Source organism: Streptomyces sp. NPDC093018, assembly GCF_040684035.1.
Taxonomy (GTDB): domain Bacteria; phylum Actinomycetota; class Actinomycetes; order Streptomycetales; family Streptomycetaceae; genus Streptomyces; species Streptomyces murinus.
This window is the reverse complement of the sequence record NZ_JBFBFF010000004.1, coordinates 222,394-277,692: the sequence shown is the minus strand read 5'-3', so window position 1 is coordinate 277,692 and position 55,299 is coordinate 222,394. Positions and strand designations below refer to the sequence as shown.

The window sequence follows — 55,299 nt, the reverse complement described above, 5'->3', positions numbered from 1 at the left end:
CACTGACGGCACCGAAGCCGGCGCCGACGCCGACCTCGCCCTCGTCGCCGCCGCCCGCCGCGTCGCCGAGGAGTACGCGCGCCCCGACCTGCACACCGTGGCGGCGGCCGCGCGCACCGGCGACGGCGGGATCGTCACGGCCGTGAACGTCTACCACTTCACCGGCGGCCCCTGCGCCGAGCTGGTCGTGATCGGCGCCGCCGCGGGGCAGGGGTCGTACGAGCTGACCGCGATGGTCGCCGTGCGCTCGCGCGACATGGCGGTGATCCCGCCCTGTGGCCGCTGCCGGCAGGTGCTGATCGACTACTTCCCCGGCATCGAGGTCCTGGTCCAGACCGAGGGGCAGCGGCTGACCCGGCTGCCCGTCGCCGAGCTGCTCCCGGCCGCCTTCAGCCGCTCGGCACCGGAGCAGCCGTAGCGAAACAGGAATGCGCGGACGCGGAAACGCCGAGGGCGCCGACCTCACCCGGGTACGGCGAACGCGCGTACCGACGGGAGGACAGGCGCCCCCGGCGTAAGAACAGATGATCCGGCGATCAGACCTTGGCCTGGGCGTCGGGCTTGACGTTGATGTTGGACGAGGGCGTCTTGCTCTTGTTGGGGGACAGCACCATCACCAGACCGGCGATGACCCCGAAGAGGACCAGCGGGAGCAGCACGTACAGACCCAGCGTCTGGACGACGCTCAGGCCCGGGCCGGGGTCGTCGCCGTCGTCGCGGATCAGCGCGAGCGCAGGGGACGACATGAGCAGCATCATCAGCGTCGTACCGGCGCCCAGGGTGCCGGCGCGCAGGGCGTTCTTCTTGTCCACGATCTCAAGTTAGCGAATCACCCGGAAGGACGCGCGCCCGGGGTCCCGTAGCGGCTCCTCAACCGCCCCTGAGCTGGGCGAACACCTCCAGAAGCGCGCGCAGTCGCGGGGCGGCCGTCAATTCCTCCAGCGGTACCGCCCTGCCCTCGCGGTCCGCGATCGGCAACCGCCAGTTGGGGTATTCGGCGCAGGTGCCCGGCAGATTCTGCGGGCGCCGGTCGCCCACGCCGTCCGGGAGCCAGACCCCGATCAGCCGGGCCGGGGTGCGCAGCAGGAACCGGTGGACGGCACGGACCTCCGCCTCCTCGTCGGCACCGGGCGGCCCGGTCGCCGTACCACCCACCGGCCCGAGGCCGCCCACCGGTCCGAGGCCGCCCACCAGTCCGAGGCTGCCCAGCAGGGCGAGCCACTCGGCGGCGTCGGCGACGGCCTCGGCGCGTTCCTCTGCGGCGGGGCGGGTGAGCAGGCCGAGCCGGTCGCGCAGTTCGACGTGGTCGCCGGTGAGGCGGGCGGCGGTGGGCGGCAGATCGTGGGTGGTGGCGGTGGCGAGGCAGTCGGCGCGCCAGCGTTCGGGGGGCAGCGGGCGGCCGTCGCCGGTCCAGTCGCGTTCGAACCAGAGCACGGAGGTGCCGAGCACGCCGCGCCGCTGCAGAGTCTCGCGGACGCCGGGTGCCACGGTGCCGAGGTCCTCGCCGATGACAACGGATCCGGCGCGCCCGGCCTCCAGGGCGAGGACGGCGAGCATGGCCTCGGCGTCGTAATGGACGTACGTGCCCTCGGTGGGCGGGCTGCCCTGGGGGATCCACCAGAGCCGGAACAGGCCCATGACGTGGTCGATGCGCAGGGCGCCCGCATAGCCGAACAGGGCGCGCAGGAGGTCGCGGAAGGGGGCGTAGCCGCAGGCGGCGAGGCGGTCGGGACGCCAGGGCGGCAGGCCCCAGTCCTGGCCGCGCGCGTTGAAGGCGTCCGGGGGCGCGCCGACCGACGTGCCGGCGGCGAAGACGTCCTGCTGGGCCCAGGAGTCGGCGCCCTCGGGATGCACGCCGACGGCGAGGTCGTGCACGATCCCGACCGGCATCCCGGCTTCCCGGGCGGTGCGCTGCGCGGCCCGCAGCTGTCCGTCGGTGAGCCAGGCGAGGCGGGTGTGGAAGGCGACGCGGTCGGCGAGTTCGGCGCGGGCGCGGGCGGTCGCCGCGGAGCGGGGGTCGCGCAGGCCGTCGGGCCAGGTGGTCCAGTCGGGGCCGTGGGTCTCGGCGAGGGCGTAGTACGTGGCGTGGTCGTCGAGGGCCTGCCCGTGGGCGGCGCGGAAGGCGTCGTAGGCGGCGCGGCGGCCGGGTCCCAGGGGGACGGCGAGGACTGTCTCCAGTGCCTCGCGCTTGAGCTCCCACACCGCGTCGCGGTCGATCAGGGCGCCCTTGTCGAGCACGGCGGCCCGCAGCCGCGCGGCCCGCTCCAGCAGCCCGGCGAGCCGTTCGCGGTCCTCGGCGTACGCGTACTCGGGGACGTCCTCGACCCGCAGATGCACGGGGTCGGGGAAGCGCCGGGAGGAGGGCCGGTACGGCGACGGGTCCGTGGGCGCGCCGGGCACGGCCGAGTGCAGCGGGTTGACCTGCACGAACCCGGCCCCGGCGACCCTCCCGGCCCAGTCGGCCAGCTCGGCGAGGTCCCCGAGGTCGCCCATCCCCCAGGAGCGGCGGGAGAGCAGGGAGTACAGCTGGACGAGGAGTCCGTAGGAGCGTCCGGGCGGCGCGGGCAGCCGGTCGGGGGCGACGACGAGGTGGGCGTGAGCGGTGCGGCCGTCGGGGGCGGTGGCGGTGACCCGGTGGATGCCGAGGGGCAGCCCGGCGACGAGGGGGGCGCTCGCGCGGTACGACTCCTCGCCCTCCTCCGTCTCGATACGCACCCGGGTGCCGGGCGGCAGGGCGGTGAGGGCGGCGGGGTCGTGGGTGTCGCCGGCCCAGTGCACGACGGTCGGCGGCAGCAGGCGCTCGCCCAGCGCGCGTTCCCGGTCGGCGAGCGCGGCGCGGACCGCTTCGGGGGTGGTGGCGTCGACGCCGAGGGCATGCAGCGCGGCGACGACGGCGGAGGTGGGGACGGTGACCGTACGGTCCGGGGCGGGGCGGTAGGAGACGGCGACCCCGTGCAGCTCGGCGAGCCGTGCCAGCTCGTCCGTGCGCGTCCCCGTCATCTACGACCCCGCCGCGTAGGCGTCCGACTCGCTGGTGAGGGTGCTGGTGTCGGCGAGCGGCGGCTCGCTGGTCAGGGGCTCGGCGGCGGGCAGCGGCGGCTCACTGGTGAGCGGCGCCGTGGTGGCGGCGGCCTCCGCGTTGAACGCGTACAGCCTGATCTCTCCGGTCTCGGTGGACTCGATCGACTCGATGGTCTCGGCGGACGTCTCCGCCAGGGGTTTGCGCACACTGTCGGCACGGCCGTGTTTCCACTGGGCCGGAATCGGGGTGCGGGCCGGTGCGGCCACGGGGGCCTCCTTGTCCTGGGTCTTCGGGGGTCGTCCTGGGCCTTGGGGGTCATCGCAGCCCTACCCCGTGAACGCCGTCGCACTCACGAACGCCGCCCGCAGGCGCGCGCCCGCCGGCCTACGGGCAGGTCTAGCCGACGCTGCAACGCCTGGTCAGGGACGGTCTCGCGGAGATCGAGGGGAGGGACACGGACGGCGGTCCCGAGCGCACCCGGTACCGGTCGACGGGCGCCGGCGCGCGGGAGCCGGCGCACTGGGCCGGTGAGATCGCGCCGCCCGCGCCGTTCGTGTCGAACGAGATCTTCGCCAGGGTCGTCGTCTCCGTCCTGTCCTGCGGCGATCCGGCCGCCTGTCTGCACGCCCAGCAGGCCGCGCACACGGCGCGAATGCGGGAGCTGACGGCGGCCAAGACGGCCCCGGGCGCCGACCTGGCCGCACGGACGAGGCGCAACGGTGCATGCGGAGCCGCCCGGCGTACGACACCGAACCTTCGCCCGGTCGTACGATCCCCGCCGGCAACGGTGCCTCGCCGCTCCTCAGGCCCCCCGCGCTTCACGTTCGTCTCGACCTCCGAGGTCAACGTGGTCAGCCGGGCCCCCGGTGGTGGCCATCCAGCGCAGGTCGGCGTCGAGGTGGTTCAGGGCGTCACCTCTCCGGGTGGTGGAGTTCCAGTGGGTCGCCGAGTCGGGTGAGCGATGAATCCCCTCTTCGCACGGCCTGAACACGCGCGCGTTCGCCAGGCAGCAGGACAAGGAGGACCAGGGGGCCGGTCAGATCCCGTCGGGAAAGCACCGAGGTCCCGGGGAGGGCCGGTGAACAGCGCTCGATCTCGATGAGGTCCGCCTCGCCGCTCACCAGGAGCTCCCACACGTGCACGAACGCCTCGCCGTCGCTGTGGGGGCCAGGTCTCGTGTACACCAGGGACTCGGATTCGGCGACCACGGACATCGGCGCCCCGGCGAGCACGCCCTCGACGGCGGAGGGGTCCGCCGTCTCCACGCCCACGATGCCCCCGCTGAGATGTTCCGGGCGCTCCCAGACGCCGTCTTCCCCGCGCGAGGAGTAGTACAGCTCTTCGGCCATGAGGCCGTCGCCCCTGCGGTGCAGAAGGAGGACGAATCCGAGGTCGCCGCCGATCCAGACGTCGGCGACGAGGGGGGTGTCGGCGTCCGGGCCCGGATGATGTGCCGTGGCGCGGGCATGCGTCGGGTGCCCCAGCCGGAGGGCGGTCCCGGCGATGTCAGCCATCGACTCCCTCATGGTTACTTCCGCCTTCTCGTCCGTCAGGCCGTGCGGTCCCGGGGGCGCGGGGGCTCCCGGGACCGTGCTGTCAGCCGAGCGAAGCGGTGAACTCCGTCCAGGCACGGGGGTCGAGACGGAGCAGCGGCCCGTCGGGGGTCTTGGAGTCGCGGACGGCGACGACGTCGGGGACGTTGCGGGCGACTTCGACGCACTGGCCCCCGGTGTTGCTGTAGCTGGACTTCACGAAGTCGAACTCGGGCATGAGGTCAGATCTCCTGGCGAATGGTGTCGATCAGCTGGGCCGAATCACGCTGGGCGCGGCTGAGTCGGGCCGTGCGCTCGAAGAAGGCGCCGTACGCCGTGCTGTCGGACTTGTTCTCCGCCCACACCGTGGACGTGATGGTGTCCGCGTGAACGACGTCCACCGCCTCACTCTCAGCGAACGAGATGATGGTAAACGAAGCGGTGAGACAGGGGTGCCCGCCCGCATGGAACGGCAATACCTGCAAGCGGACGTTGGGCAGTTCGGCCACCTTCAGCAGGTGCTCCAGCTGGGCGCGCATGACACCGGGACCGCCGATCAACTGCCGTAGTGCCGCCTCCCAGACGATGGCGTACACCTCAAGTGGGCGCTCGTCGTACAGCCGTTGCTGACGACGCATGCGGATCTCCACCAGGCGCTCGATCTCGTCCGGGTCCTCCCAGACACCCGCGCCTTCGCTGATCGCGAGTGAACGGGCGTACTCCGCGGTTTGGAACAGACCCGGAATCATGGAGAGTTCCCATGTTCGTACACGGCTGGCGGCGTCCTCCAGCGCGATGTACTCCGTGAGCGTGCCCGGGTGGGGCGAGTCCTGCCACCAGCCCTTGGCCTTACGGCGTTCGCGGTCCAGTCTTGCCAGGTCCAGCAGCCGGCCCACCGCCTCGGGATCGTCGAGCCCGTAGCACTCGCAGAGCACACGGATGTCCGGGTCCCGCATCGGGACCCAGCCCTGTTCCATCTTCACGATCTTCGAGTTCGTCGCGTTGATCGCCTCGGCGGCCTGCCGTTGGGTCTTGCCCGCCGCGTCACGCAGCCGCAGCAGTTCTCCACCGAGCCTGCGGCCCAGGACAGTTGACGTTCGGTTACCCAGGGATGAGGTACGAGTCACGGCCTCAGTCTGTCGCATCCTGACGGCACGTCACTCGTTGGAGACAATTATCTCCGCAGACATTGCATCTATAACTCAAGCGTCGCTACCGTCAGCCTTCGGTCGCTCACTCAGCGAATTCACCGGAGGCTCCCATGCCCGACGCCATCCCCTCCCCCATCGCCCTCGTCCACGAGGACCAGCTCGACTACACCCCCCTCCCCCGCAGCGTCACCCTGGCCCGGCACCGCACCTCGCGCCTGGTCGGCGAGTGGGGGTACACGGCGCTCACCGAAGACGTCGCCATCGTCGTCAGCGAGCTGATGACCAACGCCCTGCTGCACGGCAGCCTGCGCGGCCGGTTCATCCGGCTGCGGGTCCTCACCACGGCCGCCGCCCTCCGCGTCGAGGTCAGCGACCCCCGCGGCGAACTCCGGCCGAGCCTCCGTGCGGTGACCGGCGACCAGCGGTTCGGGCGGGGTCTGCTGCTGGTCCAGGCACTGGCGGACGACTGGGGCGTGGCGCCACGGGCCGGCGTCGGCAAGACGGTCTGGGCCCAGTGGAGCCTCGGGCCCGCGCCGGTCACCGCTCCGGGTGATGGAGTTCCAGTAAGGCACCCAGTCGAGTGAGCGATGAATCCCCTCTTCGCACGGTCTGAACGCGCATACGTCCGCCAGGCAGCAGGACAAGGAGGACCAAGGGGCCGGTCAGCTCCCGCCTGGAGGGCGCCGGGGCCTCGGGGAGGGCCGGTGAAGAGCGCCCGATCTCGATGAGGTCCGCCTCACCACTCAGCAGGAGCTCCCACACGTGCACGAACGCCTCGCCGGCGGAGGGGTCCGCCGTCTCCACGCCCACAATGCCCCCACACAGCGCAACACGCAGTGCAACGCAATAAGGGCAGCGCCGGCCGGCATGGCCCATGAGCGGGCACGCCCCCGCGCCCCGCGTCCCCGCCCGAGGAGGCCGGGGCGCGGGGCGGACGCGCAGAGGCCCGGATCGTCAGGCTGAGATGCCGTCGATCCGGGCCATGGCGTCGTCCGCGCCGTACGGCTGTAGGTAGGGCAGCCAGCGCGGGTCCCTATGGCCGGTGCCGATGATGCGCCAGGCCAGACCGGTGGGCGGGGCGGGTTTGTGGTGCAGGCGCCAGCCCAGTTCGACGAGGTGGCGGTCGGCCTTCACGTGGTTGCAGCGGCGGCAGGAGGCCACCACGTTGTCCCAGACGTGCTTGCCCCCGCGGCTGCGCGGGATGACGTGGTCGACGCTGGTTGCGACGCCACCGCAGTACATGCACCGGCCTCCGTCGCGTGCGAAGAGCGCACGGCGGGTGAGCGGAACGGGTCCGCGGTAGGGAACCCGGACGAATCGCTTGAGCCGGACCACGCTGGGTGCGGGGAGTGTGACGGTCGCGCTGTGCATAAAGGCGCCGGATTCCTCAAGGGAGACGGCCTTGTTCTCCAGGACGAGGATGAGCGCGCGGCGGAGCGGTACGACGCCGAGCGGCTCGTACGACGCGTTGAGGACCAGGACATGCGGCACGGGTGCCTCCTTGGGCGTCGGCGGCGCGTGGCTCGCGCCGGGACGATCTGCAGCCAGTCTCCCCTCATGCCTGGTGGCGGCGCCACCATGTCCCGGTAACGGGCTGGGAGTGTTTTCGACCACAGGGGATACATCCCCAGGATCACGGCCTGTTCAAGCCAGGGTGAGCCGTGTCTCTCCTGCGCCCCTCCTTGGCGGATCCGCACAGGACACCCACAATGCCCCGTTAGTGTGGTGGTGCTGGCCGTCCGGTGATCTTTTCGTGACCTCGCAGACCCTGCCCGCCCCACCGGTACGGACCGTGCAGCACCTGGAGGTACCTGCCGTGTCGTCCTTGCCCGTGGTCCTGATGGCCGCCGGTGCGTCTTCGTCCCCGTCGCCGTTCCCCTCGGGTACGGCGCCTGCGGTGCCGACGCTCCAGGACGCCCAGGAGAGCGCGACGAACGCGGCGAGCTGGGTCGAGCAGAACTGGTCGACGTGGCTCGCCATGGGACTGCAGATCCTGCTGATCATCGTCGTGGCGGTCGCGCTGAGATCGGTGGTGCGGCGGGCGATCACCAAGCTGATAGAGCGGATGGCCCGGACCGCGCAGGCCGTGGACGGCACCGCGCTGGGCGGGCTGCTGGTCAACGCGGAGCGGCGGCGGCAGCGGTCGGCGGCGATAGGGTCCGTGCTGCGCTCGGTGGCGAGCTTCCTGATCCTCGGTACGGCGGCGCTGATGGTGCTGTCCACCTTCAAGATCAACCTGGCCCCGCTGCTGGCGTCCGCCGGTGTCGCCGGTGTCGCGATCGGTTTCGGCGCGCGGAACCTCGTCACGGACTTCCTGTCCGGTGTGTTCATGATCCTGGAGGACCAGTACGGCGTCGGCGACGTGATCGACGCGGGCGTGGCCACCGGCGAGGTGATCGAGGTCGGGCTGCGCGTGACGAAGCTGCGCGGTGCCGAGGGCGAGATCTGGTACGTCCGCAACGGCGAGGTCAAGCGGATCGGCAACCTGTCCCAGGGCTGGGCGACGGCCGGGGTCGATGTGACCGTGCGGGCGAGCGAGGATCTGGACAAGGTCAAGGCGACGCTGGACGAGGTCGCCGAGAAGACGAGCAAGGAAGAGCCCTGGAACGAGCTGCTGTGGGGCCCGATCGAGGTCCTCGGCCTGGACTCCGTGCTCATCGACTCCATGGTGGTCCGCGTCTCCGCCAAGACCATGCCCGGCAAGTCCGTCACCGTCGAACGCGAACTGCGCTGGCGCATCAAGCGCGCCTTCGACGCGGCGCACATCCGCATCGTGGGCGGCGCGACGGCCGTCGAGGACGTGCAGGACCTGCCCGACCCGACCGCCGCGGTCGCCGCCCCCTCCGCCTTCTCCAACTCCGACTCCCCGCAGTCGATGGCGACGACCCCGATCACGACGCAGCGGACGGTTCCGCCGAGGAAGTAGAAGTAGGGGAACGGTTCAGCACGCTCGTTCGAGTGAAGGGGTGGGGCATTCCGGCGCGGTGGCGTTCGGGGTGCCCCATCGTTCTGCCGGGGCGCCCGGAGCGGGCTTAGCCTGGCATCGATGCGACAAGGAGAACGAGCGATGAGCGCCGGACCTCTCGTGGAGCCGATGATGACGCAGGACCCCATCGATCTGCTGATCGCGTTCGAGAAGGCGTCGGTGGCGCCGATTCGACCCGAGTACATCGAGGGGACGGTCATCGTGCCGCCGCAGCCGGATTACAACCACAGCAAGGGCGCGGTCAAGCTCACCTTCCAGCTCCACATGGCCGGACTCGATCTGGCGGGTATGGGCATGGGCTTCCGCGCGGCCCACCAGGACGGCAGCACCATGGCATTGGTGATCCCCGACTTCTACATCCTGCGCCGTGAGCCGACCGAACTGGACAGCTCGTATCTCAAGGTCCACAAGGGCTGGTACCCGATCGGCATGATCGCTCTGGTCGGCGAGGTCACGTCGTCCAACCACGCCATCGACACGGGTGCCAAGCTGGCCGCTTACGCCGCAGCCGGAATCCCGGTCTATGTCCTGATCAACCGCGAAACGCGGACGGCCCACTGCTACACCGGACCGACGCTTTCCGGTGACAACCCCGTAGAGGCCTACTACGAGCACGACATCAAGGTCGACCTCGGCGACCCCCTCCCCCTTCCGGCGCCGTACCCCACCCTCGACACCAGCCCCTTCCTCGTCACCAGCTGACGAGCCCTCCGCACCCCCGAGATAACGACTCCGTTGCCTCGGGGGTCTCACGTATTGACGCCCCCTCCCCGCCGGGCTTACGTTCGGGCGGAATAGGAAAGTTTCCTAACAGTGAGGCAGGTGTCGGGACCCATGGCAGGAACGGCCGGTACGCCGGGGACTCCGCGCGTGCTGCGGGCGATGAATGATCGTGCCGCGCTGGATCTGCTGCTGGAGCACGGGCCGCTGTCCCGGACCCGGATCGGGAATCTGACGGGGCTGTCCAAGCCCACCGCCTCCCAGCTGCTGGCCCGGCTTGAGGCCGCGGGGCTGGTCAGGGTCACCGGGACCAGCGAGGGGCGGCCGGGGCCCAGCGCCCAGCTGTACGCGGTGCACCCCGGTGCCGCCTACGCCGCCGGGCTCGATGTCGCCCCGGACCGCATCCGCGCCGCCGTCGCCGACATCACCGGCCGCACGATCGGCGAGTACGAGCTGCCCACCCCCGGCAGAAGGCCCGCGCAGTCCGTCGTACGACAGGTCACCGACGCCCTCGACGGCGCCGTGAAGGCGGCCGGGCTGGCGCGCGGCGAGCTGCACCGGGTCGTCATCGGCACGCCCGGCGCGTTCGACCCGAACACCGGGCGGCTGCGCTACGCCTCGCACCTGCCCGGCTGGCACTCCCCCACGCTGCTCGACGAACTCGCCGCCGCGCTGCCGATGCCGGTCGAGTACGAGAACGACGTCAATCTCGTCGCCGTCGCCGAACAGCGCCTCGGTGCCGCCCGCGGCCACGGGGACTTCGTGCTGCTGTGGAACGAGGAGGGACTCGGCGCCGCCCTCGTCCTCGGCGGCCGGCTGCACCGCGGCTGGACCGGCGGCGCCGGTGAGGTCGGCTTCCTGCCGGTGCCGGGCACGCCCCTGGTGCGCCAGGTGACCCGGGCCAACAGCGGCGGCTACCAGGAGCTGGCCGGCGCCCAGGAGCTGCCGAAGCTGGCCCGTGAACTCGGCGTCCCGGACGTGCCGTCGGGGCCGTACACCGAGTCGGCCCGCGAGCTGCTGGCCCGCGCCGCCGACCACGCGGACGGCCCGCACCGGGAGCTGCTGACGGCGTACGCGACCCGGCTCGCCACCGGTCTCGCCGCGCTCGTCTCGGTCCTCGACCCCGAACTCGTCGTCCTCAGCGGCTCCGCGCTGACCGCCGGCGGCGAGGTGCTGCGCGCCCTGATCCAGGCCGAGTTGGAGGAGCTGGCGGCGGCCCGGCCCCGGCTCGTCCTCGGCGACATCCGTGAACACCCCGTCCTGCGCGGCGCGTTGGAGTCCGCGCTCGCCACCACCCGGGACGAGGTCTTCGACACCTCGCGCTGACCGGCCGGGGCTCCGATAAAGCCCGGGCCACGAAACACCCCCGCACCGCACACCCCCGCACCGCGCCCTCCCCACCCCGACCCGAACCGTCCTGGGAGATCCGCCATGCCCACCGCAACACCCGGAGTCACCAGAGCCACCCGCAAAGCCGCCCTCGCCCTCACCGTCTCCGCCGTACTGCTGACCGCCGCCTGCACCGGGCAGTCCGACGCGGGTGCCACGGACGACCCGACCAAGGACACGACGATCAACTTCTGGCACGCCTGGAGCGCGCCGAACGAGGTCGCGGCGGTCAAGTCCCTGGTCGCCGGGTTCGAGAAGGCGCACCCCAACATCCATGTGCACATCGTCGGCAACATGACCGACGACAAGATCAACCAGGCGCTGCGCACGGGCGGCGGCGACGCCCCGGACGTGATCTCCTCCTTCACCACCAACAACGTGGGCAAGTTCTGCTCCTCCGGCGCGCTGATCGACCTCAATCCCTTCCTGAAGAAGGCGGGCATCGACCCCGCGCGCACCTTCCCGAAGGCCATGAACGAGTACACCCAGTTCGACGGCGACCGCTGCACCGTGCCACTGCTCGGCGACGCGTACGGGCTGTACTACAACAAGACGGCGTTCGCGAAGGCCGGGATCGATCAACCCCCTAAGACCTGGAGCGAGTTCGAGGCCGACGCCAAGCGGCTGACCGTGCCCGCCGGGGACTCGTACAAGCAGCTCGGGTTCATGCCCGACTACCACGGCTGGGAGACCACCACCGAGCACTACTTCGGCCAGTTCTCGCCGACGTACTTCACCGCGGACGGCAAGTCGAACGTCGCCAAGGACCCGGCTTTCCAGGAGGGGTTCGCGCTTCAGAAGCGGCTCGTGGACGAACTCGGCGGATTCCGGAAGCTGGAGCGGTTCCGCTCCACCCTCGGCGACGAGTGGGGCGCCAAACACCCCTTCCACACCGGCCAGGTGGCCATGCAGCTGGACGGCGAGTGGCGGCTCGGGATGGCCGAGCAGGCCAAACCGAAGTTCGAGATAGGCGTCGCCCCGCTGCCCGTACCGGACGATCAGTTGGACCAGTACGGCAAGGGCTACATCACCGGCACCATCACCGGCATCGCCGCCACCAGCCGCAAGCAGAACGCCGCCTGGGAGTTCGTGAAGTACATCAGCACGGACACGGACGCGGTGGTCGGCTTCGCCAACGACATCCACAATGTGCCGTCCACCCTCGCGGCCCTCAAGTCCCCGAAGCTGACGTACGATCCGCGCTTCAAGACCTTCCTGGACATCGCCGCCGACCCCGACTCCACCACCACGCCCGCCTCCCTCAACGGCGGCCAGTACCTGGTGACGCTCCAGCAGTTGGGCTACGACTACGAGAGCGGCAGGGTCACCGATCTGACGGCCGGGCTGAAGAAGGCCGCCGCGCAGATCGACACGGACATCGCGCAGGCGAAGTAGCCGATGAGCACGCTCACCCTGGCCGCCAAGCGCCGCCGCTCGGCGCTGCGCACAATCGCCTTCCTGTCACCGTGGCTGATCGGCTTCGCGGTGTTCTTCGCGTACCCGCTGATCTCGACGGTCTACTTCTCCTTCATGCACTACGACGGCTTCCGGCCGCCCACCTGGAGCGGCGGGAAGAACTGGACGTACGTCTTCACGCACTACCCGCTGTTCTGGCCCGCGCTGCGCAACACGCTGTGGCTGGTCGTGGTGATGGTGACCCTGCGCGTGGCCTTCGGGCTCGGCATCGGGATGCTCATCACGAAGATCAAGACGGGTACCGGCGTCTTCCGCACCCTGTTCTATCTGCCCTATCTCGCCCCGCCGGTCGCCGCCACCATGGCCTTCGCCTTCCTGCTCAACCCCGGTACCGGGCCGGTCAATTCGCTCCTGGAGAAGGCGGGGATACCGGCGCCCGGCTGGTTCAACGACCCGGACTGGTCCAAGCCGGCGCTGACCCTGCTCGCGCTGTGGGGCATCGGCGATCTGATGGTGATCTTCATGGCCGCGCTGCTCGATGTGCCGAGGGAGCAGTACGAGGCGGCCGAGCTGGACGGCGCCTCCGCCTGGCAGCGGTTCCGGTACGTGACGCTGCCGAACATCTCCCCCATCGTGATGTTCGCCGTCGTCACCGGCGTGATCCAGGCGATGCAGTGCTACACGGAACCGCTGGTCGCGGGGAAGGTGGCCTCCGGGGTGATCCAGGGCGCGGGCGCCCAGTTCGAGCCCGGCTACCCGGACAAGTCCACGCTCACCCTGCCCCAGCTCGTCTACAACCTCGGCTTCCAGCGCTTCGACTACGGCTCCGCGTGCGTCGTCGCCCTCGTACTCTTCGCCCTCTCCATGGCGTTCACCGCGCTTCTGATGCGGCGCCGGGGCGGCCTGATCCAGGCAGGTGACTGACCATGACCCAAGTACTCGTCGAACCACGGAAGTTGGTCGAGCCGTCCGCGCCCGCGCGACGCACCGCCCGCCGCAAGGAGCTGCTCCGGTGGATCGCGGTGCACTCCCTCGGCGTCGCCGCCGCGCTCTTCTTCGTACTGCCCTTCGTGTTCGTGCTGCTGACCTCGCTGATGAGCGACAGCCAGGCACTGAGCCGGGATCTGATCCCGGGCACCTGGGAGTGGGGCAACTACCGCAAGGTCTTCGACACGCCCGGCTTCCTCACCTGGTGGCGCAACACCCTGATCTACGCGGGCCTGGGCACCGTACTGACCGTGGTGTCCTCGATCCCGGTGGCGTACGCGCTCGCCAAGTTCCGCTTTCCTGGCCGCAATCTGGCCCTGATGCTGGTGATCTCGATGATGATGCTGCCCCCACAGGTCGTCGTCATCCCGATGTACCTCTTCTGGGCGAAGCAGCTGGGCCTGTCCGGGACGCTGTGGCCGCTGATCATCCCGATGGCGTTCGGCGACGCGTTCTCCATCTTCCTGCTGCGCCAGTTCCTGATGACGATCCCGAACGAGTACGTCGACGCCGCCCGGGTGGACGGCTGCGGCGAACTGCGCACCCTCGTCCGGGTCGTACTGCCGATGGCCAAGCCCGGCATCGCCGCCGTGGCCCTCTTCCAGTTCTTCAACGCCTGGAACGACTACTTCGGCCCCCAGATCTACGCCTCCGAGAACCCCGGTGCCTGGACGCTCAGTTACGGCCTGGAGTCCTTCAAGGGCGCACACCACACCGACTGGAACCTCACCATGGCCGCGACGGTGCTGGTCATGGCCCCCGTCATCGTCGTGTTCTTCTTCGCCCAGAAGGCATTCGTCGAAGGCGTCACGCTCACCGGAGTGAAGGGTTGATCTCTGTATGAAACTCACCGTGGTCGGCGGCGGCTCGACCTACACCCCCGAACTCGTCGACGGCTTCGCCCGGCTCCGGGACACCCTGCCCGTCGAGGAACTGGTCCTGGTGGACCCCGACGCCGAACGCCTGGAGCTGGTGGGAGGGTTGGCCCGGCGGATCTTCGCCAGGCAGGGGCACGGCGGCCGGATCGTGACCACCGCCGACCTGGACGCGGGCATCAACGGCGCCGACGCGGTGCTGCTCCAGCTGCGCGTCGGCGGCCAGGCGGCCCGGCGGCAGGACGAGACCTGGCCGCTGGAGTGCGGCTGCGTCGGCCAGGAGACCACCGGCGCGGGCGGCCTCGCCAAGGCGCTGCGCACCGTACCGGTCGTGCTGGACATCGCCGAGCGGGTCCGGCGCAGCAACCCGCGCGCCTGGATCATCGACTTCACCAACCCGGTCGGCATCGTCACCCGCGCACTGCTGCACGCCGGGCACCGCGCGGTCGGCCTGTGCAACGTGGCGATCGGCCTCCAGCGCAAGTTCGCCGACCGCCTCGGGGTGAGCCCGCAGGACGTGCACCTCGCGCACGTGGGCCTCAACCACCTCACCTGGGAGACCGCCGTACGGCTCGGCGGGCCGGAGGGCGAGAACGTGCTGCCCAAGCTGCTCGCCGAGCACGGTGACGCCATCGCCGACGACCTGCGGCTGCCGCGCGCCCTCCTCGACCGCCTCGGCGTCGTCCCCTCGTACTACCTGCGCTACTTCTACGCCCACGACGAGGTCGTACGGGAGCTGCGCACCAAGCCGTCGCGGGCCGAGGAAGTGGCGCGGATGGAGCGGGAGTTGCTGGCGATGTACGGCGATCCGGCCCTGGACGAGAAGCCGGCGCTGCTCGCCAAGCGGGGCGGGGCCTACTACTCGGAGGCCGCGGTGGACCTGGCGGCGGCGCTGCTGCGCGGCCAGGGCAGCCCGTACCAGGTGGTGAACACGCTGAACAAGGGCACGCTGCCGTTCCTCGCCGACGACGCGGTGATCGAGGTGCAGGCGGCGGTCGGCCCGACCGGTCCCGCGCCGCTGCCGGTGCCGGAGGTGGACCCGCTGTACGCGGGCCTGATCGCCCAGGTGACGGCGTACGAGGAGCTGGCCCTGGAGGCGGCGCTGCGCGGCGGCCGGGACCGGGTGTTCCGCGCCCTGCTCGCGCACCCGCTGATCGGCCAGTACGAGTACGCCGAGACCCTGACCGACAGACTGATCGCACACAACCGGGAGCATCTCGCGTGGGCCTGACCTCGACCGACACCGCGAGTGTGCTCGCCATCGACGCGGGCAACAGCAAGACCGACGTGGCCGTGGTCAGTGCCGCGGGCGAGGTGCTGGCCACGGCGCGCGGCGGGGGCTTCCGGCCGCCCGCGGTCGGTGTCTCGGCGGCCTTCGACGCGCTCGCCGAGCCGGTGCGCCGCGCGCTGGCGGACGCGGGCCTGGACCGTGTCACCCATGTCTCCGCGTGCCTGGCCAACGCCGATCTGCCGGTGGAGGAGGAGCAGTTGGCGACCGCGCTGCACGCGCGCGGGTGGGGCGGGGCGGTGGAGGTGCGCAACGACACCTTCGCGATCCTGCGCGCGGGCGTCGCCGAACCCCGGGGCGTGGCGGTGGTCTGCGGGGCGGGCATCAACTGCGTGGGGATGCGGCCCGACGGCCGTACCGCGCGCTTCCCGGCGATCGGCCGGATCTCCGGTGACTGGGGCGGCGGCTGGGGCCTCGCGGAGGAGGCGCTGTGGTTCGCGGCGCGGGCCGAGGACGGCCGGGGCGAGGCGACGGCGCTCGCGCACGCGCTGCCCGCCCACTTCGGGCTGTCCTCCATGTACGCGCTGATCGAGGCGCTGCACCTGGAGCATCTGGCGCCGGAGCGGCGGGGCGAGCTGGCCCCGGTGCTGTTCGCCACGGCGGCGGGCGGCGACCCGGTGGCGCGGGCGATCGTGGACCGGCTCGCGGACGAGGTGACGGTGCTGGCCACGGTCGCACTGACCCGCCTCGAACTGCTGGACGAACCGGTGCCGGTGCTGCTCGGCGGGAGCGTGCTGACGGCCGGGCACGACCGGCTGGACGACGGCATCCGCGCCCGGCTCGCGGCCCGCGCCCCCAAGGCCACCGTGCATATCGTCAACGCGCGTCCGGTGCTCGGCGCCGTCCTCCTCGGGCTGGACCGGCTCGGGGCGGCGGCGGGGGCGCAGGAGCGGGCGCGGAGGTACTGGGAAGCGCCCTGAGGTACGGGGAGGCGCCCTGGACTCTCCCTGTGGAGAAACGGTTTCCTCGGGGCAGGTCAGGGCATGGGCCACGCCCCGGCCCGAGGAACCGAACACCTGCTCCCGGCGTGTATAGAGGCAGCGCGCACGGGGATCCGCACAAGATCCAGTGAAGGCCGGTGCGGAATGTCGGTCCGTGCGGCGATACTTGGCTGCGTACGGATGACCATGGGGGAGGTCGAGTGACACACCCGCCGCAGAGCGCAGCACCACCCATCGCGGGCTCCGCCGTGCCCGCGGCCCCCGGCATCCCCGCCCAGCCCGCTCCGGCGCCGCCTCAGGCATCGCCCCACGCGCCGCAGCCGCCCCGGGCGCCGCGCCCGCGGCGGACCGCCTTCGCCGAGGGCACCGAGAAGCTGCGGGCCGCGGCGACCACCGAGCCGGGCCGGCTGCGCCTCATCGGCGCCGTACTCGCCCTGCTGGTCGTGGCGTTCGGCGCGGTCACCGCCTGGCAGAGCAGCGAGCGCGCGGCCGCCGCGGACGACGTGCTGCACCGCAGCCAGCCGCTCAGCTCCGGCGCCGCCGACATCTACCGCTCGCTGGCGGACGCCAACACCGCCGCCTCCAGCGGCTTCCTGGCGGGCGGCCAGGAGCCCGCGTCGACCCGCGACCGGTACGAGAAGGACATCAGCGCGGCCGCCTCCGGCCTGGTCACGGCCGCCGCCAACTCGGAGCCGGGCTCCGCCTCCGAGGCCACCATCGCCCGGCTGAACCGGCTGCTGCCCGAGTACAAGGGCCTCGTGGAGCGGGCCCGCACCTACAACCGCCAGGGCTACCCGGTCGGCGGCGCGTATCTGCGGTACGCCAACGAGAAGATGCAGACGGAGATGCTCCCGGCCGCGGAGGACCTCTACACCAAGGAGAACGCGCGCCTGGACGCCGACTACGGGGACGCGACGCCGTACCCCTGGGCGGCCATCGCGCTCGGCGTGCTCGCCCTGGCCGGGCTCGGCTGGGCCCAGCGCCGCGACTATCTGCGCACCAACCGCGTCCTCAACCAGGGCCTGGTCGGCGCCGGCTGCGCCACCGTCGTCGCGCTGCTGTGGCTCACCGTGGGACACACCGTCGCGCGCTCCGAGCTGACCGGCTCCTACGACCACGGCATCCGCTCCCTGACCGTCCTGCACGACGCCCGCATCGCCTCCCTGAAGGCGCGGGGCAACGAGAACCTGAGCCTGGTGGCGCGCGGCGCCGAGACCGTCACGGTCGACGGCAAGCAGTACGACACGTACTACTACGACTTCGACAAGGACATGACCGCGCTCGGCAAGGGCCTCGGCCGGGCGGCGCAGCTCGCCGACGACCCCGGCGGCACCGCGCCCGTGAAGTCCGCCGAGGCCGGCACCGCGCTGTGGAAGCAGCGGCACGGCGCGGCCCGTGCCGCGGACGAGAACGGCGACTACCAGCAGGCGCTGGACAAGGTGATCGGCGCCAAGGGCACCACCGGCGAATGCTTCGACGGTGTCGACAGCGACCTCGCCCGCGCGATAGGTCATGAGCAGGCCGAGTTCCAGCGGGCCGCCACGAGCGGGCGGGACGCCATGACCGGGCTGCCCGTCGGCGCCGCCGCCCTCGCGGTGCTCGGCGCGGCGGGCGCCCTCGCCGGGATCGGCCGCAGGCTTTCGGAGTACCGGTGAGAAGGGGCGGGGCGATGGACGCGAGCCGGCTGCGCGGCTGGGGCGGGGTCGGCACGATGGCGGTCCTGTGCGCCCTGGCGCTGGCCTTCGTCCTGCTGCTGCCCTGCACGCAGATCACGCACCACCACCACGCCGCCCCGGACCGGGCCGGGCAGCAGCTGGCCGAGGGCAGCCAGGTGCGCGCCGGGTCCTGTCAGGACTCCGAGGCGCAGAAGCAGACCCTCGCCCCGTCCGGCGCGGACGGCCCGACCATCGACGCCATCAAGGCCCGCGAGGGCGCCCGGCGCAAGCTGATCGTCGGCGTCGACCAGAACAGCTACCGCTGGGGCTACCGCAACCCCAACACCGAGGGCGCCCAGCTGGAGGGCTTCGACATCGATCTGGTGCACCGGATCGCCCAGGACATCCTCGGCGACCCGGACGCGGTCCAGTTCAAGGCGATACCGACCAACCAGCGCATCTCGGCGATCCAGGACGGCCGGGTGGACATGGTCGTCCGTACGATGACGATCACCTGCGAGCGGCTCGGGCAAGTCGCGTTCTCGGCGCCGTACTTCAAGACCGGTCAGCAGGTCCTCGCCCCCAAGTCCTCGGCGATCACCGGGTACAACGGCACGCTGGCGCACAAGAAGGTGTGCACGGCCACCGGTTCGACGGGGTACGCGAAGCTGGACGCGGACAAGAAGGCCGGGACGCTGCCCGCCTCCACCGACCTCTCCACCACCGTGCCCAACCAGCTGGACTGCCTGGTGCGGCTCCAGCTCGGCGAGGTGGACGCGGTGGTCACCGACGGCGCCCTGGCGGCGAGCCAGGCCGCGCAGGATCCGACGGTGGAGCTCAAGGGCGCGCCTTTTACGACCGAGTACTACGGAGTGGCGATGAAGAAGGACGCCTCCGATCTGGTGCGCCGGGTCAACCGGGTCCTGGTCGCCTACCGCGCCAGTGGCTGGCAGGCGTCGTACGACACATGGCTGTCGGCCACACTGGGAAAGGACTCCTCGGCGTCCAAGCCGCCCGCACCGCAGTATCTGCGCACCAGTTGAACCACGGCCGACCGGAACACACAGCAAGCGAGAGGTGATCGATGGGCGTCACGGACCCCGCCGGGCCGGTGATGGACCGGGACGAGGTGGACCGTGCGCTGGCGCGGCTCGGCCAGGAGCACGAGGCCATCGAGACCTCGCTGCTCGCCCTCCAGGACCACGCGGGCCGCAGACTCCTGGAGGGTGCCGAACTGTCCGGCGTCACCCAGGAGCGCTGGCAGGCCACGGAGGACCGGATCACCCTGCTGTGGTCATACTTCGACGCCTATACGGCCGCGCTGCGCGGCGCCCGCGAGATCCGCTCCCGGCGCCGCTGGTCCAGCCGGGAGGACCTGGCCGAGCTGACCGAGCTGCTGCGCGGCACCTCCGTCGCGGTCGCCGGGCCCGGCACCGGCCGGCTCAGCGAGAGCTTCTCGCTGGCCGAGCTGGTGGACCGGATGAACGAGATGTACGCGACCAGCCTGGACCTGGTCGTCACCGCCGACGCGGTCTGGTCGGCGCTGCCCGCGCGGATCGATCTGCTCGCCGCCGAGCTCCAGCGCACCCGGCAGCTCGCGCACTCCGTCGGCGTGCGCCCCGGCGAGCACCCGGCCGGGGACGACCTGGAGCGGATCACCCGCACCCTGACCCGGCTGCGCGAGGACGTGATCCGCGACCCGCTCGCCTTCTGGGTGCCCGCCCGGGGCAGTTCGGCGCCCGGCGGCGGCCGCCCGGACACCACGGTGTACGACCGCGAGGCGCGCGCCCTGGAGGACGTGCGCCGGGAGATCGACGCGGTGCTGACCGTGCGCCAGGACGCGGAGGCCCGGCTGATCCGGCTGCGGGACGTCCTCTCGCGCGCGGACCGCACCCTCGCCGAGGCCCGCACGGCGCGCGGCGAGGTGCTGGCGAAGATCGCCGCCACCGAGGTGCCGGTGGTCAGCGGCCCGCCGACCGTGCTCCAGGAGCAGCTGGCGACGGCGGCCGAGTACCGGCGGGCCGCCCAGTGGCACCGGCTGTCCCCGCTGCTGGAGTCCCTCGAACAGCGGGCCGAGGACGAACTGCTGCGCGCCCGCGAGCAGTTGACTGCGGTCACCGCGCCGCTCGCGGTCCGCGCCGAACTGCGCGGCCGGCTCGACGCCTACAAGGCGAAGGTGGCCCGGCACGGCCTGGCCGAGGACCCGTTCCTGGTGGAGCGGTACGACGCCGCCCGGCGGATGCTGTGGAGCGCGCCCTGCGATCTGCGGGTGGCCGAGGGCGCGGTGCTGCGCTATCAGCGGGCGGCGGCCGAATTGCTGGACGGCGCGCCCGAGGACCGTAAGGGGGACCAGTGATGAGCGGGGCCGGGCGGGCCTGTCAGCGGCCGGGCTGCGAGGGGTCGTACGAGGACGTCGGCGGCGGCGAGCTGTACTGCGACACCTGCGGTCTGGCGCCGGTGGTGTCGGCGACCGGGATGGTCGGCTCGCCGCCCACCGGTGTCACCCGGGGCGCCGCCGAGAGCCGGGGTTCCGGCAGCGCCCGCAGCGCGCGCACGTCCTCGCAGTCGTCCAGGTCGCGGCGCTCGGTGTCCGGGCGCCTGTCGCGGTCCCTGTCCGGCGGCGCCGCCACCACCCGCTCGGTGTCGGTGCGCAGCTCCGGCTCCTCCTCGGGGTCCTCGGGGCGCGGCCGGCTGGGCGCGGGCCTGGTGGATGTGCCGCAGGTGCCGCGGCCCGACCCGCACACCATGGTCCTGGACAACCCCGAGGTGCCCGAACGCAAACGGTTCTGCTCCCGCTCGGACTGCGGGGCGCCGGTGGGCCGGGCCCGGGGCGAACGGCCGGGCCGCACCGAGGGGTTCTGCACCAAGTGCGGCCACCCGTACTCCTTCGTGCCCAAGCTGAAGGCCGGGGACATCGTGCACGGCCAGTACGAGGTCGCGGGCTGTCTCGCGCACGGCGGCCTGGGCTGGGTCTATCTCGCCGTGGACCGGGCCGTCTCGGACCGCTGGGTGGTGCTCAAGGGCCTGCTGGACACCGGGGACCAGGACGCGATGGCCGCCGCGATCTCCGAGCGGCGCTTCCTCGCGGAGATCGAGCACGCCAACATCGTGCGGATCTACAACTTCGTGGAGCACCTGGACCAGCGCACCGGCTCCCTCGACGGCTACATCGTCATGGAGTACGTCGGCGGCAAGTCCCTCAAGGAGATCGCCAACGCCCGCCGCACCCCTGAGGGCAGACGCGATCCGCTGCCGGTGGAGCAGGCGTGCGCGTACGGCATCGAGGCGCTGGAGGCGCTCGGCCATCTGCACAGCCGGAACCTGCTGTACTGCGACTTCAAGGTCGACAACGCCATCCAGACCGAGGACCAGCTCAAGCTGATCGACATGGGCGCGGTGCGCCGCATGGACGACGACGAGTCCGCGATCTACGGCACCGTCGGCTACCAGGCCCCCGAGGTCGCCGACGTCGGCCCCTCGGTGGCGAGCGACCTGTACACCGTGGGCCGCACCCTCGCCGTGCTGACCTTCGACTTCCAGGGCTACACCAACGTCCACGCCGACTCGCTGCCGGACCCCGAGACCGTCGAGGTCTTCCGCCGCTACGAGTCCTTCTACCGCCTCCTGGTCCGCGCCACCGACCCCGACCCGGCCCGCCGCTTCGGCTCCGCGCAGGAGATGGCGGAGCAGCTGACGGGGGTGCTGCGGGAGGTCGTGGCCCTGCAGAGCGGCCAGGCCCGGCCGGCCCTGTCGACCCTGTTCGGGCCCGAAGTGCGGGTCACGGACCCGGAGTTGTTCCCGCGTCTGCACGCAGACGTGTCGCGGCTCGGGGCACGGGAGATCCGGGGGCGCAGGCGCGGCACCGCCGCCCCCGCGTCGGCCCTGTCCCCGACCGCACCGGCCCCGGCGCCGACCGCCCCGGCCCTGTCCCCGACCGCCCTGGTCAAGCCGCTCGACTTCCCCGCCGCCGCCCTCGCGCTGCCGGTGCCCCTGGTCGACGCGAGCGACCCCAACGCCGGTCTGCTGGCGGGTCTCGTGGCGTCCGCGCCCGGTGAGCTGCTCGGGGCGCTGGCCGCGGCGCCCGCGCAGAGCGTGGAGACCCGGCTGCGGCAGGTGCGGTCACGGCTGGAGACCGGGGACCACCACGGTGCGCGGACCGCTCTCGCCGCGCTGGACGAGGAGCGGCCCGAGGACTGGCGGGTGGTCTGGTACCGGGGCCTGGCCGCGCTGGTCACCGGCGACTTCGAGGGCGCCGCGCTCGCCTTCGACGCGATCTACGACGCCTTCCCCGGCGAGGCCGCGCCCAAGCTGGCGCTCGGCGCCTGCGCCGAGGTGCTGGGCCAGCTGGACAACGCGGCCGACTACTACCACCTGGTGTGGACGACCGATCCCAGTTATGTGAGCGCGGCGTTCGGGCTCGCCCGGGTGCGGCTCGCCGCCGGGGACCGGCAGGGCGCGGTGCGCACGCTGGAGTCGGTGCCGGAGTCGTCCATCCACTACACGGCCGCCCGGGTCGCCGCCGTCCGGGCCCGGCTCAGAGGGCGCACCGCGGCCGCGGGTGACGTACCGTTCCTGGAGGATCTGACCGCCGCCGCCGGGCAGGTCGAGGCGCTCCAGGCGTACGGGCTCGACCCGGCGCGGCGCGAGGTGCTGTCGGCGGAAGTGCTCGGCTGTGCGCTGGACTGGATACTCTCGGGGGACCGGAACACCGCCCGGACGGCTTCCGGCGGGCGGGTGCTGCTGGGCAGCGGACTGGACGAGCGGGGCCTGCGCTTCGGCCTGGAGCGCGCCTACCGCACGCTGGCCCGGCTGGCCCCCGGCGGCCAGGAGAGGAACGAACTGGTGGAACGGGCCAACCGTTACCGCCCCCGGACGTGGGTGTAGTTGATGTCCCAGATGCCCCAGCAGGCCGCACCGGCCACATGCCCGAGCTGCGCGGAACCCGTCGAACCGGACGACCTCTTCTGCGGTGCGTGCGGTCACGACCTCTCGGTGCTGCCCGCCCCGCCCCAGGACCACGCCACGCCGGCCATGACCGGCTCCCGGGACTCCGGTGTCCCGGCCCCCAGGGCCGGCGTGCGGTGGCCCGCCCCCGAGCCTCCCGGCTCCGACTCCACCTCCCCCAAGACGCATCTGCCGACCGATCTGCCCGGCACCGACTCGGGCGGCCACCCGCTGCACCCCGGCACTCCGGGGGCGCCCGCGGGAGCACCCGGGTCCGGCGTCCGCCTCGACCGGCCGGCGGAACCCGAGGAGTACCCCTTGCAGGCCCCCGACCCCCGCGCCGCAGGCGAGACCCCCGCACCCGAACAGCGGCCCGAGGAGCACGCGCAGCCCGCCACGACCTGTGTCGCCTGCCGCGCCGGCCGCGTGGACAGCGACGGCTACTGCGAGAACTGCGGGCACGCCCAGCCCCGCGAACGCGACCACATGGAGCGGGAGTCGGGTCCGGTGGCCGCCGTCAGCGACCGCGGGCTGCGCCACCACCGCAACGAGGACTCCTTCGCGCTCGGCCACACCGCGCTGCCCGACGGCGGCCCCGCCACGCTCGCCGTCGTCTGCGACGGCGTCTCCTCGGCGACCCGCCCCGACGAGGCGTCGGCCGCCGCCGCGCGCGCGGCCGGTGACGTCCTGCTCGCCGCCCTGCCGCGCGGCACGCATCCGCAGGCGGCCATGCACGAGGCGATCGTCGCCGCCGCCGGGGCCGTCAACGCGCTGGCCGGGGAGCCGGACGCGGCCCGCGAGCACGACCCGCACCAGAACGCCCCGGCCTGCACGATCGTCTCCGCCGTGGTCGCCGCCGGGCTCCTGGTGGTCGGCTGGGTCGGCGACAGCCGCGCCTACTGGGTGCCGGACGACCGCGCCGCGCCGCCCGCCCGGCTGACCGAGGACGACTCCTGGGCCGCGCAGATGGTCGCCGCCGGACTGATGAGCGAGGCCGAGGCGTACGCCGACGAGCGCGCCCACGCGATCACCGGCTGGCTCGGCGCGGACGCCTATGAACTGGACCCGCACACCGCGTCGTTCAAGCCGGACCGGCCCGGTGTGGTGGTGGTGTGCAGCGACGGGCTGTGGAACTACGCCGAGACGGCGCAGGAGATGGCCGAGACGATCCCGGCGGACGCCGCCGCCCGGCCGCTGCACAGCGCCCGTGTCCTGGTCGGCCACGCCCTGGACGGCGGGGGCCACGACAACGTAACAGTGGCCGTACTGCCGTTCCCCGCACCACCGCAGGGGGCAGGATCGGCCTGAGGCCACGGGGGCCACGGGGGCCACGGGCCGGAGGGGACCGGCCCGTACACAGCACCGCCGCGCGTGAGCGGGCCGGTGGAGGGGGATTCGAGTTCGTATGGCCAATTTCGCGAAACCGAGCGTGCCACGGTTCTCGGTGGACGTGTACCAGAACGAGTACCTGCCCGAGGGCGGCCGCGAGGTCAACGCCATCGTCACGGTGACGGCGACGGGGGGCGGCACCCTGGGCGGGGGCCTGAGCCCCGCCGCCCCGGACGGGCGGCCCTCCGCCGCCGTGGCGATCATGGTCGACTGCTCGGGCTCCATGGAGTATCCGCCGACGAAGATGCGCAACGCCCGGGACGCCACGGCCGCCGCCGTCGACACCCTGCGCGACGGCACCCACTTCGCGGTCATCGCCGGCACCCATGTGGCCACCGAGGTCTATCCCGGCGACGGGAGCCTCGCCGTCGCGAGCCCCACCACCCGGCACCGGGCCAAGCAGGCGCTACGACGGCTCGCCTCGGGCGGCGGTACGGCCATCGGCACCTGGCTGCGCCTCGCCGACCGGCTGCTGTCCTCGGCGGACGTCGCCCTGCGGCACGGCATCCTGCTCACCGACGGGCGCAATGAGCACGAGTCGCCGGAGGATCTGCGCGCCGCCCTCGACGCCTGCGCCGGGCGGTTCACCTGTGACGCGCGGGGCGTGGGCACCGACTGGGAAGTGAAAGAAGTCACAGGGATCGCCTCGGCGCTCCTCGGCACCGCCGACATCGTCGCCGATCCGGCGGGCCTCGCCGCCGACTTCAGGCAGATGATGGAGACGGCGATGGGCAAGGAGGTCGCCGACGTCGCCCTGCGGGTGTGGACGCCGGTCGGCACCACCCTCCGCTACGTCAAACAAGTCGCGCCCGCCGTCGAGGACTTGACCGCCCGCCGCACCGAGGCCGGGCCGCGCGCCGGGGACTATCCGACCGGGTCCTGGGGCGACGAGTCCCGCGACTACCACCTGTGCGTGGAGGTCCCGCCGGCCGGGCTGGGCCGCGAAATGCTGGCCGCGCGGGTGTCGTTGGTGGTTCCGCAGCCGGACGGCTCGGTACAGAACCTCGGCGCGCAGGGCCTGGTACGGGCCGTATGGACCGACGACATGGCGGCCTCCACCGCGATCAGCCCCCAGGTCGCCCACTACACGGGTCAGGCCGAACTGGCACAAGTCATCAAGCAGGGGCTCGATCTGCGCAAAGTGGGCGATTTCGATGGAGCAACGGCCAAACTGGGACGGGCCGTTCAGCTGGCGAGCGCCTCGGGGAACGCGGATACTGCGAAACTGCTTTCGAAGGTGGTGGACGTGGTCGACGCCGCGACAGGTACTGTGCGGTTGAAGACGAGGGTCGCTCAGGCCGACGAGATGACTCTGGAGACCCGGTCCACAAAGACTGTTCGTGTAAAGAAGTGACCCTGGAAGCCTCCCTGGCGATCCAGCCGGACCCTTAAAGGAAGAAGGGGAAGCACCGACATGCCGACCTGCCCGAACGGACACCAGTCGGGTTCCGACGACTGGTGCGAGGTCTGCGGTCACCGCATGGCCGGTGCCGTACCTCCGCCTCCGCCGCCCCCGCCGCCCGGCGGTTACGGCTTCCCGCCTCCCGGGGCCGGTCAGCAGGGCGCCCGCCCGCCGGCCGCCACCGGCGAGGCCGAGCTGTGCCCGCAGTGCCGTACGCCCCGCGAGGGCGGCGCGCCCTTCTGCGAGGAGTGCCGGTGGAACTTCCTGACCAACACCGCGACCTCGTACACCCCGGCGGCCCCGCGCCCCACGGGCGGCCCGCACTTCCAGTCGCCGAACACGCCGTTCGGCGGCGGTGACGGGTTCGAGTACCAGGGCTCCCGGCCCTCGCAGGTGAACCGTCCGGCCGAGCCGATCCCGTCGTTCGGCAGCGAGCCCTCGGGCCCGACCCCGTTCAACCGCACCCCGCCGAGCCCGCCGACCTCCCCCGGCCCCCCGGCCCCGCCCGCCTTCGGCCGGGTCCCGGGCCAGGGTCCGGGCGCAGGCGGACCGGCCGGTGGTCCCTCCGGTCCCGGTCAGGGTCCCGGCGGCCAGGGTCAGGGCGGCTACGGCTACCCCCAGCCCGGTGGCACCCAGGCCCCGCCCCCGCCCCCGAGCTTCGGCGGCGACCGCGGCCCCGGCACGGGCCCCGGCGCCCCTTCCGGCCCGGGTCAGGGTCCCGGCGGCCAGGGCGGTGGGTACGGCTATCCGCAGCCCGGTGGCACCCAGGCCCCTCCGCCGCCGCCCGGCTTCGGCGGTGACCGCGCTCCGGCCGGTCGCCCCTCGCCCTTCGGCAACGCCCCGGGCCAGGGTCCGGGCGCAGGCGGTCCGGCCGGTGGTCCCTCCGGTCCCGGTCAGGGTCCCGGCGGTCAGGGCCAGGGCAGCTACGGCTACCCCCAGCCCGGTGGCACCCAGGCCCCGCCCCCGCCCCCGAGCTTCGGCGGCGACCGCGGCCCCGGCACGGGCCCCGGTGGTCAGGGCTCCCCCTCGCCCTTCGGTAGCGGCCCCGCCCAGGGCCCCTTCGGCGACCCCTCCCGGCCCACGGGCCCCGGCGGCCAGGGCGGCCCTGCCGGTCCCGGTGGTGCTGCCGGTCCCGGTGGTGCTGCGGGTCACAGTGGTCCTGGTGGTCACAGTGGTCCTGGTGGTTCCGGTCAGGGTCCCGGTGGCGCCCCGCAGGCGTTCCCGTCGGCGGCCGGTGGCCCGCCCGCGCCCCCCGCGTTCCCGCAGGACACCGGGCGTCCCCCGGCCGGCGGTCCGCAGGGCGGCCCCTTCGGCGGTCCCGGCGGCGGCTCCGGTGGCCCCGGCTCCGGTGGTCCCTCCTTCGGCGGCGGTGACGACGACTGGGTGATCTCCCCGCCGTCGTCCGCCAACCCCGCGGGCCCCGGCCAGGGCGGCGGCTACGGCTACCCCCAGCCCGGTGGCACCCAGACCCCCGCGAACCCCGGCTTCCAGAGGGCCCCCGCGGGCCCCGGCTTCCCGGACGCCCCGGGTCAGTCCACCTGGACCGCGACCATCGGCCCGGACCGCGAGTACTTCATGGCGATGATGCACCGCTCCGGCCCCGAGGCCACGGGCCTGAACCTGCCCGCGTACTCCCCCGAGCAGCAGCGCACCCTCACCGGCGACCAGGTGACGATCGGCCGCCGCCGGCACTCCACCGGCGACACCCCGGACATCGACCTGGCCGTGCCGCCGGAGGACCCGGGCGTCTCGCACCAGCACGCGATGCTGGTGCAGCAGCCGGACGGCAGCTGGGCCGTGGTCGACCAGAACTCGACCAACGGCACCACGGTCAACATGTCGGAGGAGCCGATCCAGCCGTTCGTGCCGGTTCCGCTGCGCGACGGCGACCGGGTGCATGTGGGCGCCTGGACGACGATCACGGTCCGCCGGGGCTAGGGTCTTTCGTCCGGATCATGCCGGGATCACGGGAGGGGCCAGGCGTACGGCCCGTCCGGGTCGTCCAGCCAGGCCCAGCCGTGCTCGCCGGTGAGCGTGACGCCGTACCGTTCGCGCTCCGGTTCCTCCTCGCGCTCCCACAGCGCGTACGCCTCCTGCGGGTCGAGCGCGCCCCGGCTCAGGGTCAGCAGGAAGCGGAAGGTGTCCTGCTCGCGGGCCCGGTGCGGCAGCCCCGCGCAGCAGACGCCCTCGGGTTCGGCACGGCCCTGGCCGCGCAGCGGCACGAAGTAGGCGGCCGTGTCGAGGAAGCGGCCCTCGGCGTGCTCCGCGTCCCGCACGGTGAGCGCGAGCAGTCCGGTCGCCAGCGGCAGCAGGACGCGCGCGCCGGGGCGGCACTGGGCGAGCCAGGCGCGCGGCACCGTGGGCAGCGCGCAGGTCGCGATGATCCGGTCGAAGGGGGCGCGTCCGGGCACCCCGCGCGCCCCGTCCCCGGTGACGACCGTCGGGCGGTACCCGGCCGCGGCCAGATGCGCCCGCGCCGACTCGGTGATCTCCGGCTCCAGCTCGACGCTGGTGACGAGATCGTCGTCGCCGAGCCGCTCGGCCAGCAGGGCCGCGTTGTATCCGGTGCCCGCGCCCACCTCCAGCACCCGGTCGCCGTCCTCGACGCGCAGCGCGGCCAGCATCCGGGCCATCAGGGAGGGCTGGCTGCTGGAGGACAGCAGCTCGCCGTCGCGCAGCCGGGTGGCCAGCGGCTCGTCCGCGTAGGCGCCGCGCACCCAGCGCTCCCGGGCCCGGGGGTCGGGACTCTCGCCCCAGCGCCGCTCGTAGCCGCGCGGCCCGGCGACGAAGTAGTACGGCACGAACAGATGCCGGGGCACCCGCGCGAACGGCTCCCGCCAGCGCGGGTCCGCCGCGAAGGCGCCCTCCGCCGCGATCTCCCGCACCATCCCGGCCCGCGCCGCGGTGGCGAGTTCCCCGGTGTCGTAGGCACCCATGGGACCACCCTAGAACCCCCGATCTTCTCGCTGGTCCCAAGACTTGAGTCGTGGGCCGTCCCGTCTGAGACCATGGACGGGTGAATGAGATTCGGCGCGGCACGCTTCAGGAGCAGACCTTCTACGAGCAGGTCGGCGGTGAGGACACCTTCCGCCGGCTCGTCCACCGTTTCTACGAGGGGGTCGCCGAGGACCCCGAGCTGCGGGCGATGTACCCGGAGGAGGACCTGGGCCCGGCGGAGGAGCGTCTGCGGCTCTTCCTGATGCAGTACTGGGGCGGCCCCTCCACCTACAGCGAGAACCGCGGCCATCCCCGGCTGCGGATGCGGCACGCGCCCTTCGCGGTGGACCGGGCGGCGCACGACGCGTGGCTGCGGCACATGCGGGCGGCCGTGGACGACCTGGGCCTGTCCGAGGAACACGAGCGGACGCTGTGGAACTACCTGACGTACGCCGCCGCCTCGATGATCAACACCGCGGACTGAGCCCGCCGTTGGACCGGCGGCGGTTCAGCCGCCGACGCTGATGCCCAGCGCCCCGAGGGAGCCGAGCGCCCCGGCCCGCCGTACCGCGATCGAGCCGTACGGCGTGCGCAGCCGCAGCCACGCGCCCGAGGACAGCAGGCCGGTGTCGGCCGCCTCGGTGCCCGGGCGCAGGAAGCCCAGGGACTGCGCCGCGTGCACGGCGCGCACGGGCAGGTGGGTGTGTCCGATCTCGCGGGACCAGATGTCCCGCCCGATCCGGTCCAGCTCCGCACGGTTGCGCCGCTCGGGCGCCAACTCCTCGCTGCGCGCCCGGAATTCACCGACCGCCGCGGCGACCGTCGCCCGCAGCGCGTCCGGCGCCGGCAGCCCCGGCTCGGTCCGCCAGCCGCCGCGCGGCGGCAGCACACCGGCCCACGGCGGCCCGGTGACCGCACCCGGTACGGCCGCGGTGGCCGCCCGCTCGGACACCGACTCCAGCAGTTCGCCCGCGGAGACGGTGACGTCGAGGGTGACACGGAGACCGTCCTCGTACGGCTTCGCGAGCCGTACCGCGCGTACCGCGAGCACCTCGAAGGACGGTGGCCGGCCGAAGACGGCGAGCGCGGTGCCGGCCGCCTGGAGGCGCACCGCGGCACCGCGGTCGTAGTGGAGCAGCCGGGCGAGGAAGGCGGCGAGGTCCGCCGCCTCCGTCTCGTCCACGAGGTGCAGCACCGTCATGCGGCGACGGCCTCGCCCTCTTCGGCGCCGGCCTTCTCCAGGTACTGCTGGAGGAACTCGCGCTCCTCGGAGGTGATCCGGCGCGGCCGCTGGGCCTCGAAGTCGAACGGTACGACGACGGTCGAGGCCCGCACATAGACCACGTCCGCGTCCTTCACCTCGTAGGTGATGGTGAAGGACGCGGCCCGGATCTCGGTGATCCACAGCTCGATGTCCACCGGGTGGTGCCGGTGGACGAGCTGGCGCTTGTAGTCGATCTCATGGCGCGCCACCACGGAGCCCTGCTGGAAGTCCTTGTCCGGACGGAACAGGAAGTTGATCCGGGCCTCTTCCAGATAGCGCATGAAGACCACGTTGTTGACATGGCCGTAGGCGTCCATGTCGGACCAGCGCAGCGGGCACGCGTAGGTGTGGCGCAAGATCGATCAGCCCCGGGTCAGCTTCTTGTAGGTCGCCCGGTGCGGACGTGCGGCGTCCGCGCCGAGGCGCTCGACCTTGTTCTTCTCGTACGACTCGAAGTTGCCCTCGAACCAGAACCACTTGGAGTCACCCTCGTAGGCGAGGATGTGGGTGGCGACCCGGTCGAGGAACCAGCGGTCGTGGGAGACGACGACGGCGCAGCCGGGGAACTCCAGGAGCGCGTTCTCCAGGCTGGAGAGGGTCTCGACGTCGAGGTCGTTGGTGGGCTCGTCGAGGAGCAGCAGGTTGCCGCCCTGCTTGAGGGTGAGCGCGAGGTTCAGGCGGTTGCGCTCACCGCCGGACAGGATGCCGGCCGGCTTCTGCTGGTCGGGGCCCTTGAAGCCGAAGGCGGAGACGTAGGCGCGGCTGGGCATCTCGACCTGGCCGACGTTGATGTAGTCGAGCCCGTCGGAGACGACCTCCCACAGCGTCTTCTTCGGGTCGATGTTGGCGCGGCCCTGGTCGACGTAGGAGACCTTGACGGTGTCGCCGACCTTGATGCTGCCGGAGTCGGGGGTCTCCAGACCCTGGATCATCTTGAACAGCGTGGTCTTGCCGGCGCCGTTCGGGCCGATGACGCCGACGATGCCGTTGCGCGGCAGCGTGAAGGACAGGTCGTCGACCAGGATCTTCTCGCCGAAGGCCTTGTTCAGCTGCTCGACCTCGACCACGACGTTGCCCAGGCGCGGGCCCGGCGGGATCTGGATCTCCTCGAAGTCCAGCTTCCGCATCTTGTCGGCCTCGGCGGCCATCTCCTCGTACCGGGCGAGGCGGGCCTTGGACTTGGCCTGACGCCCCTTGGCGTTGGACCGCACCCAGTCCAGCTCCTCCTTGAGGCGCTTCTGCCGCTTGGCGTCCTTCTGGCCCTCGACCTTGAGGCGGGCGGCCTTGGTCTCCAGGTACTTGGAGTAGTTGCCCTCGTAGCCGTGCAGCCGGCCGCGGTCGACCTCGCAGATCCAGCCGGCGACGTTGTCCAGGAAGTACCGGTCGTGGGTGACGGCGACGACGGTGCCCGGGTACTTGGCCAGGTGCTGCTCCAGCCAGTTCACCGACTCGGCGTCGAGGTGGTTGGTGGGCTCGTCGAGGAGCAGCAGGTCGGGCTGCTCCAGGAGCAGCTTGCAGAGCGCGACGCGGCGCTTCTCGCCACCGGAGAGGTTGACGACCGGCCAGTCGCCCGGGGGGCACCCGAGCGCGTCCATGGCCTGCTCCAGCTGGGCGTCGAGGTCCCAGGCGTTGGCGTGGTCCAGCTCCTCCTGGAGCTTGCCCATCTCCTCCAGCAGCGCGTCCGAGTAGTCGGTCGCCATCTGCTCGGCGATCTCGTTGAACCGGTCGAGCTTGCCCTTGACCTCGCGGACGCCGTCCTGGACGTTCTCCAGGACCGTCTTGTCCTCGTCGAGCGGGGGCTCCTGGAGCAGGATGCCGACGGTGTAGCCGGGCGACAGGTAGGCGTCGCCGTTGGACGGCTGCTCCAGCCCAGCCATGATCTTCAGCACGGTCGACTTACCGGCACCGTTCGGACCGACGACGCCGATCTTGGCACCCGGCAGGAAGTTCAGGGTGACGTCGTCGAGGATCACCTTGTCGCCGTGCGCTTTGCGCGCCTTGCGCATGGTGTAAATGAACTCAGCCAAGAGAAACCGTCCGGCAGCTTGAAATCTGGCAGTGGGCAGATACACCCCATCTTGCCGTATCGCCACCCCTGCGTGGAAACCCGTTGGGGCGGGGGGCTGTGACCTGGCCTTTCCTTGGCGGCGGCTATGCCACGGCTGTCGCTGTCGGTCGCCATCGAGCACCCCTGGGCACCCTCGCACGGCCCGGAGATGGCCCGGGAACGATCACTCGGGCAACCAGACCTTGGGGTCCGTCGGCCCCAGTGACGCCGCTGCCTGCACCCCGCCTTCCGGTCTCCTGGTGTCAGCTTCGGACGTCACCGGAACAGCTCCGGGACCGGGCATACGTGTAGCGGCTCTTCCGGCTGATCTGCCCGCCTCCACCAGACGTGCCGATCGGCACACCGCCAGAGCGAGCGGCAGGTCCTGCGACCGTCGTCGTCTCGGGAGAGCACGAACCCGCCACGACGGTCGACCCACAACCACAACGCCTGAGCCATCAGCTTGGGAAGCTAAGAGCATCTGGCGGCTGCTCCTACTGACCTGCGGGAGAGCGGTACCGGTACCTGGCGGGAGGGTCGACTGCTCCCCGCGTTCCCCGTGGTCCCCCGCTGGTCCCCCGCTGGATCTGGCACGCCCGTCGCCGCTGCCGTCCAGACCCACGAGCCCGTCTCCCTGCCTGCTAGGGAAGCAGCTTTTCTTCCACTTCCTTTTCGCCAAGCGGAGAGATGTGCGCCACGCCTTTCGAACGGTCATACTCAATCAGCCTTGCTCGGTGAAGGCGATCCAATACCCGCCTATAATTTCCCAGCTTATCTTGCTCCAGATTTTTCGCCAGGTCTTTATCTGATTGCGCTCCAATTTCGGAGTAGAGGAGAAGCAAAGTGCCGTCCGCTAGCGTCAGCGAAGGATCGATAATCCGAGAGACATCCCCAACTTTCCAGATAGCCGGGACGGTCCGATTGACTAGATTTCTGACCACTTCGCCGGCCGTCGCGGTGTCCGTGTTGTGAAAAATGCGGACCAGTTCTGCCATTACCCATTGGGTTGTATGCAAAACAAAAGTCGCATCCATATGGTTGGCGCCCACCTCTCCACCAACATGCCCCACACCTCGCCGATTGCGCACGTCATATAGGGGTATCAGGACGCGAGGGATGGTTAGACGCGCGGACTCCGAATAGGTCGTGGGGGAATTTGAGAGTCTTTCGCATGCATCCTTGAAGCGTGATGGCTTCTTTGCATTGCCTGGGTAATTGCCCCCATCGAGATGTCCGGCAATGATGGAGTACACAATCTCACAGAACCTACCCCCATTCAGTTCGGAGGCTTCCCACCGCCCTTCTCGATAATTCCTAGTGATCTTATCGAACTCTTCAACCAGTTCGGATCTCAGGGAAGATGGGAGATTACCCAGGGCACTAGTCGGATCGATCTTCATGGGAGTGGTGCGATCCCCTACTTCTTCTTGACCGGCATATCATGTTCCACGAAGTCACGTCCTCGCTGCGTGGTCTTTATGATCCTCATGTTCGATGTATCCAGCCAGCGATTCTTACTGGAAGTTACCTGCAGGGCATTCTCCGGGTTGCTGGGATTCCTCCAAACGGCTTCCTTGTATGCGGCCATCACGTGTCCGACTCCAATTTCATCCAACTCAAGGACTTGTTCGAAGTAGTAGACCGCCAGCAACCCCTTCTGGTCGATTGATGCGGGCTGCTTCTCTTCAATGAACTCCTTGAATGACACCTTCCCCTCTGGGTGGAAGCCGATATCTTTTACAGCAGTCCAGTCTCGCTTAGGCTTCGCCTTCCTTCTTCTCTTTTCCGTAGCAGTGGGTTCGGGTACCGATTCGCCACCTTCGTCACCTTGGATGTTTTCGGCAAGCACTTCGCCCGGAATGTTGCCAACAATGGAGCCATTCCCGTTCCCTGCAGGGCTCTCATGATTGACTCCGCCGATTCCCGTAGGCGAGATGTTCAATGCACCAACGAGCGCCTCAAAAGCCTGCCTTTGCACCTCCTCAGAGGCGAACGCATTGATGGATTCCGCAATACGCGGCATAGAATCCAGAAGTTTGTCGAACTCTTGCTCGCCCATACGGCCCCCGTCCACTGAAAGCGCCATTTTCGACAGTCGGACTCAGCGGCCCCCCGCTGTCCGACCGGCTCATGGTCGCCCCAACCGGAAGGGTTCGCAACCCATTCGGATCATTTTTGACCCACATCGCTCCTAATTAAACAATAGTTCGAATTAAGGAGTGTTGGTGACGAGGTCGATGTAGCGGCTTTGGGGTGGCGCTGCTTTGGCGCGAGTGATCATGGCTCCGTAAGCTTCCAGCGCGGCGGGCAGTCTGTGGGCCTGCCCGGTAAAGCACGACGTTGGGGCCATGATCTTCGAGGCTCGTGCCAAAGTGGCTCCGTAAAGCCGTGGAGCCGACCGACCTAGCCACGACGTAGGCCTTCTCTGACATCAGGCGGTTGGTTGCTGTGCGCGCGGCATGGGCGCCGGCCGGGCTGGAGCGGGGCGGAGACAGGAGCGCAGGCCCGGCCGGGGGCCGGGCCGCGCGCGGGGAGCGGAGCGAGCCGCCGCCTTGATGAAGTAGAGAAGGTCTTATCCCGCTGGGATGAGGCGCTTGCCGTCGTGGCTACGTACGTGCGGCCGTTCCCGTCCAAGGCGTCCAGGACGCCTGACCGTGAAGACCTCGGACATACGCTCGCTGACCTCATCGGGCGTGAGCCAGGAGACAGCTGTGGACTCGCTTGAAGTGCATTCGGTGCTGCCGGAGGACTTGCAGCGGAAGACCGGGGCCGCGATGCCGCGGGCCAAGTTCTTGTAGACGCCGGTCAGTTCATCCACCTGCCGTGGATACCTGTCTCCTCCAGGACCTCGCGGGCTACGCTCGCCTGAGACGGCCCCTCATCGGCGGGAAATCTGCTGATGAGGGGCCATTTTCTGTCCTCACGCGGCGAACCTGTAAGTACCGGGAGGCGATGACGCCAAGCCGCAAAAGGTCATCCGCCTCCGCCGCACTGCGGGCAGGATGCCGCTGACGAATCTCTCCAAATCAGGGAGTCAAATGGGAAGCGCACTCATCGGCTTAGCCGCTGCGGTGGTAGGCGTCACGGGCACGCTTGTTGCCTCTGTTCTGTCGCAACGTCTGTTGGCTCGCGATCAAACGGCACAGTTTCAGCGTCAGCAGCAGGCGGTTGACGCTCAGTGGCACCGCGAGCAGCAAGTAGCCGAGCTGAACCGCCGGCGCGAGGGCTACATGCAAGTCAACGCCTCCTTCCGGCGCTACCGAACCCAGCTGATGAACTTCCTGTGGTCTGTGCACAAGGAAGCTGTCACACCGGATGAACGCGAGTTGGTCGAGGAGGCCCGACGCGACCATCACTCCGTCCTCGCTGAGGCTCAGATGGTCGCGTCCGCAGCGGTTTTGGTTGAGCTGGACGGGATGACGAACGCCCTGTCCAGGGTCTACCGGCGGATCATGTGTCTGGAAGAAGGGAATCCGGATCCGGATGGGTCATTCAACGAAATACGGACAGACTTCGTTCAGCTTTGGGAGCGTTGGGAGGGGATGCGCGCCGTGATGCGCGCCGATCTCGGCCTCGGAAGCGTCGTGGGCGAGCCGCCCGCGATCAGTCCCTGAAGCACCCTGCCTCCGCCGACGGCCCACAGACGGCCCCAGCTGCCCGACACGGCCCCTCGTCGGCGGAAAACCTGCTGGTGAGGGGCCCTTTCGTGCCCTCCCCTGGCAGGTAACACCCCGTCTTGCCGTACGGCCACCCCTGTGCGGAAACTCGTTATGGCCGGGGGCTCTGACCTGGGGCTTCTTCCTGTCTTGCGCACAGGGTCCGGCCACTGGGTGTGTAGCTTCTCGTCATGCCGATCTTCCTCACGCTCTCTTTCGGAGCTCTTGCCGCCCTGATGGCCGTGATCAACGCCCTTCAGGTCCTTCTCGGCCGTCAGCTCATCAAGCCGTCGGCGAGCGGACGTTCCGCTCCCCGGCTTCGGGCCGAGTCGGCCGCCGCCGCCCTGGCGATGCTGGGGGCCTCCTTGGCGGTTTTCGGCGTCCGGTTCAGTGGCCGGTTGACCGTGGTGGGCGCGCTCGTGATGGCGTCCGGATGGATTGCCCTCATGGTCGCGCGCAGGAAGTTCGCCGCACGTTCGTAGGGCCGATTGCCTCCGGGACTTCGTAGAAGGGGCGGGTGAGTAGGTGTACGGGAGCGAGGTGAGTACGCGCGCTCTGCGCGGGGCGGGGGCCGGGGGCGACGCTTTGGGCATGCGTCCAGGAATGTGGTGGAAGAAGTTGGGCGGGCAATCCCTGTGGATGCTCGGGATGGGGGTCGTCGCGGCGGGGCTGTGGGCCAGTTGGCTGGGGAGTACGGAGAGCGGGCCGTACGAGGTGTGGCAGGTGGCCGGGCTGGTGCTGAGTCTGCTGGTGGTGGTCTGCGGGGCGGCGTTCCGGCGGCGGGTCGTGGCAGCGGTGGCCGGGACGACGGCCGGGCTGACGGTCGCCGCCTGGTACGACTGGTCCGACGACTCCAGCGGGCTCTTCGCGGTCGGCGTGGCCATGGTCATGCTCGGGAGCCTGACCGCCACCACCCTCGTGTCCACGCTCGTCAGGTACGTGGCCCCGGGCCCGCGGCGGGCGGGCCGCTGATCCGGGCCACGCCCGGCGAGGTCACTCGCCCGGCTGCTCCCGCTTGCGCAGGAGGACCAGGACCGCGCCGCCGATGACGACCAGGCCTATCGCGGCACCGGCGATCACGGGCGTGACGGCGGAGCCGCCCGTCGCGGCGAGGTCGGTGTCGTCGGGGGTGGGGGTGGTGAGCGGGGTCGGTTCGCCGACGGTCTGGGCGGCGGCCTTGGAGACGATCGTGCCCTGGATCCTGCAGTCCAGGACGCCGGTGAAGCGGCGAGTGAAGCCGTTCGGGCCGGTGATCGTGAAGTCGTAGCCCTGGTCCTCCTGGAGGGAGACCGGGACGGTGCGCGTGGCGCCGGCCGGGACGGTGTGCTCGGTGCCCATCAGGCTGAAGGTGAAGGGCTGGTCGCCCTTGTCGACGGCCGTGATGTCCACCGTGCCCTTGGCGCAGTCCTTGCGCGCCGACACCGCCGGTATCGCGCCCCGCGCGGCCCAGGCGGCCGTCGCGCTCGCGGAGACCGCGGACTCGCTGGAGCCGGCCAGGATCTGGGTCTGGCTGCGGCTGTCGGAAGCGAGGGCGCGCCCCACCGGGACCGTCGTCGACGCCTGCACGGTCAGCTGGGCGGAGCCGTCCGCCGCGTCCTCGGGGATGTCGAAGTAGATCCGGCTGCCGTTCTTCGCCGTGGTGAGCGCCTTGCCGGTCTTGTCGGTGATCCGCACCCCGCTGGTCGCCGCGTCCGCGGGCGGTATCACCGCGACCGCGCCCGCGTTGGTGTGCACGGTCACCGGTCCGACCACGCTCCCGGGGCGGCCGGAGACCGCGGCCGGGTCCAGGGTCAGCGAGGCCCCCGGCTCGCCGCCGGCGCGGGCGCTGCGCTGCAGGTAGTCGGCGAGCTTCTCGGCGCCCGGGGCCACCGCGTCGACCTTGGCGTGGTCCGAGTACCGCCAGATGGCCACCTGGGTGCCGGTCGCCGCGTCCTGCTCGGTGAGGCTCCCCACGCCGGCCCGGTGGGCGAGCGCGGCGAGGTCGTTGACCTGGGGGTAGGAGTGCTGCACGATCCAGTCGATCTTGCCCGCGTCCCGGTTGGTGCCCAGCGAGGTGCCGCTCCAGGACGTCTCCTGGTAGCGGGCGTCGCGCTGGACCGGGCTGTGCAGGTCGACGCCGTACGTCTGGAGGGTGCCGCCGCCGTCCACGGACATCTCGAACAGGCCCGCCGACACCCGCTGGTCGCCGCCGGCCTCATGGACCACGGCCTCGCCGAAGATCTTCAGGCCGTCCAGGGCGGCGCTCGCCCCGCCCTCGGTCTGCGGCGCCACATCGGCCGCGGCCGTACCCGCGCCGGACAGCACGCCGGCCGCCACGAGCCCGGACACCGTGGCGGTGGCGGCCAGGCGGGCCACGGTGGTGGACCGGCAGAATCCAGAGAGCGCAGCAAGCACAGAATTCCCCTTCGAGCAGGACCCGTTGGATGTGGGGGACGGGTCCCACCAGCAGAATCGGCGGCCCCGAGGGGCACGCCCGGCATCCTATGGACTCGGGCTGTGCCTCTCTGGCCGGTCGGATGATCCGATGGCGTTTCCGATCCGGAATCGTTATCGCCGGACCGTCCCTGAACAGCGCTTATCGATAAATCCACCCGGTCGAACAGCTGACTTCACGTCACTGTGGCTGGTTCCGAGGCCTGTTGGACGGCGGTGTCCGCACCGGTGTCCGGCGGGATCGGGGTCGCCCAGTCGGGCTCGGGCCGGGCGGCCCCGGCAGGGGGTTCCGGTTTGCCCGCGCGACGGAAGACCGCCGTGCCCCGCGAGAGGTCATGGCCGATCGAGGTGGCGTCGATGTCCGCCGACGCCCACTGCTGCTGCCCGTCCCGCCCGTCGGTGCGCACCTTCAGCCGGCCCTGCACGACCAGCGGCTGCCCCACCTCCACCGAGGCCATCGCGTTGGCGGCGAGCTGGCGGTTGGCCCACACCGTGAAGAAGTTGGTGTGCCCGTCCGTCCAGGCGCTCTTCTCCCGGTCCCAGTAACGCGCGGTCGCCGCGAGCCGGAACCGCAGCGACGGCCCCGCCGCCAGCTCCCGGTACACCGGCGCGGTCGCCACATTGCCCACCACACAGACCACGGTCTCGTGCATCTTCGCGCTCCCCTCCCCCGCCCGGCGCCTCGGCCGGACGGGCGGACGTACATACGGGCCCGTCCCGTACGGCGGCGTCTGCCACGACCTCAGACTGCCTCCGTCGGGCCGAGCCCGCTGAGCCCTGTGGACGGCCCCCGCACCTGTGGAAAACTCCGCCACCCACACGAGTGACCATCACCGGCGCACCGTCGCCGACGGACCATCGCCGACGGACCGTACGGCCCCGAACTCACCCCACCCCGGCCTCCGCCCGCACCACCCTCCCGTACTGCTCCCGCACCTCCCCGTACCGCAGCAGCTCCGACGCCACCGGATCCAGCACCCGCGCCCGTCCACAGCTCGCGGCCGACTCGCGCAAGCGCCGTTCCGCGTCTTGGCCGTACCGCCTCGCGGGCCCCCGCGCGGCCATCCGGCAGCCCCACTCCACCAGCGGCCCGCCGACGATCCCGCACACCATCAGCAGCACCGGAACCCCCAGATCGGGCGCCATCACCCCGGCGATCTGCCCGACCAGCCACAGCCCGCCCGCGATCTGGAGCAGCGTCATCGCCGCCTGGACCAGCACCGCCGCCGGCCACCAGCCAGGACGCGGCGGCCGCCCGGAGGGACCCCCGGCCCGCTCCGCCAGCTCGTCCAGCGCCTCCGGCAGCCCCTGCGCACCGCGTACGGCCGCCTCGCGCACCGCCTGCGCCCAGGGCACCGGCAGCCCGGCCGAGGCCCGGTCGGCCACCGTACGGACCGCCTGTTCCACGCGCTGCCGCGCCGTCGCCTCCTCGTCGGTCTGGGCGCCGCTCTGATGGCGGCCGGTCGCCGCCGTACCGCGCTTCTGGTACCAGCGCCACAGCCGCAGCCAGGGCGTGCCGCAGGCCCGGTTGGCGTTGCGCAGCCAGGCCCGTTCGGCGGCCTCGCCCGCCGCGGTGGCGCCCACCGCGTCCGCGAGCCGCGCGGCGAAGTCCTCGCGCGCCTCCTCGCTGAGCCCGGCCCGGCGCCCGGCGGCGTAGACGGGCCGCAGCCCGGCCGCGGCGGCGTCCACATCGGCGGCGACCCGGCGGGCCGCCGCGCCCCGCTCGGCCACGAACTCGCCCAGCGACTCGCGCAGTTCACCGACGCCCTCACCGGTGAGCGCGGACAGCGCGAGCACGTTGGCGCCGGGTTCCCCGTGCTCCCCGAGCGCCACGCCGTCCTCGTCCAGCAGCCGCCGCAGATCGTCCAGGACCTGGTCGGCGGCCTCTCCGGGCAGCCGGTCGACCTGGTTGAGCACGACGAACATGACCTCGGCGTGCCCGGCCATGGGCCGCAGATAGCGCTCGTGCAGTACGGCGTCGGCGTACTTCTCCGGGTCGACCACCCAGATCACCGCGTCCACCAACTTCAGGATCCGGTCGACCTGTTCACGGTGTTGTACGGCCGCGGAGTCATGGTCGGGCAGGTCGATCAGGACCAGCCCGCGCAACTGCTCCTCCGATTCGGGGTTGTTCAGCGGGCGGCGGCGCAGCCGGCCCGGGATGCCGAGCCGGTCGATGAGTCCCGCGGCGCCGTCGCTCCAGCTGCACGCGATCGGCGACGAGGTGGTCGGGCGTCGTACCCCGGTCTCCGAGATGGCCACCCCGGCGAGGGAGTTGAACAGCTGTGACTTTCCGCTGCCGGTGGCGCCCGCGATCGCGACGACCGTGTGCCGCCCGGACAGCTTGCGCCGGTCCGCCGCCTCGTCCAGCACCCGGCTCGCCTCGGCGAGGGTCTGGCTGTCCAGCCGGGTCCGGGAGAGCCCGACGAGTTCTCGCAGGGCGTCGAGGCGGGAGCGGAGCGGGCCCTCGTAGGCCAGCGGGACGACGGTACGGGCGGCCGCGCCACGGGCCGGGACCGGCTCCAGGGGGGCGGCGAGCGCGGCGGCGGCCGAGGCGTCGGTGATACGGCGGGCGATGAGGCCGTCGTCCCAGGAACCGGAGGAGGCCGGGCTGCCCGAAAGCTCCGGTGAGTCGGCGGGGGCGGCCAGGGCGCCTTCGGGACCGGAGGTGCGGGGGGCGCGCGCGGCGCGAGGGGTGCCGCCGGGCTCACTTACCGGCGCACCGGGGCCGCTTGCCCCTCCCCGCGCGCCCAGGGCCGCTTCCTCCCCGTCCCCGCCGCCCTCCCGGGCCTCGTCCTCCACGACCCCGGCCGCGTCCGGCATCGGCGTACCTCTCTCGCCCCGGTCCTCCGCGGCCGGAGCAGCGGTGGCCGTCGTACCGTCTCCGTCTTCTTCGCCGTCCCCCGCCCCCCGCTGGTCCCCTCGGGCGCCCTCCCCCTGCTTCCCGATGTCGACGGCCCTCGGCCCCGCGATGTGATCGATGGGATTGCCGGGACCCATGGAGCCCATAGGACCCACGGGACCCACGGGATTGACGGGGCTGGTGGGATTGGCAGGATTGAGGGGATTAAGGGGATTGAGGGGGCTCATGGGGTCCCTGGGCTCGACGCGATCTGTGTGGTCCATGTGCTCCTGGTCAGTGACGGCGGACACCGGTCACCTCTCCTTCTGCAGTACGGACAGGGCGGCGATGAGTTCGGCCTGGGGCTCGGGATGGATGTCGAGGGCGTCGAGCGGGGCGAGGCGGCGTTCGCGTTCACGGTGGACGACGCGGTCCACGTGCTCGGTGAGCAGCCGTTCGGCACGGTCGCGCAGGCGCAGCGCGCCATGGGCGCCGACCCGGTCGGCGAGCCGTTCGCCCGCGTGGCGCCCCCGGCGGCCGCCCAGCAGGGCGGTGGCGACCAGGGCGGCGACGGCCTCGGGGTCGGGCGCGACGCTGCGGTCCAGCTCGCGCACCTCGTCCTCGGCGTACTCCTCCAGCTCGCGCCGCCAGCGCCGTACCGCGAGGCCGATACGGTGCTCCGCGCTCTCCGGCGAGGGATCGCACCCGGCGAGTCCCGGGGCCGCGGCGGCGGGCTCGCGGCGCCAGGCCTCGGCCACCCGCTCGTCGGCGGCGGTGACGGCGCACAGCAGCAGCGCGCCGAGGCTCTCCACGAGGGCGTCGAGGAGTTCGCCCGCGGTGCAGTCCAGGGGGAAGGCGCGCCAGCGTTTGAGGGCGCCCCCGGCGAGTACGGCGCCGGACTGGAGGCGGTCGCGCAGCCGCGCGTGCTCCCTGTCGTACGCCCCCTCGACCGCGGTGGTGAGCCGGAGCGCGGCCGCGTACTGGGCGGCGGCCGCACCGGCCAGCCCAGGCATCCGGGTTCGCAGCGAGTCGAGGAGTCCATGGGCGGTACGGGCCATGACGTACTGCCGGGCACCGGGGTCCTGGGCGTGCTGGACGAGCCAGGTGCGCAGGGCCGCGACGGCGGTGGCGGGCAGCAGACCGGCGCTCCAGACGGACTCGGGCAGCTCGGGCACGGTGAAGCGGGGTACGTCGCCGAGGCCGGCCTTGGTGAGCAGGGCGGCGTACTGCCGGGAGACCTCGGAGACGACCTGGTGGGGCACGCGGTCGAGGACGGTGACGAGCGTGGCGTCGTACTCCTTGGCGGTGCGCAGCAGGTGCCAGGGGACGGCGTCGGCGTAGCGGGCCGCGCTGGTGACCATGACCCAGATGTCGGCGGCGCAGAGCAGTTCGGCGGCGAGGACGCGGTTCTCGGCGACCAGGGAGTCGACGTCGGGAGCGTCGAGGAGGGCGAGTCCGCGCGGGAGGGTGTCGGCGGTCTCGACGCGCAGGGCGCGGACGGGGTGGTCGCCGGGCAGGTCGCCCGGGAGCAGGAGGTCGTCGTCGCGGGGGTCGTGGTGGGGCACCCAGACGCGCGCGAGGTCGGGCAGGACGCGCATGCCGCTGAACCAGTGATGATCCGCCGGATGGCAGACCAGGACCGGGGTGCGGGTCGTCGGCCTGAGCACTCCGGCCTCGCTCACACGGCGCCCTACGAGGGAGTTGACGAGAGTCGACTTCCCCGCGCCGGTGGACCCGCCGACCACGGCCAGCAGCGGCGCCTCGGGTGCCCGTAGTCTGGGTACGAGGTAGTCGTCCAGCTGGGCTAGGAGTTCGTCGCGGTCGGCACGCGCGCGTGGGGCACCGGCCAGGGGCAGCGGAAAGCGTGCGGCGGCGACACGGTCGCGCAGAGCGGAGAGTGTGTCGAGCAGCTGAGGCCGTACGTCCAAGGTCACCACATGTGAAGAATGCCCAATTTTAGGGGAATTCTGAAGCATATGGACATGTCTGCGCGCCGACGGAACAGAAAGGGCGGATGGGGCGACTGGGACATGGGCGCGGGCCAGGCATAACGAGTGCACAACACCCGGTGGCGTCGGACGCCAAAAGCACTGCACGATTCGTACCTGCCTGCGATTATCAGGACCGCTTCACCGAACCTCCACATCGAGCCACGGAGGCGAAGCGACAGGGTCGGCGAGCAGGGACCTTTATCCTTGAACGCGCCACCAGGCCCCCGTAGCTCAGCGGATAGAGCAGGCGCCTTCTAAGCGCTTGGCCGCAGGTTCGAGTCCTGCCGGGGGCGCCATCCGTCGCCCTCCCTTCGGGGAGGGCTTTTTGCTGGTCAGGGCGGGTACGGCCGGGCGCGCGTCAGCCCCGGAAGCGCCTCTCACGATCAAGGGCGGACTCCGAGACTGCTCGGCTGTTACCGGGTTTTCGCGGGTGCCCGTGCCGAAGTTCTGGCCCGACGGGCCACCCGGCGTACGACTCCCAGGGAAGATCTCCAGCCGCTTCGAGCCGTCTCCTCAGATCGGGCAGCTGCCCGTCGACACGGCGGGCGCAGATGGCCAGGAGCACGGCGACACTGTTCCCGACCCACTCCCTGCCACAACCGCTGAGCGGTCACCTCTGCAAGACCCAGTTGCGCATGCATGATGGCAGGCGTGGGGATCGATGTGGAACTGCACTCTGCTCGGCCGGCTCGCAACTGGAAGAAGTCTCGCGCGACGTTCTTGCGCGGGAGCCGCGGGCACGCCGATGCGTTGGCCGACGCCTTGGGGTCGCTTCACTATCTCGGTGCCCCTGGTCGACTCACCGCAGTCGACCTCTACGGGGACACGGTGATGAACGAGCAGGAGGCCGAAGCCGCCCTCGCCGAAGTACCCGGGCTGAGGGAACGGTGTACGGACGAACGGCAGCGCGCAGCGCTGGATGATCTCGCGGCTGTGCTGCGGGAGTGCGTCAACACCGTGGGCAGTTACGTATGGTTCGCCGGCGACTGAGTAGCACGCGGGGGTGCGCCGGTCGACACGCCAAGCGCCGTCTAAGCGCTTGGCCGTAGGTTCGAGTCCTGCCGGGGGCGCCGTCCGTCGCCATCAAGCTCCCAGCTCCAACCGCCTACGGCGGGCCGCCGAGGCCCCCGCGACCGTTGTTAGGCTGCCCGCATGTCCGTTGAGGCCGAGCACGTCGAAGTGCGGGCAGCCCGCCGTGCGGACGCGGTGGCTGTGGCGGAGATCTGGTACCGCGGTTGGTGCGACGGGCACCTGGGGAACGTTCCTGACGCGCTGGTCGCGGTGCGGACGCGGGAGTCCTTCGCGGAGCGTGCCCCTCGCCGGCTGGCCGACACGGCGGTCGCGGTCGTCGGTGGCGAGGTCGCGGGGTTCGTCATGGTGGTCGATGACGAGGTCGAGCAGGTTTACGTCGCCGAGCGGCACAGAGGCGTCGGGGTGGCCGTGGTGCTGCTGGAGGAGGCGGAGCGCCTTGTCGCAGCCGGTGGTCACCGTCAGGCGTGGCTGGCCGTCGTACCGGGCAACGCTCGGGCACGACGGTTCTACGAGCGCAACGGGTGGACGGACCAAGGGCCGTTCGAGCAATTCGCACCGCGCGACCAGGGACAGGTGACGGTGCCCGCGCATCGGTATGTGAAGCGGCTCGCCGACGACGCGGCTCGGCGGCGGAGCACGGGCCGACCTGTTAAAAAGCCCCCGAGTCCCCCGGCATGACCACTTCCCCTGATCGCGTCGGCAGCAGAGAAGACCTGGCGGCCTTCGTCCGTTCCCTGCGTCTCCACCACGCCGAGGAGGGGATGTCCTGGGAGAACGCGGACCTTTCGAGCTTCCTGGATGCCTTGGCGGCCTGGATCGACGACGCGGACGGCTGGTACGGCAACACCGGCCGGGAGCTGCCGCCCGGCGGCGACTGGGCGTTCTTCGCACGAGCTCTGCGAGCGGCAGCGATGTACGAGTGAGCCAACCGCCACGAACGCACCGGTCGCTCCGTCGCCGGGCCGCTCTCCAGGACCCCGTGCATTCGGCAGCGAACAAGCCACACCCCCGCCAACACGCCGGATTCCCGACCCCCTGACATTGGAGTCCCCGAACGGAACGCGGCTCCGAGCGTTCAAGGACTTTCCCGGGGAGCTCCACGAGCGGGAGTGGAAAGGGTTCGACGGAAGTCGCAGTGAGGCGATCGAGTTGGCGCGGGGCAGCGCGGACTATCTGCTGTTCATCGACGCCGACGACGAGATGCGGATCCGGCCCAAATTCCGGATGCCCGAGCTGACGTTGGACGCCTACAACATCGCCCTGCACGACGGGCCCGTGGTGCACTGGCGAATGACGTTGGTCGCCACACGGCTGCCATGGCGGTACGAAGGGGTGCTCCACGAGCACATCACGTGCGACGCGCCCCACAGCGCCGGGGCGTTGGAGGGGGCCCACATCCTCACCGTCGGGGACGGGGCGCGGCTGCGGGACGCCGAGGAGCCGGAGAAGGCTCTGGCCGCCTATGACAAGAGGGCGGAGATGGCCGGATGGGCGGAGGAGACGTACTAAGCCAAACTTTATGCGGCGCGGCTCGCCGTACAACTCAAGAGACCCGCGAACGAATTGATCGACCGATATCTCCGCGCGTACGAAAGCCGCCCTTCGCGTGCCGAGGCCATCGGGGATCTCACCCGGCTCTGCCGCCTGGAAGGCCGTTGGCCGCTGGCGCACCTGTTCGCCGCGCGGGCGGCCGTGATCCCCCGGCCCGAAGACATTCTCTTCGTCGAGATGTCCTGGCACGAATGGCGCGCGCTGGACGAACTCGCCGTGGCCTCCTATTGGATCGGCGACTACGCGAAGTCCCGGGAGTACTGCACACGGCTGCTGGACGGCGGGAAGGTCCCGGAGGGGGAGCGGGCGCTCATCGCCGCCAATCTGGAGTTCGCCCAGGAGAAGTCGGCGCCTGCGCACCGGCCGCACCCGCCCCCACCCCCGCGTGAGCGCACCCCGCCGTCCGACATACTTCGAGACGCTCGAACACTCGGGGTGCTCGGATCGTGAGGGGAGAACGGCGTGCGACTTCGCTGTGCGGTGCTGGACGACTTCCAGGGCGTGGCCCTGGAGTCGGCCGACTGGTCGGTGCTCGGGGACGCGGTGGAGGTCGTATCGCTGCGTACGCACCTGGCCGACGAGGACGCGCTCGCCGCGGCGCTCGCCGAGTACGACATCGTCGTCACCCTGCGCGAACGCGTCGGCTTCCCGGGCTCGTTGCTCGCCCGGCTGCCCCGGCTGCGGCTGATCGTGGCGACCGGGATGCGCAACACCGTGATCGACTATGCCGCGGCCGAGAAGCACGGTGTCACCGTGTGCGGGACGCAGAGTTCCGGGACGCCCCCGGTCGAGCTGACCTGGGCGCTGCTGCTCGGGCTCGCCCGGGGGATCGTCCAGGAGAACACCGCGCTGCGCACCGGTGGCCCCTGGCAGTCCACCGTCGGCGCCGATCTGCACGGCGCCCGTCTCGGTGTGCTCGGGCTCGGCCGGATCGGCGGCAACGTGGCTCGGGTCGGGCTCGCCTTCGGGATGCGCGTCGCCGCGTGGAGCCCGCGGCTGACCGAGGAGCGCGCCGCGGCGGCCGGGGTCGAACTGGCCGCCTCCAAGGAGCAGTTGCTGGCCGAGAGCGACTTCGTCTCCGTGCATGTGCCCGGCGGCGAGCGCACCCGGGGTCTGGTCGGCGCCGCCGAACTCGCCCTCCTGAAGCCGACCGCCTACCTGATCAACACCTCGCGCGCCTCGGTGGTGGACCAGGACGCCCTGCTCGCCGCGCTGCACGAGGGCCGGATCGCGGGCGCCGGCATCGACGTCTTCGACATCGAGCCGCTGCCCGCCGGCCACCCGATGCGCACCGCCCCCCGGCTGCTCGCCACCCCGCACCTCGGCTATGTCTCCGCGGCCAACTACCGGACGTACTTCACTCAGGCCGTGGAGGACATCAAGGCCTATCTGGCGAAATCTCCGGTACGACAATTGCCGTGAAACGTCCGAGAACGGATACCTGCCTGTTGAAAGGGTGATCCCCCGGCGATCACCGTGACCCCTGTCGGACAGCCGCGTTGAACGGGGAGTGCGACGGCAGGACCGGCCGTCGCGTATCCCGATCGACAGGAGGAACGTGATGTCTCGCATCGCGAAGGCAGCCGCCGTGGCCCTCGGCACCGGCGCCGTGGTGATCGGTGGGGCCGGGCTGGCTCTGGCCGACGCGGGCGCCGAGGGCGCGGCCGTCGGCTCGCCCGGCGTGCTGTCCGGCAACGTGATCCAGGTCCCGGTCAACATCCCGGTGAACGTGTGCGGCGACTCCGTGGACGTCATCGGTCTGCTGAACCCGGCCTTCGGCAACACCTGCGTCAACCAGGGCGGCACCCTCGCGCAGCCCAGCAACGGCTACGGCAGCAACAGCAGCTACGGCGGCTGAGGCCCCGTCGCGCACCGCGAAGAGCCCCGGCACCTCCGAGCGCCGGGGCTCTTCGCGCGCGTCACCGGTACAAACCCACCCGTGCAAATCCAGCGGTGCGGATTCACTCGTACCGGTAGACCCCGCTCACGTCCTCCAGCTGATCCGGGGTGTCGCTCCACGGCGGCAGCTTGTCGTGCCGGGCGACGACCCGGCCGTGCTGTGCGTCACCGGCACCGGGCGGAGCGGCCGGCAGATAGCGGTGGCTGCTGTGCGCCTGCTGCCAGCGCTCCCACTGCATGTCGAGGTAGGCGTGGTGGAGCCAGAACACCGGGTCGTTGACCGACGCGGCGCCGAGCATCGCCCCGCCGACCCAGCGGTGCACCCGGTTGTGGTTGTGCCAGGAGGCGCTGCCGCTGCCGGTGCCCCAGCCCTCCAGCTTGTTCCGGAAGCCCTGGGTCACCGTCGAGTCCCAGGGCTGTACGTCGTAGACCGGGTCGTTCAGCGCCCAGCTCACGTCGTCCTTCGTGGGCAGTTGGATGGGCGAGGCGGCGCGGCCGAGGTCGCGGGTGAGGTAGCGGCCGTCGGTGACACCCACCTTGATGGCCCAGTTGCCCGTCGAATAGGCGAACGGTCCGGTCGTCACCTGCTGGTCGGAGCTCCGGCCGTTGCCGCCGAGGAGATCCTTGGTCCAGGGCACCGAAGTCGCCGTGCGGTCCTTGGTCCAGTCCCAGTACGGCAGGGTCACCGAGGAGTCGACGCGGCGCAGCGCGGCCTCCATGTCCAGCAGGAACCGGCGGTGCCAGGGCAGGAAGGACGGCGCCATATGGGCGGTGCGTAGTTGGGTCTCGCCGTCCGCGGCGAAGTAGGCGACGTGGGTGCGCACGAACTCGTCGTACTCGCCGCGCCTCTTGACCTCCAGCAGCGCGTCCACGAATCGTTTCCGCTCGGTCGCGGTGAGGGCTCCGGCGTTCTTACGCACGTACGCCATGCCGGCCCCCCGTCCCCATGCCCGCGCCCATCTCCGTGCCGGTCGCGCCCGTCCCGCCGCTGCCGCTCATGTCCATGCCGTCCATGCCGCCCGTGTCCACGGACATGCCCATGCGGTCCATCATGTCCTTGACACCGTCGGGCAGCATGCCGTCCAGCGGGCCCGGGGCCAGGTCGCTCAGCCGCTGGCCGGGGCCGAGTTCGTCCACCGCGGCCCGCGCCGCCTCCAGGGGCGTGCGGTACGACGTGTAGTGGTCGACCATGCTCAGCCAGGTGCCGTCGGCCCGCCGCATCAGATGCAGCGGGCGGCCGTCGATGGTGATCCGCCAGGCGTCGTCGGAGGTGCTGCGTCCGGCGGCCGGCAGCCGGACGCCCTGGATGCGCCGGCCCCGGTACGTCTCGTCGAAGGAGTCACCACCGGCGGCCGGGGGCGCCGGCCGGGAGGCAGCGACGACCGGCGCGAGGGCGAGGGCGGCGGCGCAGGACAGCAGCCCCCGCATCACCCGCCGCCGCCCGGGACCGGCCGTCGTATCCGCTCTGACCTGCTCTGTCGCGCCCGCCGCAGCTGCGTCGTCGCCGTCGACCATCGCACTCTCCTCGTCCGGGAACAGATGTCGTACCCGCTAACGGACAAGAAGGGGCCGGGTCACCGGCGTACGGCCGAACGGCGCTGGTGAGGGAGCCCTGCGGGTTACCGGGCCGGGCCCACGCCCAGGTCGCCGCCCGCGACGGTGCGCAGCGCCGGGGCGAGAAGGCCGGCCTCGGGGAGCCGGGGAGCGGGCAGGCCGAACAGGTCCGGGTCGGGCGCGGTGAGGGGGGCGACCAGGTTCAGACCGGGTCCGGCGGTGTGCAGGTCGGCGGCGGGGGCGTCGAGGCCGAGCCGGTCGCCGAGCGGATGCGGCAGCGGCGCCCGCAGGTCGGCGCCGGGCAGCGTCCCCGCGATCGGCAGCCTCGGCAGGATCGGCTCGGGCAGCAGATGGCCGGTGACATAGCGCGGCCCGTCGGGCGCGCCCGGGGTCAGCAGCGGCACCTCGAGCGTGGCCTCGGGCATCGGCGTGCCGAGGGAGTGGGAGACGCCCTGGAGCGGTACGGGCACGGGGACCGCACCGGCCGCGGCGGCGGGGGCGGCCGCGCTCACGGCGGCCGCGACGCCGGTCAGCACGGCGGCGAGGGTTCCACGGGTGGTCGGCTTCATCTCGGATACGGCCCTTTCCGGGTGCGGGAGTTCGGCGTCCGTACCGCGTAACTGGCGTGGCCGGGACGGAGAACGGGGGCGGCGCGACAATTCCCCCGGCTGCCGTAATAGTCGGCTGGTCATCTTCATGAACGGTCGGCCGGTCGGCCGGTCGGTCGCACACGCCACTGACCGGCCGTGCACGCTCACCGGCACATCACGCCATGCCGAGGCCCCGGCCCTCGTCCCTGCCGTCAGCCGCGCAGGCTGGTGGCCGGCAGTACGACATGCGCGGCGGCGTGCAGGGTCTCCGGGGCGCCGGCGAACGCGGCCAGCGCGGCCGGCTGCACGATCCTGCCGGGCGCGCCCTCGGGCCAGGCGCGGGTGGTGAACACCAGGTAGGCGAAGCCGCGGGCCCGGACGGCGGCGAGCCACTCCGGCGGCGCGGGGGCCTGCGCGATCAGCCGCGGCATCCGTACGACGGCCTGGCCCGCCTCCACCAGCAGGGTGATGGGAAGGCTGGGCCGGTAGGTGCCGTCGACCAGGTCGCCGCCGACCGGCAGTCCGTTGCTCACCAGCAGCTGCTCGACCGCGGCCGCGGTGACCTGGGGGCCGCCCGCGGCGTCCCCCAGGGAGTAGGCCAGCAGGTAGGGCATGTCGGTGCCGTCGGGGGCCGCGCCGCTCCAGGGCAGCACGACCAGCGTGCCGAGGTCGGCGGGGCGCAGTTCCGTGGGGGTTGAGGTCACCGCGCGACCATATCGACGCGCCCGGGGGCGGCCCGGCGGCTTCTCACCCGTCCGGACCAGTGGACCGGAGGGCTCCACACGAACGAGGGAAGCGGCCTCGAAAGGGGCGGGGCCGGCACCGCGGATGCGGTACCGGCCCCGGTCGCGCAGGGGGTGTCAGCTCTGCAGGGGCAGGCCGCCGAGCAGCGGGTTGTGCTGGTTCAGGGCGGTGGTGGCGCCCTTGACCGTGTGCAGCACGGAGTCCTTGTCCTCGGTGTCGAGGGCGTTCGACTGGTGCTGGAGCGGCATCACGTCCCGCAGGGTGAAGTCACCCTTGGCGAGCTGGTTGACGGCGCCGTTGAGGCTGGAGGGCGTCAGGTCGGTGGCGTTGTAGGCGAACGCGGGCGCGGCGACGCCGGCGAGGGCAACGGAACCGGCCAGGACGGCGGCAGCCTTCAGGGACTTCATCGTGTTCCTTTCTTCGGCAACGACGTGTCCAACGAGCGCCGTGGCGGGGCGGAAACCCCGTGGTCGAGAAGACATATGAACATGCCTCGGCCGAAAAGGGAGGGTCTCGCGGACCGGTCGGGGTCAGCCGGTCGCGGGCGTGGTCGGGAGCGCCGGTGTGCTCGGCAGGGCGGGCACGCTCGGGAGCGTCGTCGGGGTGGTGGGGGTCGGGGTGGCGGTGGGGGTGGGCAGGCCGGTGCCGGGGAGGGCGGCGAGCAGCTGGGCGACCAGGGCGTTGGCGGTGGCGACCACCTGGTCGACGTCGGAGACGACCGCCTTCACCAACGCGTCCACCGCGGCCAGTACATCGCCGACGAGGTCACGGGCGCCGGGCACGCTGCGGGCGACGCCCTGCGGGGCCGGGCTGAGCGGCGTGGCGGGCGACACGGACGGCTTGGGCAGCGCCGACTGGGACTCGGACCCCGAGGGGACGGGGGCGGGCGCCGAAGGAGCGGCGGGCGTGGCAGGGGCGGCCGGGGTGGTGGCGGGGCTCGCGGCGGCTTCGGGGGTCGCCGCCTGGGCCGGATCGGCGGGTACGGCGGCCACGGCAGGCGCCGCGGGCGTCGCGGCCGCCGTAGGAGCCGCCGCGTCGGCGGGCGTCGTCGGCTTCCCGGCGGCCGTCGGGTCGGCGGGCACCGCCGGGGCCGCAGGCGTCGTCTCCCCGGCGACCGGCGGAGCCGCGGGTGTCGTCGGCTCACCGGGGGCCTGCGCCCCGCCGAGCGTCCCCTGCGCCGCCGCCCGTACGACGGCCTGCTTCGCCGCGTCGCCGAGTCGTTCGGCCTCCGCCGCGGGCAGTCGGCCCTCCGTCAGCGAGCGGTCGAGCAGTTCGGCGACCGGCTTGGGCAACGCGCCCGCGTGGTCCAGGGCTCTGACCTGGGCGAGGAGTTTCGCGGCGCCGGGCAGGGCGGCCTGGGAGGCGGGGGCGTCGCCATGGCCTCGCGCGGTGTCGACGGCGACGGCGACCGGGCCGGTGATCGCGGCGATGACGGCGGCGCTGAGGGCGGTGGACGCGAGGCGCCGTGCGGGCAGAGCACGCATGGGGGTTCCTTTCGGCTGGGCTTCGGGGTCTGAGCCCACCGTCAGTTCGCCCCATCCGCCCCGCAACCGCTCATGGGGCCGCGTGCCCCGTCCGGGCCCGCGCCTGCCCCGACCGGGGGAACGAGAACCGGCCGCCCACCGCCGCGACGGATGCGCGGAGTGGACGGCCGGTCGAAGGGGTGTGCGCCCCGGACGTCAGCCGTTGACGCAGGTGTTGCCGAACGCCGGGTTCAGCAGACCGATGACGTCGATGCTGTCACCGCAGACGTTGACCGGGACGTGGATCGGGACCTGAATGGCGTTGCCCGAGATGACGCCGGGCGAGTTGGCGGCAACGCCGTCCGCGCCGGAGGAGGCGGCGGCGGCACCGGCGGCGCCGGCGACGGCCGCGACGGCGGCAGAGGTCAGGACCAGACCCTTCGCGATACGCGACATGGAGAGGTGCTCCTTGAAATAGACACAAACATCCGGGCGAGTGCCCGGCGTTGTGTCAACGCGTCGCGCTCCCCCGGGTTGTGCCGCCAAAGGGGTGATGTGCGACGGGGGCCGCCCGGAAGGGACTTGGCCGCCCATGCCGAGAGCCCCCGCACGGATACGTACGGGGGTTCTGGGCGGCGGGTGCCGGACGCTCGGGGCCCGGCACCCGGCAGGTCACCGACGGGCGGCCGTCCGGCCGCGGCGGTACAGCACCGCACCCGCCATGATCAGCGCGGCGCTGGCGGCCGACGTCGCGATCATGGCCTTGGCGTTGCCACCGGTGTGCGGCAGGGTCGGCGGCTCGTCGTTGCCGTACGAACCGGGCGGGGTCGGCTCGTCGCTCCCGTAGGAGGGCGGCGGGGTCGGCTCGTCACTGCCGTAGGAGGGCGGCGGGGTCGGCGTGTCGCTCCCGTAGGAGGACGGCGGCGTGGGCTCGTCGCTCCCGTAGGAGGTGGGGGTCGGGGTGGGCTCGTCGCTGCCGTACGACGTGGGGGTCGGCGTCGGCTCCGGGCTGCCGTACGACGGCGGCGTGGGCTCGTCGTGGCCGTACGACGTGGGCGTGGGCGTCGGGTCCGGCTTGCCGTAGGAGGCGGGCGGGGTCGGCTCGTCGTTGCCGTACGAGTCGTTGCCGTAACCGGTGGGGCGCGGGGTGACCGAATGGCCGACATTGGCACAGGAGTTGCCGAACGCGGGGTTCAGCAGCGCGGCCACGTCCACGGAGTTGCCGCAGACATTGACCGGCACGTGCACCGGGACCTGGATGCTGTTGCCGGACAGCACGCCCGGCGAACCCTGGGCCAGTGACTGCGCGTTGGAGTCGGCGAGCGCGGCCGTGCCGTACAACGAAAGCACGCCGGTCGCGGCAGCTGCGGCCACGACCATGCCCTTGCTGAGGGTCTGTCGCAATCTCGTAGTCTTCCTACTCGAACTGCTCGAAGATGTGGGAAGGCCGGCCCCGGGCCACTGGATCGAAGGTCCGAGGCCGGCCTGAACGCAGCCGGCCGGCTGGCGTGCGGTGGGTACCGAACGTCAGCCGTTGGCGCAGGTGTTGCCGAACGCGGGGTTCAGCAGCCCGATGACGTCGACGGAGTCGCCGCACAGGTTGATCGGGACGTGCACAGGGATCTGGATCACGTTGCCGGAGAGCACACCCGGGGAGCCCGCGGCGACGGCCCCGGCCCCGGAATCGGCGAAGGCGGGGGCGGCCCCGCCCAGCGCCAGGAGGGCACCGGCGACGACAGCAGCGCTCTTCTTCATGAATTTTCCCTTCTCTGACGGTCATGCCCCTATGAGCGGTCGAAACCGAGCGAGCACAGCCTTGAACGGCTCGCACCATGACCGGCAGGTTGTAAAACGAGGGATAGACAGCCGGAGAAACCCTGGAACGTGCCCGGCCCCCTAATTCACTCGAACGCCCCCATAGAATTGACACCTTGGACGATTAACGGATAGGTGCTTCTTCGGGAAGAACGAAGAAACCGTCCGGGCGCCGCACCGGAAAATCGGTGCGGCGCCCGGACGGCACTCGGGGTGGGGCCTGCTCAGCTGCCGACGGCGCCGTTGCCCGCCAGGACGGAGATGTCGTCCGCGAGGTGCGAGAGCGGCTCGTCGTCCTTCGCCTGCGTCGAGTTCTCGGCGCACTGCTGGGTCTGCGGCGAGGACAGCACGGGGATGTCCTGGACACCGACGTTGACCAGGGCGAGCACCGACTGGACGTCCGCCTTCACCGGCAGACCGACGCACAGGTCGTTGAGCGAGCCGCCCACCAGGGTGGCCTGCGGGCTCAGGTTGCCGGTGGTCACGGCGTTCCCGAACGCCTCATGGGCGCCGTTGCCGCTGGCCGACGTGGTGCCCGTGTCGTTGCCGATGGCAAGCGCCTGGGGGGCCGCCGCCGCGGACACACCGATGAAAGACGCGGCGACCGCCGCCGCGGCCATTGCCTTCTTCAGCATTTCGCTTTCCTTTCCGGGCTTTCGCCAAGAGCACGTTCCTGCCCTGTCATCAACCGGGCCGCCACCGTTTGGTTGCGGGGCGTCACCCGATCGGATCGTCCGGCGGTATTCGGGGCATTCGCCGGCCATTCGCCTGCATCCGGCGACATGTGGGCCATTGGAGTGAACGAGGACAACCCGCGGGCGTGCCGAACCGTTGAACCAGATCGCTCCGGTGGACGGGGTGTCTTCAGAAGGGAACAGCAAGTGATCAAGAAGGTTCTGGCCACCGCCGCGGTCGCCTCCGCCGTCGTCGGTGCCTCCGCCGCCGCCGCGGCCCCGGCCCTGGCCATCGGCAACGACACCGGGACGACGTCCTACAGCGGCAACGGCGCCGCGCAGACGTACGGCAACTCGGCCACGTACGGCAACATGAGCCCGCAGATGGCGCTCATCCAGGGCTCGTTCAACAAGCCCTGCATCGGTCTGCCGGCGAAGGCGGACCTCCAGTCGCTGGTCGGTCTGGTCAACGTCGGCGTTCAGGACATCCCGATCCTGTCCTCGCCGCAGACCCAGCAGTGCACGGAGAACTCCACGCAGGCGAAGGGCGACGAGGCCCTGTCGCACATCCTGGACGACATCTCCGCCCTGTCGGGCAACGGCGCCGCCGGCAGCTGAGCGGACGATCCCCGCGACGGCGGGTCACCGGTTTCGCCGGTGGCCCGCCGTTTCGACGTCCCGGTGCCGGTTCGACCGGGGGACGTTCATCCATTCATCCGACCACACTGCTCCGAACGGGGCAAACGCCGCAACCACGGCACCACCGGGGCAGTTGACGGTCACGCAGCTCCTCCCCGGAGTCCGCCTTTCGAAAGGGAACGAACATGAAGAAGCTGTGGGCAACCGCGGCCGTTGCCGCCTCCGTCGCCGGTCTCGCCGGTGCCGCGGCTCCCCAGGCCCTCGCCATCGGCAACGACCACGGCACCACGTCGCTCAGCGGCAACGGCGCCACGTCGTCCTTCGGCAACTCGGCCACCTCCGGCAGCATGAGCCCGCAGCTCTCGCTGGTCGAGGGCTCGCTCAACAAGCCCTGCATCGGCCTGCCGGCGAAGATCGACGCCCAGTCGCTGGTCGCCCTGGTCAACGTCGGTGTCCAGGACATCCCGGTCC

At 71.6% G+C, this 55,299-nt stretch carries 56 protein-coding genes, 2 tRNA genes and 3 pseudogenes (2 of these 61 cut by a window edge); 33 read left to right on the top strand and 28 right to left on the bottom strand.

The genetic code is table 11. The annotated features are described in order from the left end of the window. On the top strand, nucleotides 1-418 hold the 3' portion of the coding sequence (locus AB0N90_RS11865; RefSeq protein WP_365195263.1) for a cytidine deaminase. Its footprint begins 8 nt before the window's first position; 418 of the gene's 426 nt are visible here — the last part of the coding sequence; its start codon lies off the left edge, out of view; its stop codon occupies nucleotides 416-418. Between the two features lie 118 nt (nucleotides 419-536). Here the strand turns inward: AB0N90_RS11865 and AB0N90_RS11860 are convergent, their stop codons facing one another. From AB0N90_RS11860 to AB0N90_RS11850, 3 genes are read right to left on the bottom strand one after another with little or no spacing between them, the layout of a single operon-like run. Further along, nucleotides 537-812 (bottom strand): hypothetical protein, encoded by a 276-nt coding sequence (locus AB0N90_RS11860; protein WP_085564762.1) that lies wholly within the window; start codon nucleotides 810-812, stop codon nucleotides 537-539. A gap of 58 nt (nucleotides 813-870) precedes the next feature. Next, nucleotides 871-3,000, bottom strand: coding sequence for a 4-alpha-glucanotransferase (gene malQ / locus AB0N90_RS11855; RefSeq protein ID WP_365195260.1), 2,130 nt, complete (start codon nucleotides 2,998-3,000; stop codon nucleotides 871-873). After that, nucleotides 3,001-3,288, bottom strand: a complete 288-nt coding sequence (locus tag AB0N90_RS11850; RefSeq protein ID WP_256638312.1) for a hypothetical protein — start codon at nucleotides 3,286-3,288, stop codon at nucleotides 3,001-3,003. It lies immediately after the preceding gene. 51 nt (nucleotides 3,289-3,339) lie between these two features. Between AB0N90_RS11850 and AB0N90_RS11845 the strand changes: the two are divergent. Next, nucleotides 3,340-3,722, top strand: a pseudogene (locus tag AB0N90_RS11845) (PadR family transcriptional regulator); the annotation flags it as partial. A 211-nt stretch (nucleotides 3,723-3,933) separates the two neighbouring features. Here the strand turns inward: AB0N90_RS11845 and AB0N90_RS11840 are convergent. The 3 genes from AB0N90_RS11840 to AB0N90_RS11830 all read right to left on the bottom strand — a co-directional run bounded on the left by AB0N90_RS11840 (nucleotide 3,934) and on the right by AB0N90_RS11830 (nucleotide 5,681). After that, nucleotides 3,934-4,536 (bottom strand): hypothetical protein, encoded by a 603-nt coding sequence (locus AB0N90_RS11840; RefSeq protein WP_365195257.1) that lies wholly within the window; start codon nucleotides 4,534-4,536, stop codon nucleotides 3,934-3,936. Between the two features lie 82 nt (nucleotides 4,537-4,618). Next, entirely contained in the window at nucleotides 4,619-4,792 is a 174-nt protein-coding gene (locus AB0N90_RS11835; RefSeq protein ID WP_365195255.1) for a DUF397 domain-containing protein, read from the bottom strand. A 4-nt stretch (nucleotides 4,793-4,796) separates the two neighbouring features. Beyond that, nucleotides 4,797-5,681: a helix-turn-helix transcriptional regulator gene (locus AB0N90_RS11830; protein ID WP_365195253.1), complete on the bottom strand. Its 885-nt coding sequence runs from the start codon at nucleotides 5,679-5,681 to the stop codon at nucleotides 4,797-4,799. A 134-nt stretch (nucleotides 5,682-5,815) separates the two neighbouring features. Here AB0N90_RS11830 and AB0N90_RS11825 point away from each other — a divergent pair, with 134 nt between their 5' ends. Beyond that, nucleotides 5,816-6,289, top strand: a complete 474-nt coding sequence (locus AB0N90_RS11825; protein ID WP_365195251.1) for an ATP-binding protein — start codon at nucleotides 5,816-5,818, stop codon at nucleotides 6,287-6,289. A 370-nt stretch (nucleotides 6,290-6,659) separates the two neighbouring features. Here the strand turns inward: AB0N90_RS11825 and AB0N90_RS11820 are convergent, their stop codons facing one another. Continuing rightward, complete coding sequence (locus tag AB0N90_RS11820) at nucleotides 6,660-7,196, bottom strand: HNH endonuclease (RefSeq protein WP_085564765.1); 537 nt, start codon at nucleotides 7,194-7,196, stop codon at nucleotides 6,660-6,662. A 349-nt stretch (nucleotides 7,197-7,545) separates the two neighbouring features. Between AB0N90_RS11820 and AB0N90_RS11815 the strand changes: the two genes are divergently transcribed. The 15 genes from AB0N90_RS11815 to AB0N90_RS11745 all read left to right on the top strand — a co-directional run bounded on the left by AB0N90_RS11815 (nucleotide 7,546) and on the right by AB0N90_RS11745 (nucleotide 27,635). Next, on the top strand, nucleotides 7,546-8,631 hold the full coding sequence (locus tag AB0N90_RS11815) for a mechanosensitive ion channel family protein (protein ID WP_365195796.1): 1,086 nt from the start codon (nucleotides 7,546-7,548) through the stop codon (nucleotides 8,629-8,631). Between the two features lie 141 nt (nucleotides 8,632-8,772). Continuing rightward, complete coding sequence (locus AB0N90_RS11810; RefSeq protein ID WP_365195249.1) at nucleotides 8,773-9,393, top strand: Uma2 family endonuclease; 621 nt, start codon at nucleotides 8,773-8,775, stop codon at nucleotides 9,391-9,393. A 132-nt stretch (nucleotides 9,394-9,525) separates the two neighbouring features. Further along, nucleotides 9,526-10,737: an ROK family transcriptional regulator gene (locus AB0N90_RS11805; RefSeq protein ID WP_136101221.1), complete on the top strand. Its 1,212-nt coding sequence runs from the start codon at nucleotides 9,526-9,528 to the stop codon at nucleotides 10,735-10,737. Between the two features lie 105 nt (nucleotides 10,738-10,842). Further along, a complete protein-coding gene (locus AB0N90_RS11800) occupies nucleotides 10,843-12,195 on the top strand; it encodes an ABC transporter substrate-binding protein (protein ID WP_365195246.1) in 1,353 nt (450 codons plus the stop codon). Nucleotides 12,196-12,198: 3 nt separating this feature from the next. Then, a complete protein-coding gene (locus AB0N90_RS11795) occupies nucleotides 12,199-13,140 on the top strand; it encodes a sugar ABC transporter permease (protein WP_365195243.1) in 942 nt (313 codons plus the stop codon). 2 nt (nucleotides 13,141-13,142) lie between these two features. Beyond that, nucleotides 13,143-14,036 carry a carbohydrate ABC transporter permease gene (locus tag AB0N90_RS11790; protein ID WP_365195241.1) on the top strand — a complete coding sequence of 298 codons (894 nt, stop codon included), beginning with the start codon at nucleotides 13,143-13,145 and terminating at the stop codon, nucleotides 14,034-14,036. A 7-nt stretch (nucleotides 14,037-14,043) separates the two neighbouring features. Continuing rightward, complete coding sequence (locus AB0N90_RS11785; RefSeq protein WP_365195239.1) at nucleotides 14,044-15,309, top strand: 6-phospho-beta-glucosidase; 1,266 nt, start codon at nucleotides 14,044-14,046, stop codon at nucleotides 15,307-15,309. Further along, nucleotides 15,300-16,286, top strand: coding sequence for a BadF/BadG/BcrA/BcrD ATPase family protein (locus tag AB0N90_RS11780; RefSeq protein WP_365195237.1), 987 nt, complete (start codon nucleotides 15,300-15,302; stop codon nucleotides 16,284-16,286). Before AB0N90_RS11785 ends, AB0N90_RS11780 begins: the two co-directional genes overlap by 10 nt. Nucleotides 16,287-16,507: 221 nt before the next feature. Then, the gene (locus AB0N90_RS11775; protein WP_365195235.1) at nucleotides 16,508-17,962 is read left to right on the top strand and encodes a hypothetical protein; all 1,455 of its coding nucleotides are present in this window, start codon (nucleotides 16,508-16,510) and stop codon (nucleotides 17,960-17,962) included. A 14-nt stretch (nucleotides 17,963-17,976) separates the two neighbouring features. Next, nucleotides 17,977-19,005: a glutamate ABC transporter substrate-binding protein gene (locus tag AB0N90_RS11770; RefSeq protein WP_365195233.1), complete on the top strand. Its 1,029-nt coding sequence runs from the start codon at nucleotides 17,977-17,979 to the stop codon at nucleotides 19,003-19,005. 41 nt (nucleotides 19,006-19,046) lie between these two features. Beyond that, complete coding sequence (locus AB0N90_RS11765) at nucleotides 19,047-20,318, top strand: hypothetical protein (protein ID WP_361668232.1); 1,272 nt, start codon at nucleotides 19,047-19,049, stop codon at nucleotides 20,316-20,318. Further along, entirely contained in the window at nucleotides 20,318-22,846 is a 2,529-nt protein-coding gene (locus AB0N90_RS11760) for a tetratricopeptide repeat protein (RefSeq protein ID WP_365195231.1), read from the top strand. The genes AB0N90_RS11765 and AB0N90_RS11760 overlap by 1 nt, the downstream gene beginning before the upstream one ends. Before the next feature lie 3 nt (nucleotides 22,847-22,849). Then, nucleotides 22,850-24,214, top strand: coding sequence for a protein phosphatase 2C domain-containing protein (locus AB0N90_RS11755; protein ID WP_365195230.1), 1,365 nt, complete (start codon nucleotides 22,850-22,852; stop codon nucleotides 24,212-24,214). 97 nt (nucleotides 24,215-24,311) lie between these two features. Continuing rightward, entirely contained in the window at nucleotides 24,312-25,649 is a 1,338-nt protein-coding gene (locus tag AB0N90_RS11750; protein ID WP_365195227.1) for a VWA domain-containing protein, read from the top strand. A gap of 60 nt (nucleotides 25,650-25,709) precedes the next feature. Then, nucleotides 25,710-27,635, top strand: a complete 1,926-nt coding sequence (locus tag AB0N90_RS11745; RefSeq protein WP_365195225.1) for an FHA domain-containing protein — start codon at nucleotides 25,710-25,712, stop codon at nucleotides 27,633-27,635. 26 nt (nucleotides 27,636-27,661) lie between these two features. Here the strand turns inward: AB0N90_RS11745 and AB0N90_RS11740 are convergent, their stop codons facing one another. Continuing rightward, nucleotides 27,662-28,633, bottom strand: coding sequence for a methyltransferase domain-containing protein (locus AB0N90_RS11740; protein ID WP_365195222.1), 972 nt, complete (start codon nucleotides 28,631-28,633; stop codon nucleotides 27,662-27,664). 80 nt (nucleotides 28,634-28,713) lie between these two features. Between AB0N90_RS11740 and AB0N90_RS11735 the strand changes: the two genes are divergently transcribed. Next, nucleotides 28,714-29,118, top strand: coding sequence for a globin (locus tag AB0N90_RS11735; RefSeq protein ID WP_361668245.1), 405 nt, complete (start codon nucleotides 28,714-28,716; stop codon nucleotides 29,116-29,118). A gap of 24 nt (nucleotides 29,119-29,142) precedes the next feature. On the opposite strand, the gene AB0N90_RS11730 is transcribed toward AB0N90_RS11735, so the two are convergent. From AB0N90_RS11730 to AB0N90_RS11705, 6 genes and pseudogenes are all read right to left on the bottom strand, one after another. Further along, a complete protein-coding gene (locus AB0N90_RS11730) occupies nucleotides 29,143-29,835 on the bottom strand; it encodes a hypothetical protein (protein WP_365195220.1) in 693 nt (230 codons plus the stop codon). Further along, entirely contained in the window at nucleotides 29,832-30,254 is a 423-nt protein-coding gene (locus AB0N90_RS11725) for a thioesterase family protein (protein ID WP_365195218.1), read from the bottom strand. The genes AB0N90_RS11730 and AB0N90_RS11725 overlap by 4 nt, the downstream gene beginning before the upstream one ends. A gap of 6 nt (nucleotides 30,255-30,260) precedes the next feature. After that, nucleotides 30,261-31,925 carry an energy-dependent translational throttle protein EttA gene (ettA, locus tag AB0N90_RS11720; RefSeq protein ID WP_086810910.1) on the bottom strand — a complete coding sequence of 555 codons (1,665 nt, stop codon included), beginning with the start codon at nucleotides 31,923-31,925 and terminating at the stop codon, nucleotides 30,261-30,263. A gap of 661 nt (nucleotides 31,926-32,586) precedes the next feature. Next, nucleotides 32,587-33,345 (bottom strand): hypothetical protein, encoded by a 759-nt coding sequence (locus AB0N90_RS11715; RefSeq protein ID WP_365195215.1) that lies wholly within the window; start codon nucleotides 33,343-33,345, stop codon nucleotides 32,587-32,589. A gap of 17 nt (nucleotides 33,346-33,362) precedes the next feature. Further along, nucleotides 33,363-34,004, bottom strand: coding sequence for a hypothetical protein (locus tag AB0N90_RS11710; RefSeq protein ID WP_365195212.1), 642 nt, complete (start codon nucleotides 34,002-34,004; stop codon nucleotides 33,363-33,365). Nucleotides 34,005-34,517: 513 nt separating this feature from the next. Continuing rightward, nucleotides 34,518-34,825 (bottom strand): annotated as a pseudogene (locus tag AB0N90_RS11705) (NUDIX domain-containing protein); the annotation flags it as partial. 158 nt (nucleotides 34,826-34,983) lie between these two features. Here AB0N90_RS11705 and AB0N90_RS11700 point away from each other — a divergent pair. The 3 genes from AB0N90_RS11700 to AB0N90_RS11690 all read left to right on the top strand — a co-directional run bounded on the left by AB0N90_RS11700 (nucleotide 34,984) and on the right by AB0N90_RS11690 (nucleotide 36,573). Continuing rightward, nucleotides 34,984-35,559 carry a hypothetical protein gene (locus tag AB0N90_RS11700; RefSeq protein ID WP_365195210.1) on the top strand — a complete coding sequence of 192 codons (576 nt, stop codon included), beginning with the start codon at nucleotides 34,984-34,986 and terminating at the stop codon, nucleotides 35,557-35,559. 233 nt (nucleotides 35,560-35,792) lie between these two features. Then, a complete protein-coding gene (locus tag AB0N90_RS11695) occupies nucleotides 35,793-36,083 on the top strand; it encodes a hypothetical protein (RefSeq protein ID WP_365195208.1) in 291 nt (96 codons plus the stop codon). A 157-nt stretch (nucleotides 36,084-36,240) separates the two neighbouring features. Beyond that, nucleotides 36,241-36,573 carry a hypothetical protein gene (locus AB0N90_RS11690; protein WP_365195793.1) on the top strand — a complete coding sequence of 111 codons (333 nt, stop codon included), beginning with the start codon at nucleotides 36,241-36,243 and terminating at the stop codon, nucleotides 36,571-36,573. A 21-nt stretch (nucleotides 36,574-36,594) separates the two neighbouring features. Here the strand turns inward: AB0N90_RS11690 and AB0N90_RS11685 are convergent, their stop codons facing one another. From AB0N90_RS11685 to AB0N90_RS11670, 4 genes are all read right to left on the bottom strand, one after another. After that, a complete protein-coding gene (locus AB0N90_RS11685; RefSeq protein WP_365195791.1) occupies nucleotides 36,595-37,947 on the bottom strand; it encodes a TQXA domain-containing protein in 1,353 nt (450 codons plus the stop codon). 263 nt (nucleotides 37,948-38,210) lie between these two features. After that, entirely contained in the window at nucleotides 38,211-38,687 is a 477-nt protein-coding gene (locus tag AB0N90_RS11680; protein WP_361668258.1) for a single-stranded DNA-binding protein, read from the bottom strand. A 232-nt stretch (nucleotides 38,688-38,919) separates the two neighbouring features. Beyond that, nucleotides 38,920-40,857: a GTPase gene (locus tag AB0N90_RS11675; protein ID WP_365195206.1), complete on the bottom strand. Its 1,938-nt coding sequence runs from the start codon at nucleotides 40,855-40,857 to the stop codon at nucleotides 38,920-38,922. Between the two features lie 333 nt (nucleotides 40,858-41,190). Then, nucleotides 41,191-42,813: a dynamin family protein gene (locus AB0N90_RS11670; RefSeq protein WP_361668262.1), complete on the bottom strand. Its 1,623-nt coding sequence runs from the start codon at nucleotides 42,811-42,813 to the stop codon at nucleotides 41,191-41,193. Nucleotides 42,814-43,087: 274 nt separating this feature from the next. Here AB0N90_RS11670 and AB0N90_RS11665 point away from each other — a divergent pair. The 9 genes from AB0N90_RS11665 to AB0N90_RS11625 all read left to right on the top strand — a co-directional run bounded on the left by AB0N90_RS11665 (nucleotide 43,088) and on the right by AB0N90_RS11625 (nucleotide 47,308). Beyond that, nucleotides 43,088-43,163: transfer RNA gene (locus AB0N90_RS11665), tRNA-Arg, on the top strand. 355 nt (nucleotides 43,164-43,518) lie between these two features. Further along, the gene (locus AB0N90_RS11660; RefSeq protein WP_365195203.1) at nucleotides 43,519-43,857 is read left to right on the top strand and encodes a hypothetical protein; all 339 of its coding nucleotides are present in this window, start codon (nucleotides 43,519-43,521) and stop codon (nucleotides 43,855-43,857) included. An 11-nt stretch (nucleotides 43,858-43,868) separates the two neighbouring features. Continuing rightward, nucleotides 43,869-43,934: transfer RNA gene (locus tag AB0N90_RS11655), tRNA-Arg, on the top strand. 85 nt (nucleotides 43,935-44,019) lie between these two features. Beyond that, nucleotides 44,020-44,577 carry a GNAT family N-acetyltransferase gene (locus AB0N90_RS11650; RefSeq protein ID WP_365195200.1) on the top strand — a complete coding sequence of 186 codons (558 nt, stop codon included), beginning with the start codon at nucleotides 44,020-44,022 and terminating at the stop codon, nucleotides 44,575-44,577. Further along, the gene (locus tag AB0N90_RS11645; protein WP_365195198.1) at nucleotides 44,574-44,822 is read left to right on the top strand and encodes a hypothetical protein; all 249 of its coding nucleotides are present in this window, start codon (nucleotides 44,574-44,576) and stop codon (nucleotides 44,820-44,822) included. Before AB0N90_RS11650 ends, AB0N90_RS11645 begins: the two co-directional genes overlap by 4 nt. A gap of 226 nt (nucleotides 44,823-45,048) precedes the next feature. Beyond that, entirely contained in the window at nucleotides 45,049-45,408 is a 360-nt protein-coding gene (locus tag AB0N90_RS11640) for a hypothetical protein (RefSeq protein WP_365195195.1), read from the top strand. A 54-nt stretch (nucleotides 45,409-45,462) separates the two neighbouring features. Next, nucleotides 45,463-45,900, top strand: coding sequence for a hypothetical protein (locus AB0N90_RS11635; RefSeq protein ID WP_365195193.1), 438 nt, complete (start codon nucleotides 45,463-45,465; stop codon nucleotides 45,898-45,900). Between the two features lie 12 nt (nucleotides 45,901-45,912). Further along, complete coding sequence (locus tag AB0N90_RS11630; RefSeq protein WP_365195190.1) at nucleotides 45,913-46,872, top strand: D-2-hydroxyacid dehydrogenase family protein; 960 nt, start codon at nucleotides 45,913-45,915, stop codon at nucleotides 46,870-46,872. 139 nt (nucleotides 46,873-47,011) lie between these two features. Continuing rightward, on the top strand, nucleotides 47,012-47,308 hold the full coding sequence (locus AB0N90_RS11625) for a chaplin (protein ID WP_086807391.1): 297 nt from the start codon (nucleotides 47,012-47,014) through the stop codon (nucleotides 47,306-47,308). 103 nt (nucleotides 47,309-47,411) lie between these two features. Here the strand turns inward: AB0N90_RS11625 and AB0N90_RS11620 are convergent, their stop codons facing one another. The 10 genes and pseudogenes from AB0N90_RS11620 to AB0N90_RS11575 all read right to left on the bottom strand — a co-directional run bounded on the left by AB0N90_RS11620 (nucleotide 47,412) and on the right by AB0N90_RS11575 (nucleotide 54,150). Continuing rightward, nucleotides 47,412-48,278 carry a tyrosinase family protein gene (locus tag AB0N90_RS11620; RefSeq protein WP_365195186.1) on the bottom strand — a complete coding sequence of 289 codons (867 nt, stop codon included), beginning with the start codon at nucleotides 48,276-48,278 and terminating at the stop codon, nucleotides 47,412-47,414. Nucleotides 48,279-48,456: 178 nt separating this feature from the next. Next, nucleotides 48,457-48,777 (bottom strand): annotated as a pseudogene (locus tag AB0N90_RS11615) (tyrosinase cofactor); the annotation flags it as partial. 191 nt (nucleotides 48,778-48,968) lie between these two features. Next, nucleotides 48,969-49,472, bottom strand: coding sequence for a hypothetical protein (locus AB0N90_RS11610; RefSeq protein WP_361668273.1), 504 nt, complete (start codon nucleotides 49,470-49,472; stop codon nucleotides 48,969-48,971). Between the two features lie 233 nt (nucleotides 49,473-49,705). Next, complete coding sequence (locus AB0N90_RS11605; protein ID WP_128790108.1) at nucleotides 49,706-50,197, bottom strand: DUF5949 family protein; 492 nt, start codon at nucleotides 50,195-50,197, stop codon at nucleotides 49,706-49,708. A gap of 156 nt (nucleotides 50,198-50,353) precedes the next feature. After that, entirely contained in the window at nucleotides 50,354-50,644 is a 291-nt protein-coding gene (locus tag AB0N90_RS11600; protein WP_361668276.1) for a hypothetical protein, read from the bottom strand. A gap of 123 nt (nucleotides 50,645-50,767) precedes the next feature. After that, on the bottom strand, nucleotides 50,768-51,721 hold the full coding sequence (locus tag AB0N90_RS11595; RefSeq protein WP_365195182.1) for a hypothetical protein: 954 nt from the start codon (nucleotides 51,719-51,721) through the stop codon (nucleotides 50,768-50,770). 195 nt (nucleotides 51,722-51,916) lie between these two features. After that, nucleotides 51,917-52,156 carry a chaplin gene (locus AB0N90_RS11590; protein WP_361668281.1) on the bottom strand — a complete coding sequence of 80 codons (240 nt, stop codon included), beginning with the start codon at nucleotides 52,154-52,156 and terminating at the stop codon, nucleotides 51,917-51,919. Between the two features lie 216 nt (nucleotides 52,157-52,372). Continuing rightward, nucleotides 52,373-53,104 carry a chaplin family protein gene (locus tag AB0N90_RS11585; RefSeq protein WP_365195178.1) on the bottom strand — a complete coding sequence of 244 codons (732 nt, stop codon included), beginning with the start codon at nucleotides 53,102-53,104 and terminating at the stop codon, nucleotides 52,373-52,375. A gap of 123 nt (nucleotides 53,105-53,227) precedes the next feature. Further along, a complete protein-coding gene (locus AB0N90_RS11580) occupies nucleotides 53,228-53,455 on the bottom strand; it encodes a chaplin (protein WP_361668286.1) in 228 nt (75 codons plus the stop codon). Between the two features lie 284 nt (nucleotides 53,456-53,739). Further along, the gene (locus AB0N90_RS11575) at nucleotides 53,740-54,150 is read right to left on the bottom strand and encodes a rodlin (protein WP_365195176.1); all 411 of its coding nucleotides are present in this window, start codon (nucleotides 54,148-54,150) and stop codon (nucleotides 53,740-53,742) included. Nucleotides 54,151-54,396: 246 nt separating this feature from the next. Here AB0N90_RS11575 and AB0N90_RS11570 point away from each other — a divergent pair, with 246 nt between their 5' ends. Further along, nucleotides 54,397-54,807 (top strand): rodlin, encoded by a 411-nt coding sequence (locus tag AB0N90_RS11570; protein WP_093677378.1) that lies wholly within the window; start codon nucleotides 54,397-54,399, stop codon nucleotides 54,805-54,807. A 206-nt stretch (nucleotides 54,808-55,013) separates the two neighbouring features. Beyond that, nucleotides 55,014-55,299, top strand: the 5' portion of a protein-coding gene (locus AB0N90_RS11565) for a rodlin (RefSeq protein WP_136101196.1). Its footprint extends 122 nt past the window's final position; only the first 286 of its 408 coding nucleotides appear in the window; the start codon lies at nucleotides 55,014-55,016; its stop codon lies off the right edge, out of view.

Bases quoted from the DNA above. Each gene is read 5' to 3' on its own strand.
- AB0N90_RS11580 (WP_361668286.1), bottom strand. From the start codon at position 53,455: ATGAAGAAGAGCGCTGCTGTCGTCGCCGGTGCCCTCCTGGCGCTGGGC.
- AB0N90_RS11800 (WP_365195246.1), top strand. From the start codon at position 10,843: ATGCCCACCGCAACACCCGGAGTCACCAGAGCCACCCGCAAAGCCGCC.
- AB0N90_RS11680 (WP_361668258.1), bottom strand. From the start codon at position 38,687: ATGCACGAGACCGTGGTCTGTGTGGTGGGCAATGTGGCGACCGCGCCG.
- AB0N90_RS11700 (WP_365195210.1), top strand. From the start codon at position 34,984: ATGGGAAGCGCACTCATCGGCTTAGCCGCTGCGGTGGTAGGCGTCACG.
- AB0N90_RS11840 (WP_365195257.1), bottom strand. From the start codon at position 4,536: ATGGCTGACATCGCCGGGACCGCCCTCCGGCTGGGGCACCCGACGCAT.
- AB0N90_RS11770 (WP_365195233.1), top strand. From the start codon at position 17,977: ATGGACGCGAGCCGGCTGCGCGGCTGGGGCGGGGTCGGCACGATGGCG.
- AB0N90_RS11610 (WP_361668273.1), bottom strand. From the start codon at position 49,472: ATGAAGCCGACCACCCGTGGAACCCTCGCCGCCGTGCTGACCGGCGTC.
- AB0N90_RS11745 (WP_365195225.1), top strand. From the start codon at position 25,710: ATGCCGACCTGCCCGAACGGACACCAGTCGGGTTCCGACGACTGGTGC.
- AB0N90_RS11590 (WP_361668281.1), bottom strand. From the start codon at position 52,156: ATGTCGCGTATCGCGAAGGGTCTGGTCCTGACCTCTGCCGCCGTCGCG.
- AB0N90_RS11715 (WP_365195215.1), bottom strand. From the start codon at position 33,345: ATGAAGATCGATCCGACTAGTGCCCTGGGTAATCTCCCATCTTCCCTG.
- AB0N90_RS11575 (WP_365195176.1), bottom strand. From the start codon at position 54,150: ATGCTGAAGAAGGCAATGGCCGCGGCGGCGGTCGCCGCGTCTTTCATC.
- AB0N90_RS11730 (WP_365195220.1), bottom strand. From the start codon at position 29,835: ATGACGGTGCTGCACCTCGTGGACGAGACGGAGGCGGCGGACCTCGCC.
- AB0N90_RS11650 (WP_365195200.1), top strand. From the start codon at position 44,020: ATGTCCGTTGAGGCCGAGCACGTCGAAGTGCGGGCAGCCCGCCGTGCG.
- AB0N90_RS11825 (WP_365195251.1), top strand. From the start codon at position 5,816: ATGCCCGACGCCATCCCCTCCCCCATCGCCCTCGTCCACGAGGACCAG.
- AB0N90_RS11710 (WP_365195212.1), bottom strand. From the start codon at position 34,004: ATGGGCGAGCAAGAGTTCGACAAACTTCTGGATTCTATGCCGCGTATT.
- AB0N90_RS11835 (WP_365195255.1), bottom strand. From the start codon at position 4,792: ATGCCCGAGTTCGACTTCGTGAAGTCCAGCTACAGCAACACCGGGGGC.
- AB0N90_RS11810 (WP_365195249.1), top strand. From the start codon at position 8,773: ATGAGCGCCGGACCTCTCGTGGAGCCGATGATGACGCAGGACCCCATC.
- AB0N90_RS11785 (WP_365195239.1), top strand. From the start codon at position 14,044: ATGAAACTCACCGTGGTCGGCGGCGGCTCGACCTACACCCCCGAACTC.
- malQ (WP_365195260.1), bottom strand. From the start codon at position 3,000: ATGACGGGGACGCGCACGGACGAGCTGGCACGGCTCGCCGAGCTGCAC.
- AB0N90_RS11645 (WP_365195198.1), top strand. From the start codon at position 44,574: ATGACCACTTCCCCTGATCGCGTCGGCAGCAGAGAAGACCTGGCGGCC.
- AB0N90_RS11765 (WP_361668232.1), top strand. From the start codon at position 19,047: ATGGGCGTCACGGACCCCGCCGGGCCGGTGATGGACCGGGACGAGGTG.
- AB0N90_RS11790 (WP_365195241.1), top strand. From the start codon at position 13,143: ATGACCCAAGTACTCGTCGAACCACGGAAGTTGGTCGAGCCGTCCGCG.
- AB0N90_RS11690 (WP_365195793.1), top strand. From the start codon at position 36,241: ATGCTCGGGATGGGGGTCGTCGCGGCGGGGCTGTGGGCCAGTTGGCTG.
- AB0N90_RS11795 (WP_365195243.1), top strand. From the start codon at position 12,199: ATGAGCACGCTCACCCTGGCCGCCAAGCGCCGCCGCTCGGCGCTGCGC.
- AB0N90_RS11805 (WP_136101221.1), top strand. From the start codon at position 9,526: ATGGCAGGAACGGCCGGTACGCCGGGGACTCCGCGCGTGCTGCGGGCG.
- AB0N90_RS11760 (WP_365195231.1), top strand. From the start codon at position 20,318: ATGAGCGGGGCCGGGCGGGCCTGTCAGCGGCCGGGCTGCGAGGGGTCG.
- AB0N90_RS11595 (WP_365195182.1), bottom strand. From the start codon at position 51,721: ATGCGTGCTCTGCCCGCACGGCGCCTCGCGTCCACCGCCCTCAGCGCC.
- AB0N90_RS11815 (WP_365195796.1), top strand. From the start codon at position 7,546: ATGGCCGCCGGTGCGTCTTCGTCCCCGTCGCCGTTCCCCTCGGGTACG.
- AB0N90_RS11620 (WP_365195186.1), bottom strand. From the start codon at position 48,278: ATGGCGTACGTGCGTAAGAACGCCGGAGCCCTCACCGCGACCGAGCGG.
- AB0N90_RS11740 (WP_365195222.1), bottom strand. From the start codon at position 28,633: ATGGGTGCCTACGACACCGGGGAACTCGCCACCGCGGCGCGGGCCGGG.
- AB0N90_RS11625 (WP_086807391.1), top strand. From the start codon at position 47,012: ATGTCTCGCATCGCGAAGGCAGCCGCCGTGGCCCTCGGCACCGGCGCC.
- AB0N90_RS11695 (WP_365195208.1), top strand. From the start codon at position 35,793: ATGCCGATCTTCCTCACGCTCTCTTTCGGAGCTCTTGCCGCCCTGATG.
- AB0N90_RS11755 (WP_365195230.1), top strand. From the start codon at position 22,850: ATGTCCCAGATGCCCCAGCAGGCCGCACCGGCCACATGCCCGAGCTGC.
- AB0N90_RS11600 (WP_361668276.1), bottom strand. From the start codon at position 50,644: ATGAAGTCCCTGAAGGCTGCCGCCGTCCTGGCCGGTTCCGTTGCCCTC.
- AB0N90_RS11675 (WP_365195206.1), bottom strand. From the start codon at position 40,857: ATGCCGGACGCGGCCGGGGTCGTGGAGGACGAGGCCCGGGAGGGCGGC.
- AB0N90_RS11750 (WP_365195227.1), top strand. From the start codon at position 24,312: ATGGCCAATTTCGCGAAACCGAGCGTGCCACGGTTCTCGGTGGACGTG.